Here is a 57,671-nt window from a genome sequence, read left to right as displayed (position 1 = left end):
GCCCGATGAGTACGAAGACGCTCCCGTCGCTGCTGAAGCTGGTGGCCTTCGCCGCGGTGACGCTGCTGCTGACCGCGCTGCTGGCGCAGACCCTCGGCGCCTTCCCACCCGGCGGCGTCACCTACCGCGCCCGCTTCACCGACGTCACCGGCCTGCTCCCCGGCGACGACGTCCGCGTCGCCGGGGTGAAGGTGGGCCGGGTCCGCGACATCCGGGTGGTCGACGACACCGTCGCCGAGGTGACCCTCACCGTCACCGACGACGTCCCGGTGGCCACCAGCGTCCGCGCCAAGATCCGGTACCGCAACCTGGTGGGCCAGCGGTACGTCGCGCTGAGCGAGGGACCGGGGGAGGGGCGGCCGCTGCGGCCCGACGGTCTCATCCCGCTCGCCCAGACCACGCCGGCACTGGACCTGACCGTCCTGTTCAACGGCTTCCGGCCCCTGTTCACCGCCCTGGACCCGGACGACGTCAACAAGCTCGCCTACGAGATCATCCAGGTGCTCCAGGGTGAGGGCGGCACCGTCGCCAACCTGCTGCGCCGCACCGCGTCGCTGACCAACACCCTCGCCGACCGGGACGCCGTCGTCGGACGGGTCATCACCAACCTCAACGGGGTGCTGGCCACCCTGGCCGAGCGGGACCGCAACCTCGACCAGAGCATCAGCCAGTTGCAGGAGTTCGTCTCCGGGCTCTCCGCCGACCGCAAGGCCATCGGCGAGTCGCTGGTCAGCATCGGCGAGCTCACCACCGCCACGGCCGGTCTGCTCGACGAGGTACGACCCCCGCTGGCCGCGGACGTCCGCGCCCTCGACGACCTCGCCGGCACCCTCGACCGCAACGCGGCCGTCATCGACGGCACCCTCGGGCGGCTGCCCGAACGGTACGAGGCGCTGACCCGGACCGCCTCCCACGGCTCGTGGTTCAACTTCTACCTCTGCGACTTCGACGGCAACGTGGCGGTGTCCGGCCGGGCGCCGCTCGACCTGCCCACCTTCAGCGCCCCGGCCGCCCGATGCGCCAGCGGAGGCAGCCGGTGAGACCGTTCCGGGAACGCAACCCCGTCGTCGTCGGCGCGGTCGGCCTGACCCTGGTCGTCGCCGCCCTGCTCGGCGCCTTCCAGCTCGACCGGCTGGCCGACCTCACCGGACGCGCCTACCAGGCCGCCTTCCACGACGCCAGCGGCCTCACCACCGGCAACGAGGTCCGGGTCGCCGGGGTGCGGGTGGGCAAGGTGACCGCGGTCGAACTCGCCCGCGAGGGCGCGCCCTACGTCCGGGTCCGGTTCCGGGTGGACGACGACAGCATCCGCCTCGGCGCCGACACCGGCGCCACCATCCGGATCAAGACCGTGCTCGGGCAGAAGTACCTGGCCCTGTCCCCGGCCGGACCGGGCCGGCTGCCCGAGGGCGGGCAGATCCCCCTGGCCCGCACCGCGGCGCCGTTCGACGTGGTGCAGGCCGTCACCGGCCTCGCCGACACCCTCGACAAGGTCGACACCGAGCAGCTCGCCGAGGCGTTCACCACCCTGTCGGAGACCTTCGCCGACACCCCGGACAGCGTCGGCGCCTCCCTGGTCGGGCTCTCCCGGCTCTCCCGGACCGTCGCCGGACGCGACGCCGAGCTGCGGGCGCTGCTCACCCGCGCCCGCACCGTCACCGGCGTGCTCGCCACCCGCGACGAGGAGTTCCGCAAGCTGGTCACCGACGGTGAGGCGCTGCTGGGTGAGGTGAGCCGGCGCCGCGACGCCATCCGCAAGCTGCTCGTCGGCACCGACAAGCTCGCCACCGAGCTGTCCGGGCTGGTCGACGACAACCGCGAACGGCTCGCGCCCGCGCTGCGCAAGCTGCGCGACGTGGTCGCCGTCCTGCAACGCAACAAGGACGACCTGGAGAAGACCATCCAGCGGATGGGGCCGTTCGTCACCGCGTTCGCCAACGTGGTCGGCAACGGCCGCTGGTTCGACTCGTACGTCTCCGGCCTGCTCCAGCCGTACCAGCCCACGACGGGAGGCCGCTGATGCCCGGTCCGATCCAGCGCTGGCGACGCCCGCTCGCCGCCGCCACCGTCCTCCTGGTCGCCGTCGCCGCCGGGGTGGTCGTCCTGCGCGACGGCACACCCCCGCGGCAGGTGGTCGCCCACTTCACCCGCGCCGTCGGGGTGTATCCCGGCTCGGACGTGCGGGTGCTGGGCGTCCGCGTCGGTGAGGTGGTCGCGGTGACCCCGCGGGGCCGCACCGTGGAGGTGCGGATGCGCTACGAGCACGACCTCGACGTGCCCGCCGACGCGCAGGCGCTCATCGTCCCGCCCAGCGTGGTCAGCGACCGGTACGTGCAGCTCACCCCCGCCTACGCCGGTGGCGCCACGCTCGCCGACGGAGCCGAGATACCGGTGGAGCGGACCGCCGGGCCGATGGAGATCGACGACGTCTACCGGGCGCTCGACGAGTTCAACCGCGCCCTCGGCCCGGAGGGCGCCAACCGGGACGGCGCCCTGTCCAACCTGGTCGCCACCGGGCGCGCCAACCTGGAGGGCAACGGGCAGAACCTGCACGACACCCTGGACGGGCTGTCCCGGGCGTTGAGCACCCTCTCCGAGGGCCGGCAGGACCTCTTCGGCACCGTCACCAACCTGCAACGCTTCACCACCACCCTGGCCCGCAGCGACCGGCAGGTCCGCGACTTCAACCGTCAGTTGGCCGACGTGGCCGAACAGCTGGCCGGGCAGCGCGACGAACTCGCCGCCGCCCTGCGCAACCTCGCCACCGCGCTGGACGAGGTCACCGGCTTCGTCCGGCAGAACCGGGCCGCGCTGACCGGCAACGTGGCCGCGCTGACCGAGATCACCGCCGTGCTGGTCCGCCAGCAACAGGCGGTCATCGAGATCCTCGACGTGGCCCCACTCGCCGTCAGCAACCTCCACCTCGCCTACAACCCCCGCTCCGGCACCCTGGACACCCGCAACAACGCGACGGGTCCGTACGACCCGGCCGCCTTCGCCTGCTCGCTGCTGGTGGACCAGCTCCCCGCGAAAGAGGTGCCGGCGAAGTGCCTGGCGCTCGCGCAGACGCTGCACGAGCGCGGGCTGCCCCTGACCGAACAGCTGAAGAAGCTGCTCAAGCTGCCGCCCGGCGCCCCGGGGATCGGGGGGTCCCCACCGGGTCCTCCGATCAGCTCCCCCGGTGCGCCGATCCCCGACCCGGCGCCGGGCGGCTCCCCCCTCACCAGCGACCCCACCCTCGGCGGCATCCTGCGGGGCACCCCGTGAGCCGGCGGGCCCTACGGGCGCTGGCCTGCGCGGTGCTGGTGGCGCTGCTGCCGAGCGGGTGCGGCCTGCCGGACCTCGCCGACGTGCCGCTGCCCGGCGGCGCCCCGAAGGGCGAGGGCTACCGGATCACCGCCGAGTTCGGCGACGTGCTCGACCTGGTGCCGCAGGCCGCCGTCAAGGTCGACGACGTCACCGTCGGCAGCGTGGAGAAGATCTCCCTCTCCGGCTGGACCGCCCAGGTCACCCTCCGCATCGGCGCCGACGTACGCCTGCCGGCCGACGCCACCGCCGCCGTGCGGCAGAGCAGCCTGCTGGGTGAGAAGTACGTGACCGTCGCCGCGCCACCGGGCGGCGGGTCGAGCGGGCGGCTCGCCGACGGCGACGTCATCCCGCTGTCGCGCACCGCCCGCGGCGCCGAGGTGGAGGAGGTCCTCGCCGCCCTCGGGCTGCTGCTCAACGGCGGCGGGCTGGCCCAGCTGCGCACCATCAACCAGGAACTCGGTACCGCGCTCGACGGGCGGGAACCCGCCGTGCGCGACGCGTTGCACCAGCTCGACGAGTTCATCGGCGGGCTGGACAAGCAGAAGGCCGACCTGGTCCGCGCCCTCGACGCCCTCGACCGGCTGACCGCGCGCCTGCACCGGCAGAAGCAGGTGCTCGGCGAGGCGGTGGACTCGCTCGCCCCCGGCCTGACCGTGCTGGCCCGCCAGCGGGCCCAACTGACCAGCGCGCTGACCGCCCTCGGCAAGCTCGGCGACGTCGGCACCCGGGTGGTCGACCGCAGCCGCGCCGACACCGTCGCCGACCTCAAGGCGTTGCAGCCGATCCTGGAACAGCTGGCACGCGCCGGCGACGACCTGCCGAAGTCCCTGGACTTCATGCTGACGTACCCGTTCCCGCCGAACGTCACCGGCGCGATCGTCGGTGACTTCGTCAACCTCTCCGTCACCGCCGACCTCGACGCGGCGTCGATCCTGGCGAACCTGGTCGTCGCCGCCCCCGCACCGGCCCGCTCGGCGGCACCGGCGAAGCCGACCGGCCCGACCCGGCCGCCCGCCGCCGGCGGTGCGACGCCCACCGCGCCGTCCGGCCCCGGTCCGCTCCCCGACCTGCCCCTGACGGAGTGCCTGCCCGACCCGGACGACTTCCCGGCGACCTGGACCCCACCGAAGGACTGCCTGCTGCCGGAGGGCTGTGTCCTGCTGCGGCCCGGCTCGAAGGTGCCCGTCGGCGGGCTGATCCTGCCCAAGGGCGTCGTGCCGCCGGGCACCGCCTTCCCCGCCGGGACCGAACTGCCCGCCAACACCGTCATGTCGGCGCAGTGCGTGCTGCCAGTCACCGGCGAGGTGCTCGGGCAGATCGGCGAGCTGCCCGAACTGCTCGGAGGAGGGCTGCGGCCATGATCGGACGTACCGCGAAGCTCCAGGTCCTGGCGTTCCTGCTGGTGAGCATCCTCGGCGTCTCGTACGTGGGGATCCGCTACGTGGGGCTCGGCGACCGGCTGCTCGGCGGCAGCTACGTCGTGCACATGGACCTGGCCCGCGCCGGCGGCATCTTCACCAACGCCCCGGTCACCTACCGCGGCGTGCCCGTCGGGCGGGTCACCGCGGTCAACCTGCGCGGCGACGGGGTCCGCGCCGACCTGCGGCTGCGCCGCGGCACCCAGGTGCCCGACGACCTGCGGGCCGTGGTGGCCCAACGCTCCGCCGTCGGCGAGCAGTACGTCGACCTGCGCCCGGAGCGCGACACCGGGCCCTACCTCGGCGACGGCGCGGTGATTCCGGCCGACCGCACCGGCGTCCCGCTGGCCCCGGAGACGCTGCTGACCAACCTCGACGCGCTGGTCCGCTCCCTCGACCCGGACGACCTGACCGTGCTGATCACGGAACTCGGCACCGCGTTCGAGGGCAACGAACAGGCGTTGGGCCGGATCCTCGACGCCGGGGACGCGCTGCTCACCGAGGCGGACGCCCATCTGCCGGAGACACTCGCGTTGATCGAGGACGGCCGCACCGTGCTCACCACCCAGGCGGAGTCGGCGGAGGCGCTGCGACGGTGGAGCGCCGGCCTGGCCCGGCTGGCGGAGACCCTCCGCGGCGCCGACCCCGACCTGCGTCGGCTGCTCGCCGCCGGGCCGCCCGCCGGGCAGGAGCTGGTCGCGCTGCTGCGCGGACTGGAACCGAACATCGGCGCCCTGCTCGGCAACCTGGTGACCGTCAACGGGATCGCCGCCCGCCGGCTGCCCGGCATCGAGCACCTGCTGGTGGTCTACCCGCTCGCCGTGGCCGGCGGGTTCACCGTCGCCCCGGGCGACGGCACCGCGCACTTCGGCCTCGTCCTCAACCCCGGGGACCCGCCGTCCTGTGTGTACCGGGGCGGCGGCACCCGCTGCGGCGCGCAGGAGCGGGCGGCCGGCGCCAGCGTGCGCGGTGCCGGCAACGCGCCCCGGCCGGGGGGTCGGCCACCCGCGCCGGCCGACCCGGCGCCGGCCGACCCGGCGCCGTACGACCCGGCCGAGGGCGGCGGATACGACCCGGCGACCGGGACGGTGCTGGGCTCGGACGGCCGGCCGCTGCAGTTCGGCGGCACCGGCGGCCAGTCCCGGATGGCCGGCGACCAGTCGTGGAAGCAGCTGCTGCTCGCCGGGGTGACGCCGTGACGAGCGGGAAGAAGGAGGCGGCCATGCAGGCCCGCAGGAACCACACGCTGAAAGTGATCAAGGGGGCGAAGCCCGCGGCGCCGGGCCGGGCGCCGCAGCGCCGGGTCCTCTCCCGCCGGTTCACCCCGTCCGCCCAGCCGGTCGAGGAGCTGCTGCGGCGCATCGACCAGGAGCCGGTCGAGGACCCGGCGGAGCCCGGCGAACCGGCCGAGTTCGACGACCCGACCGGCGGGGTCGACCCGGCCGACCCGGACACCGGCACCCCCAGCCGTGGCGAGCCCGCCGGCACCGGCCGGACCCGACGCCGCCGGGCGCTGGTCGCCCTGCTGACCCTCGTGCTCGCCGCCACGGTCGCGGCCGCCGGGGTGACCGGGCACCGCTGGTACGTCGACCAGGCCACGGACCGGGCCCGGCAGGCGAGCCTCGCCGCCGCCAAGCAGGCCGCGGTCAACTTCGTCTCGGTCAGCGCCGCCAGCGTCGACCGGGACATGCAGCGGATCCTCACCGGGGCCACCGGCGACTTCAAGGAGGAGTTCACCCGGGGGCAGTCGCAGGTCCGTACCGCGGTCGTGGAGAACAAGGTCGACTCGCGCGGGTCCGTGCTGCGGGCCGGGCTGGTCTCCGGGGACCGCCGCCGCGCCGTCGCGCTGGTCGCCGTCGACGCCACCGTCAAGAACGTCAAGTCACCGCAGGGGCGGCCCTCGCACTACCGCATCCAGCTGGACCTGGTCCACGACCGGGACGCCGACCGGTGGCTCGTCTCCCGCCTGCAGTTCGTCGGATGAGAGAGGCAGGACCCGTGCGTACCCTGATCGACCGCGTCCCCCGGCCACGCCTTTTCCGGCTCGGGCTTGTCCCCACCCTCGTCGCCGCGATCGTGCTCGCGGCCACCGTCGCCGGCCTCGGCTGGTGGAACGGGCACCGCGCCGACCAACGGGACGCGGCCGTACGGCAGGCCCTGGCCACCGCGCCCGCCGCCGCCAAGGCGATCTTCTCCTACGACTACCGCACCTTCGACGACAGCATCGCCAACGGCCGCACCTTCGCCACCGGCCAGTTCGGCGAGGAGTACGCGCAGACCACCAAGGCGTTGAAGCAGACCGCCACCACGCAGCAGGCCGTCGTCGCGGCGGAGGTCTCCGCCACGGGTGTGGTCACCGCGACCGCCGACCGCGTGGAGCTGCTGGTGTACCTCAACCAGTACCGGCGCAACGTCAACACCGCGGGGGAGAAGGTCGACCAGAACCGGGTGGTGCTGACCCTGGTCCCGGTCGACGGCGAGTGGAAGGTCTCCCGCGCCACGGCCATCTGACGTCCCGGTCGTTCATAAATGAACGCCCGGTCGCCCTATTAGGAGGAGAGGCTCATGTCGATCGCCCGGTTGTTCTCCGGCGCCGCGGTGGCCACCACCGTCCTGGTGGCCGTCGCCGCCGCGCCCGCGCAGGCCGCGACCAACGATCCGTTGTACGACAAGCAGTGGGGCCTGCGGCAGATCCACGCCGAGCGGGCCTGGACCACCAGCACGGGGAGCGGGGTGGTGATCGCGATCGTGGACACCGGCGTCGACCTCGGTCACCCGGACCTGAAGTCCAAGCTCGTGCCCGGCGCGACCTTCGTCGACTGCGGCCCGACCTCCTGCGGCAACGGCGACTGGCGGGGCCCCAACGGTCGGGCCGACGCCAGCGACGAGCACGGCACCCACGTGGCGGGCATCGCGGCCGCGTCGACCGGCAACGGCGTCGGCGTGGCGGGGGCCGCCCCGGACGCGCGGATCATGCCGATCAAGGTGCTGGAGGAGGGCAGCGGCAGCTTCGCCGACATCGCCGCCGGCATCCGCTACGCCGCCGACCACGGCGCCAAGGTGATCAACCTCAGCCTCGGCGCGCTGCCGGGCGCCCAGGCCCTCACCCTCACCGGGCTCGAGGCCGAGGCGACCGAGGCGATCGCGTACGCGCACGGCAAGGGCGTCGCCGTGATCGCCGCCGCCGGCAACGAGGCCGCGCCGCTCTGCGGCACCCCGTCCTGGGAAGCCGGCGCGCTCTGCGTCGCCGCCACCGACCGCAACGAGGCCAAGGCGTGGTACTCCAACCTGGGCGTCAAGGCCGACCTGAAGGCGGTAGCCGCCCCCGGTGGCGCCGGCCTGGTCAACTGCGACGACGACGTGTGGTCCACCGTCCCGGTGGGGACCGGCACCGCCGGTTGCGGGCAGGGCAACTACGACGCGTACGCCGGCACGTCGATGGCAACGCCGTACGTCGCGGGCGTCGCGGCGCTGCTCGTCGCCCAGGGCCGCAGCGTCGACAACGTGTACTCGGTGCTGATGTCGACCGCCCGCACCCCTGTCGCCGGCCTGCGCGGCGTCTACTCGCCGGTGTACGGCTGGGGCATCGTCGACGCCGCAGCCGCCGTGGCCGCTCCCCGCACCTGACGTCCCCGCGGTCGGTCCGGCCGCGACGACGGACGACGCCCCAGCTCGGTACCGATCCCGAGCTGGGGCGTCGGTGCGCCCGGACTTCCCCAAACCTCTCTTATCCCGAACAAAGGGAAGTATCGATCGGCGTGCGTTTCCTGACGGGAACGCGAGCGGTTGTACCGGGTGTGACGGTGACATCACCCGACCTCATCATGATCCCCGCAGCGGCGCGGCAGGGCTGGCGGGTCAGGTGGGCGGAGCGCGAGAACGAGCGGCGACGGCACGCGTACGACGCGCAGGTCGAGGCCTGGCGTCGGCGCAACGACCACCTGATCCGGCTGCGGATCGAGGCCCACACCTTCCTCGGGTACACCCAACCCCGCGCCGGCCTTCCGATGGACCTCGACGACGACGAACCGGTCTACCGGCTACTGCCGGCCGCGGAGCTGGTCGAGGCCAGGGCGCGGCACGTCCCCGGCCTGCCCGCACCGGGACTGACCCTCGCCACGGCCGACATCGACCCCGCCGACCGGGCGCTGCCGAACGGCTTCCGCGTCGTCGACGCGGGAATGGTCGTCATCACCGACCGCCGGGTGATCTTCGCCGGCCGCGCGGAACGGCGCGAGTGGACCTACGCGGACATGCTGGGGCCCGCGCACCACCCCGACGCGCCGCTCACCCTGCTGCACGCCACCGACGCGAGCCGGCTCGCCGGGCTCCGGGTGCCGGCCGCGGCCACGGTGAACTTCCGCTTCTACCTGACCCTCGCCTTCGCCGCCGCCAGCGGGCAGCGGGCCGCCGTGGCCGCGCAGCTCGACGCCCTGCTGGCCGCCGAGGAGGCCGCACGGCCGGTGCCACCCTCCCTGGCCGAGCCGGACCGGGCTCCGCTGGCCGCGGCGCGTCCCGACCGCCGGGCCGCCCTCGTCGCCGCCGCCGTCGCGCTGGCCTTCGCCACGCTGACCTCCGCGACCGCGCACCTGCCGGAGCGGGCCGAGGTGCCGTACCGGGCGAACGCCCCCACGACAGGCGTCGCCGACCCCGCAGAGCCGCCGCACGTCATCGCCGTCGCCCTGCCGACCACCCGGGATGAGCTGGTGGTACCGGTCCCGGCCACGGCCCCGGCCGGGACCGGTACGACGCGCACCCCCACCACGGCCCGGGCGGCGGGGGAGGTCGCGTCCACGCGGTCGCCGGCGGCGACGGGACCGGGCAGGCCGGCGCCACCGGCGGTCCCGCCTACGGATCCGAAGCCCGCTCCACCCCCGGCCACCGGCCGGCCCCGGCCCACCGATCCGGCTCCGCCCACTGCCGCGCCCCCCGTCACCGCGCCGGCTCCCACCACCGAGCCGCCCACCGAAGAGCCTGTCGTCGTGATCGACCTGTGCCTGGATGTGCTGCGGCTGCCACTGGCGGACCGTCTCCTCTGCCCTCAGGCCGACCCGACGTCCTGACGGCGGTGCCGCCCGCCGTCGTCGTTGCACGCGTGGATCGGTCGCGTCGGAGCCGACCCCGGTCCTTGACAGGGGAGACGTCTCGACCTTGACTGTCTGATAGATCGACATAGATCGGCGTCGTGGGATTGCCGTCCTGCTCGTCGGGTCGGCCGGATGAGGGGGTACGGCGATGGGTGTTGCGTGGAGACGGACGGCGCGGCGCGTCGCGGCGGCCGCAGCGGCGGCGACGCTGCTGACCGCAGGGTCCGTGCAGGTGGCGACGGGGCCGGCCTGGGCGGCCGGGGTGCGCGCGGAGGTGGTGAGCGCCGCCCAGGCCTACCTCGGTACGCCCTATCGACTGGCCTACGGGTGGACCTGCGGGCGGGCCGCCGTCGACTGCGAGTGCCTGAACCGGCACGCCATCTGGGACGGCACGTACGCGGCCACCGGCCGCGGGCTGCAGCTCAACTACTGGCTGCAGGGGCAGATCAATCAGGGCCGTCGTACCACCAGCCCTCGCCCCGGTGACCTGATCTTCTGGGACACCGACCCGCACGACGGCATCCGCTACGGCGGCGACCTGGACCACACCGGGGTGTACGTCGGCAACAACCGGGCCATCGACGCCAACGCCTACTACGGCTACGTCAAATACGACTCGATCACCCTCGGCGGCACCGAACCCGATCCGATCTTCGTGGACGTACTGACGCCCAACGGGTACTGACCTCGGCTCCGGCGTTTGCGCCGGAGTCACCGATGGGCCGGCCCATTCGGGCCGGCCCATCGGGGTGCGTCGCGCCGGACGTCCGCGCGTCGCGGTCCGGAACGTCCGCTACGGGGTCGGGTACTGCTTGAGGTAGACCGGGGCGCCGATGCGGGTGGTGTCGGCCGCCGCGCCCACGCCGTTGACCACGTGGTCGATGATGCCGGCGCTGAGGTTCACCGTCATGATGTGGTGCAGCTTGACGCCCGGGGTCTCCGGCACCTCGAAGCCGTTCTCGGTGTGGATCGACGGGTTGTTCTGGTTGAAGACGTACACCCCGCCCCCGTAGAGGGTGTGGTGCTTGACGTGGTCGCCGACCTTGTAACCCGCCCAGCCCTCGACGTCGCCGTTCATCCAGTCGGCCTGCGTCGGCGGGTCGTACGGCAGCTCATTCTGGTACAGGATCGTCGTGCCGTGCTCGCCGTTCCAGACCGTGTTGTACCGCTGGAAGTGCTCCACGAACAGGCCCGTCGCCGTCACGTGGTCGCCGTTGATGACGGCACCGTAGCGACCGGTGTTGGTCCTCCAGCGATCGGTGTCGCCGTTGACGCCCTCGGTGAAGCCCTCGACCCCGTGGTCGCCCCGCCACACCCAGGTGTGGTCGATGAGGACGTGGTCGCTGTTGACCTCGAGCGCGATGTTCGTCCGGCCGATGTGCGGGCCGCCGACCCGGAAGTACACGTCGGAGAGCGTCGTGGGGTTCTGCGGGGTGCTGGCGTGGCGCCCGTTCCTGCTGCCGACCCGCAACAGCACCGGCGACTCCTCCAGGCCGGCGTCGATCGTGACGCCGGCCACCACCACACCAGGAACGTCGGCGACCTGGAGCGGGATGGCGCCGTTCACCGCGGTGAGCGTGGCGTGCCCGATGCCGAGCACCACCGTGTCGGGGCGCCGCACCTGGATGCTGCGGGCGATGTCGTAGACGCCGGGGGTGAACAGGAGGTGCTTGCCGCGGGCGAGCTGGCTGTTGATGACGTGCACCGGGTCCGACGGCTTGGCGACGAAGAAGTCCCGGATCGGGATGGTCCGTCCCGGCGTCATCTGCGTACCCCAGGAGATGCCGCGGCTGTCGCGCTGCGCCGCGGGCACGCGGACCTGGTACTCGCCGTCGGCGTCGACGAAGAGGTACGGCTTCTCGCGGCTGAGCGGGGTGGTCTCGCGGGTGGTGTACGGCGGGTCGGGGAAGCCACTGTCATCGGGAGCGCCGACGGTGCCGGCGAAGACCTGGTTCCACACGGCGTTGGACCAGCCGGCGACCTCGCTGTTGCGGGTCAGCCACTGCTGCTGGGAGCCGTTGGTGACGGAGGGCAGCCGGGAGTCGGCGATGAAGCCGCCGCTGGCGTACTGCGGGCCCGCGGTGCAGTAGTCCATGAGGGACAGATTGCCGCCGCTGACATTGAGGCGGCGCATCGACACCGCCTGGGAGACGGCCCAGAAGTTCGCCGACGACCGGCAGCCGTCCTGGCCCGCGGCGTTGATGTTGATCGACAGGTTGGACAGGGTCCGCCAGAAGTTGACCAGCGCCAGGCAGTTGGCCGTGCCGCCATCCTGGAGGCAGCGGTTGTAGACCTCGACCTTGCCGTTGATGGTGACGTCGGTGGGGGAGGCGCCCAGCCCGGAGATCTCGGTGTAGTAGCCGACCTTGATCTGCAGCGGCTGCTCGGCGGTGCCGTAGGTGCCCGGCATGAACAGGTAGGCGTGCCGCGCGGTGCCCATCTCGTTGTCGACCTGCCGGGCGTGCGCGGCGTCCAGCGTCGCCTGGATCTCGCCGACCGGCATGCCCGGGTCGAAGATCGTCACGTTGGGCCCGAGGTCCGGCGTGCCGTGGCGCGGCGGGCCGGCGGTGGCCGAGGTGCTGGTCAGGGTGGCGGTGGTGGTCAGCACGAGGCCGAGCGCCAACGCCCGGCGCAGGCGCCGCCGCCTGTCGGGGGACTGGATGGTCATACGGTTCCTTTCCGGTGGCCGGAGGGGGGAGAGCGCTCTCCGGTTCGGGTCGGACTTGCATCACGTCGTGAAAAAAGGGATCGAGATGTTTCTACCCTGTAAATCGACGGCCCGCTACCGCCATGGGAGTCGAATTTGGGCGCCGACGCGCCGCCTCCCTGGTGGACACCGCCCAGGACCGGGCGCTACGGCGTCGGGGTGGTGGTCGGGGTGGCCGCGCCGATCACGCCGCCGAAGAAGACCATGACGGTGAGGGCGATCATCGGGGCGACGAAGAGATAGCCGAGGACCAGGCCGGTCACCGCCATCCCACGGCCGGACTTCGCCCCGTTGCGGGTGTCGTGCAGGCCGACGTGGCCCAGGATCACGGCGAGCACGCAGGGCAGGGCGAACACGCACCAACCGCCGAACACGCCGACGATGCCGAGCACCATCGCGGCGGTGGCGGTGCCGGACGAGGGCTGCGCCGCGATCAGCAGCGGCGGCGGATACGAGACGGCCGGGGGATACGGCCTGGCCCGCGGGTAGGGCGCGGCCTGAGGGTAGGGCGTGGCCGGCGGATAGGGCGTGGCCGGTGGGTGAGGCGCGGCCGGCGGGTACGGGCCGGCGGGAACGGCCGAGATCGGCGGGAGGGGCCGGGTCGGCTCAGGCTGGTTCAACGTGGGGTTCCTCTTCGAGTCGGATGAGCAGAGTGCTCACCTCGGTGTGCAGGCGACGAAGCTCCGCCGCGGTCGGGGCCAGTTCGTAGCAGTGGTGGTGCGCCGCCGCCGACAACGTCGCCCAGGCGTACGCGACCCGCCGGGCCACCTCCGCGCCCGGCCCGAGCCGGCCGCGCAGCATCAGGTGCCGGGCCCGGCCCTGCCGGCACGCCGCGACCGCGGGGCGGACCCGCCGCCAGTAGGCGTCGACGCCGCCTTCGAGGGCGAGCCGGATCAGGCAGGCGCAGGCCCGCGGCCACCACCCGGCGGTCACCGCCGTCGCACCGAGGGCGCCCGCGCCGCGCAGCAGCTGGTCGGCCGCCGCCAGGCAGCGGGCCGGCGTCGGCGCGGTCACGACAGGGCCTTCGCGAGGGCGCGGACGTCGGTGACCAGGCCGGGCAGGTCCGCCAGGTACGCCCCGTGCACGCCCTCCCGGCACGCCTTGTACGCGCCGACCGCTCCACTGCCTCGCCGGGCCAGCCAGCCGAGTACGTCCCCGCCCCGGTCCGCGTCGTCGAAGACTGCGAGGGCGACCATGGTGGTGAGCCGGCGGGAGGCGTCGGTGAGCGCCGCCTCGATGTCGGCGTGGGGCACCCCGCGCGCCACCCGGGTCCGCCACACCCGCAGGTGGCAGGCCGTCTCCAGCGCCGAGCGGCACAGCTCCGCCACCACCGGTCCGCGTACCTCGGCGGGCACCTCGTCAGTGCGGGCCAGGGCGTGGGCGTCGTCCAGGTAGCGGGTGACCGGGTCGGAGCCGGGCCGCACGGTCACCACCGAACGTTCGGCCCGGTGCACCTCCACGATCCGGGCGCGTCCCAGGTCGAGCCGGCGCACCGCGTCGGGCAGCCGGGTGTCGTGGGTGAAGACCACCACCTGCCGCTGCTCGGCCAGGTCGGCGAGGACCCGGGCCAGCCCGTCCACCTTCGACGGGTCCATGCTCTGCACCGGGTCGTCGACCACGATGAACCGGAACGGGCTCTCCGGCGCGCAGCTGCGCGGCAGGAACGTGGCCAGCCCGAGCGCCTGCATCTCGCCCTGGCTCATCACCCCCAGCGCGGTGCCGTTGTCGGCGCCGTCCACGCTGACCGGGAAGACCACCCGCCGCCGGGTGTTCGTCCCGGCCAGGGTCATCGCGCCCAGTTCGACGTTGCTCTCCTGGCGCAGCCGCTCCCAGATCCGCTGCGAGTGCGCGGCGAACGGCGCCACCCGCTCGTCGCGGATCTCCGCGCCGGTCTCCTTCAACCAGCCACGCGCGGCCTTCAACCGGGCCAGGATCGCCTCCCGCGCCGGCAGGCCGCCGGCGGCGGCGACCCACTCCCGCAGCTCGGCCGCCGCCGCCCGCCACCCGGTGTCGCGCTGCCGCAGGAACCCCTCGGCGTACGCGCGGGCCGCGTCCGCCGCCGCCACCACCGCCGGGTACCGCGCCGCCAGATGGTCGGCCAGGTCGGCCGGCTCCCCGGGTACGCCCCGAAGCGCCGCCACCGCCTCGCGCAGCGCCCCGAGCAGCGTCTCCACGCCGTGCCCGCCGGGCTGCGGCTCGTTGGGGATCTTCGGTGCGGGGCTGTCGGGCACGATCAGGTCGTCGATCAGGTGGTGCGTCTGGCGCAGCAGAGCGGTCAGCCGGGTGGCCGCGTTCTGGGCGGCGACGCTGCGCTGCCGCAGCTCGACCAGGGACGCCGCCGCCTCGGCCCGCCAGCCGGCGTCGAGGTTGCCGGTGGCGCAGACCGGGCATGCCCCGTCGCCGCGTTCCTCGTGGTGTTCGAGGGCGAGGCGGAGCAGTTCGGCGCCGCGCAGCGCCGCCCGGGACCGGCCGCCGTCGTACCGCAGGGACTCCGCCGCGGCGTCGCGGAGCTGCCCGGCGAGCCGGGTGACCTCGTCCACCGGCGGCGGGGTGAGGGCGGCGAGTTCACGGCAGAGCAGCACCGCCCGGTCGGTGGTCGCCTCGTCCGGCTCGTCGAGGATCGCCGTCACCGCCGCCAGGTCCACCGCGCCCCGGCCACGCAGCAGCGCCCCGGCCCGCCGGGCCCGGTCGTCGTCGACCTCGGCCAGCGTGGCCACCAGGGTGGCGCGCTCGGCGCGTACCTCCTTGACGGCCGCGTCGTGCGGCCGGGCGGCGCGCAGCAGACGCTGGTCGGCGTCGGTGAGCGCGTCCAGGCCGAGGATCGCGAAGAGCGCGTCGAAGAGCTGGCTCTGCGTACCGGCGGCGAGCCGGCCCAGCTCCGCGGCGGTGAGGAACGGCCGGTACAGCTCCAGCGGACGCGCCAGCCCCAGCTCGGCGAGGTCGCCGTGCCGGCCCCGCGCGCTGGTCACCGTCACCTCCGCGTCGGCCAGCTCCGCGTCGGCGGGCCAGGCGCGGGTCACCCGGGTCGGCGTGGCCACCCCGTCAACGCGCAGCTCCACGCCGATCCGGCACGGGTCCGGGGCGTGCAGGTTGCGCCACCCCGTACGCCAGACGCTGGTCTTCTCGGCCCAGCGGGCGCTGTCGCCGGTGAGGGCGAGCTCGACGGCCTCGGCGAAGCTGGACTTGCCCGAGCCGTTGCGGCCCACGACCAGGGTGATGCCCGGGCCGGGGCCGATCTCCAGGGTCTGCTCGGTGCCGACGCCCCGGAAGCCGGCGACGGTCACCGACGTCAGCCAGATCCGCTCCGCCGGCTCGCCCGTGCCGACCGGGCGCGCGTCCAGCCGGGTGGGGCGGCCGGCGAGGGCGGCGGCGAGGTCGTCGTCGTCGCTGAGCGCGGCGAGGACCAGCTCGGCGGTGTCGGCGGGCACGGTGTCGTCGGCCAGCCGCTCGAAGATCAGCTCGGTCAGGGGCTGCTGAGGCAGGGTCATGGTCGTCTCCAGGCGCGTGGTGTCCGCGGGCCGACGGTGGCCGGCCCGCCCGGGTGAGCGGTGGATGGGCATGCTCGCCAGCGGGGTGTGCTGACGCTTTCGAGCTGATGACGTAGACGGATCGGACGCGGCGGTGCCGGCCGCCAGGCGGCCGGAGTTCAGCCGGTCAGCGCGGCGTGCCAGTCCCGCAGGAACGCCTCGACCAGGGCGTGCGCGCGGGGACGCAGGTCGAACGACTCCACCTGGCGGCGGCGGGCCATGTGGGACAGGCCGTCGGCGGCCTCGTTGAGGGCGTGGCCGCTGTGCCCCTTGACGTGCGCGAAGTTCAGGTCGGGGCGGCGGGCCACCAGTTCGGCGAGCCGGACCAGGGTGGGCTGGTCGGAGCAGCGGCGCTGCCGCAGGCTGTAGCCGGCCGGCATCACCCCGGCGTGGCCGGCCTGCCAGCGGTGCAGGTACCGCAGGGCGCTGAGGCTGTCCAGCAGCACCGTCATGCCGACCGGCGCCTGGTCGTACCCGGTCAGCAGGTAGTCGACCGCGCGCAGCTCGTTGATCATCACCCGGGAGGCGCCGGTCGGGTCGAGCCGGTCCGTGCCCCGACCGAGCAGGCCGTAGTGGCCGTCGCTCACCACGTATCCGATGCCGCCGACGCGGCCCTTCCAGCTGGCGTCGGTCGCGGCCACCAGCGGCGCGGACGTCCCCGCCCAGCGGGCGACCAGGCCGCGGCCGGGCCGCTGGTCCGGGACCGGCCGGCAGCCGGCGTCATGCCCGGCGTGCTCGGTGTGCCTGGCGTGCTCGCTGTGCTCGGTGGCGAGCCGCTCGGCGGTGTCGAGCAGGTCGGCGGCCGAGGTCAGCTCGTCGTAGTGGGCGGCGGTGAGGGCGAGCCGGACGGCGTCGCCGACGCGCTGGCAGTCCTCGCAGCGGGTGGCGCGGGCGTAGCGGCGGAGGGTGAGGGCCCGGTCGTGCAGGGGTGGGGGGAGCTGGGCCAGGGCGTGGAGGAGTTCATCGGGACGCACGACGCCTCCAGTGACGTGTCGTGGGCGAGGAGGGAGTTGCTGGGCGCGCTGTGGAGCTGATGTCGCAAACGACTCAGCGGGTGGGCTGCTCGATCGCTGATGCCGAGGCTGCCGCTACAGCTCGGCCACGTCGGTCACCACGGCGGTCAGCTTGTCGCGGGAGCGCCTGGTGCTGCCGTCCTCCTCCTGCTGCACCGAGGCGGTGTCGCCGGTGACCTCGAAGGTGTTCACCATCGGGTCCTCGCCACCGCGCACCTCGTAGGTCACCTCGTAGGTGTTCGCGGGATCCAAGCCGGTACCGGTGTAGGTGACGTCGATCCGGTAGCTGATGTTGCAGCCGGCGCTGCCGAAGCACTTCTTCCGGAGGACCTTGACGGCCAGCTTGAAGTCCTTCTTCGTCGGTGCCTCATAGGCCGCCGTGGTGGGGGCGGCCGTCGTCGCGGCCGCCGTGGTGGGGGCCGCCGTCGTGGGAGCGGACGTGCTGGGAGGGGAGGACGGCGCGGCGCTCGCCTGGGCAGCCGGCTCGGCGTCGCTGCCGGCCAGAGCGGTGATCCCGACGCCGCCGCAGCACAGGGCGATGACGAGGGCCAGGCCACCGACCGCGTAGGCGCGGGTCCGAGAGCGCCGGCTCAGCGTGGTGGTGCTGGTAAGCATGTCGCTCTGGGCAGCCGGGTCGCCGGGGGTGGGCAGGGGGACGCCGGCCGGAGAAGGTCCAGGCTGCGGCGCCGAGTGCATCTGCCCGTCCGACGGCGGCGAGGTGGTGGGCTGCTCGGACGGCATCGGCGTGGTCGGGTCGGTCATGGCGAGCTTCCTTCTGTGAACAGGTGGGGGTGTGAACAGCCGGGGCGGGTCATGCGGACCCGCCCCGGGTGGCGGGGGAGGTGTCAGCCGAGGGTGACGTCGACGCCGCCGGAGAAGGGCGAGTCGTGCAGCTCGAGCTTGGCGAGCTTGACGTTCTTGGGGATGTCGAAGACGACGACGCCGGTGACCTGGTTGCCGGGGTTGATGTCGTTGAGGAACGTCTCGGCGTTTTTGTTGGCGTAGATGGCGGCGCCGGTGTCGGCGGAGTACTCGGTGCCGTCGGCCGCGTACGCCTTCTGGCTGCTGCCGTCGAACATCTGCGCTTCCTTGCCGATGTTCTTCACGTTGACGGTGACCAGGCAGAACTGGCCCTGCGCCTTCTCGCCGACCACGTCGCTGCCGACCTTGGTGACGCCGCACTTGGTGGACTTGACCGTGAACTCGAACTTGCCGTCGCGGGCGGCCTGGCCGACCTTGGCGGTCTTCGCCTTGGTGTCGTCGCCCTTGCCCGCTTCGCCCGAGCTCTTGCTGGTCTCGGTGGCGCCCGAGCCGCAGCCGAGGGCGACGAGGCCGGTGGCGAGCAGAGCGAGAGTGGTGGTCTTGCGCATCGTTGTCCTCCAGATGTGAACGTTGCGGGGTCAATAAGAGCATCGTAAGAGGGCGGTGTCAACAGACGTTTCCGTGCTTGACAGATGTGGGAGACTTTTGCCGTGCAGGAGAACCCGACCATCACGGCGGCGGAGATCGCCCGGCTTGCCGGGGTCGGTCGCGCCGCAGTCAGCAACTGGCGCAAACGACACTCCGACTTCCCCACCCCGGTGGGTGGCACCTCGGCCAGCCCCGAGTTCGACCTGATCGAGGTCGAGCAGTGGCTACGTGCCCAGGGCAAACTCCCCGAGCTGGCCACCGCCGAACGACTGTGGCGGCACCTCGCCGCAGCGAGCGAGTCCCCGGCCGCCGGCCTCGGCGCCGTCGGTGCCCTGTTGCTGGCCCGGAAGCGTGGCTCCCGGAGTGTTCACACCGATGCCCATTTGGCGTCGCTGCGCTCCGACGTCGACGCCCTCGCCGACGAGCTGGGTCCCCAGGGCGCGTTCGACGAGCTGTGGCAGCGCTTCTCCGCACCGGGGCCCGGCCGCCCCTTTGCCACACCCGACAACCTCGCCGACCTGATGGTCGGGCTCGCCGACGTCCGCGGCGGCTCCGTCCTCGACCCCGCCGCCGGCTCCGGCGCCACCCTGCGAGCCGCCGTCCGTGCCGGCTGCACCTCGGCGTACGGGCAGGAGATCGACGAGGACCTGGCCCGGCTCGCCGGGCTGTGGCTGGCCCTGCGGGACGTACCCGGGGAGGTCAGCGCCGGGGATTCCCTGCGTGCCGACGCCTTCGCCGGCCGTGCCGTCGACGCCGTCGTCTGCCACCCACCGTTCGGCGCCACCAACTGGGGCGACGAGGAACTGGGTCACGATCCACGCTGGATCGTCGGCACCACGCCACGCACCGAACCCGAACTGGCCTGGGCGCAGCACGCCCTCGCTCACCTGCGGATCGGCGGGCACGCCGTGCTGCTGATGCCGCCCACGGTGGCCAGCCGGCGGGCCGGCAAGCGCATCCGCAGCGAACTGCTGCGCCGCGGTCACCTGCGCGCCGTCATCGCGCTTCCGCCGGGGGTGGCCGCGCCGCACGGCGTACCCCTGCACCTGTGGGTGCTGCGGCGGGCAGCGGCCGACGCGCCGCCACCGGCGCGGGCGCTGCTCGTCGACGCCGCCGGCGGCGACCTGGCCGACACCGCCCCCCGCGTGCTCGCCGTTTGGCGGGCCTTCGCCGGTGCCCCGGACGCCGACGTCGAGGAGGCCGGCTTCGCCCGCGCCGTCCCGGTCATCGAACTGCTCGACGAAGAGGTCGACCTCACCCCCGCGCGCCGCCAACCCGCCGTCGTGGGCGAGGCGTCGGGAGAGCATCTGGTACGGACCCGGGAGCGGCTGGCCGCCGTCGTGGGGGAGCTGCCGGCGTTGATGCCGCAGGTCACGCCTGCGCCCGACGGGCCGGACGGGCTCTTCCTCACGGTGGGAGAGCTGGCGAAGACCGGGGCGCTGCATCTGATCGGACCGGTGCGCGCCGGTCTGTCGACGCCGTCACCCGAGGGGCCGCCGGTGCTCACCGTGCCGGACGTGCTCGCCGGTGTGGAGGCGTCCGGGCGGATCGACGACCGCTTCGGGCAGGAGATCCGGCTGGCCGTCGGAGACGTGGTGGTGCCGATGATCGCCCGGCAGATCACTCCCCGGGTGGTCACCGCCGAGGGGGCGCTGCTCGGGCGAAACCTCTACCTGCTGCGGCCCAACCCGGCCGCGTTGGACCCGTGGTTCCTGGCCGGGCAGTTGCGGACGTCGGCGAACGAGAAGCAGGCGTCGAGCCTGTCGGGGACGTTGCGGTTCGACATCCGGCGGGCGCAGGTTCGGCGGCTGTCGTTGGAGGAGCAGCGGGCGCACGGGGAGGCGTTCCGCCGGCTGGATGCCTTTGAGTCAACAATCCGACAGGCGGCAGAGCTTGGGGACGCGTTGGTGAAGCTCATGGTGGACGGACTCGCCCGTGGGCTCCTGCAGCCCTGATCATCTCTGCCGCGAGTGCAGCCTCTGGCCGAATCCGATGAGCCGCCGGTTTGACTCCGAACGACAAAATGGCTGCTCACGGTAGATCTGCGCGCCGACGTCCCGGTCGATGATCGACTGATAGCGGCATAGATCGAGTGAGATGCGGCCCAAGTGGACGGCTCGGGCGGGTCGTCAAGCACTCAACTATTGGTTGATCATTTCCGCCGACTGGAGGATTTTCTGCTGGCCACGGCCAGCGATACTCCACGGACGGCATCGTGAACTGACCTTCGCATTCACGTATCGGAGCCGGTCCTGAAGGTAGGACCGTGGTGGGCTGAGTGGGCAGCCGACGTCCCGGTAGAAGGTGCAGCGCGTTCGCCGTCGACAACGAGCCGGGGGGCGTCGAGGGTGACGGGGATGAACGACTGGGTGGCCGGCCGGTTCCGGCTGCTGAGTGCTATCGGCAAGGGCAACATGGGCGAGGTCCACCGGGCTGAGGACATGGCCGCAGCGGAGGGCTCCACCGACCGCATGGTCGCGTTGAAGCTGATCCTCCGTAGCCGCTCCGGGGCCCTTGTCGACACGTCTGCCGACAATAAGGCCAGGCAACGGTTCGAGCGCGAGGTGCGCATCATGCGCAAGCTCCGCCACCCTCACCTGCCGCGCATCATCGCCGGAGCGGCGGGTGCCGACGAACTGCCGTACATCGCGATGGAACTCATCGACGGCGAGACCCTGCGGGATCTGGTGTCTGAACATCCACAGCTGCCCATCTCGTGGGTTGCCGCCGTAGGTACTCAGATCGCCGACGGACTGTCCGCGGCGCACGGCGCCGGCATCGTCCACCGTGACCTCAAGCCCTCCAACGTGATGCTGCTGCGGACTGGCGCCATCAAGGTTCTCGACTTCGGCATGGGCCGAATCCTCGAAGACGGCGAGACCGGCAAGGTGACCAGCACGGGTGTCACCGTCGGTACCGCCCGCTACATGGCACCCGAGCAGTTCCTCGCTGCAGCCGTCACCCAGGCAGCCGACCTGTACGCCCTCGGCTGCGTACTCTTCGAGCTGCTGACCGGAGTGCCGCCCTTCCTGAGCGAGTCCGCTCACGAGCTGTACCAGAAGCACCTCGAGGAGCCGGTGCCCCCGATCCGGCTGATGCGCTCGGATGTGCCGGACGACATGGCGAGGCTGATCGGCCGCCTGCTGGCCAAGGACCCCGTCGACCGTCCGGCGGACGCGGTGAGCGTCCGCGAGGCGCTTCTGCCCTTCGCCAAGGGCGCCGACACGGTTCCGGGGTGGGAGATCTTCAACCCGGTGCGGTACCTGACGGCCGTGCGTGACGGCGCCGACGCCGCCGTGCCGGCGGCCACTGCCGAGGAGGATGTGCGCGCCGACACGACCGGTGCCGGCATGGACGTCTTCGGGGTGCATGACCGGCTCATCAAGGACTACCGTGCATTCACCGAGGGCGGCACGATCATCCGGGACGACCGGATCGCCGCCTTCGTCGAGGACGACCTGGACGCCAAATCACAGTGGCCCGATCCATGGGTGTCGCTCAACCCGTTCTTCGCCTCGGGCGGCTCCATCCTGGAACTCGTCAGCCAGGGTGTGCTGCACGAGGAGTGTGCCCGGATCTTCCAGGCCAGGAAGACCGAGGGCGGCACGACCTGTGACGGTCGTTCGCTGACCCTGCACCAGCACCAGCGCGAGGCGATCGCCAAGGCGCAGTCCGGCGCCTCCTACGTCCTGACCACCGGCACCGGCTCCGGCAAGTCGCTGTCGTACATCGTGCCGATTGTCGACAAGGTGCTCAAGGCGCGCCAGCAGGAGGGGCCAAAGCCTGCAAAGCGGGTACGCGCGGTCATCGTCTACCCGATGAACGCGCTGGCCAACAGCCAGCTCAAGGAACTCGACAAGTACCTTCAGGACGGTTACGGGCCCGGCCGGGAGCCGGTCACCTATGCGCGATACACCGGCCAGGAGAGTGACGAGCGGCGTAAGGAGATCCGCGACAACCCGCCGGACATCCTGCTCACCAACTACGTGATGCTGGAGCTGATGCTCACCCGCCCGGACGACCGGCGGTCGCTGATCAAGATGGCCAGCGGGTTGGAGTTTCTCGTCTTCGACGAGCTGCACACGTACCGGGGGCGGCAGGGCGCGGACGTGGCCCTGCTGATCCGCCGGGTGCGTGAGGCCTGCCGGGCGGAGAACCTCCAGTGCATCGGCACCTCCGCCACCATCTCCAGCGAGGGCACCGCCGACGACCAGCGTGCCGTCGTCGCGCGCGTCGCCACCACCCTCTTCGGCACCGAGGTCACGCCGGCGAACATCATCGGCGAGACCCTGGTCCGTGCCACCGCCGACGCTCCGGACACGGTGCCGGCCGAGCGGCTGCGGGCACCCGGTGCCCCCCGCGCCTACGGCGACCTGGTCAACGACCCGCTGGCCCGCTGGATCGAGACCCGCTTCGGTCTCGCCTTGGACGAGGCCGGGCGCCTCATCCGACAGAAGCCCGCCAAGATCGAGGAGGCCGCGGTCGAACTGGCGGAGGCCAGCGGCTTGACGGCCGCCGACTGCGCGAAGGCGATCCGTCGCACGCTCAAGGCCGGCTCGGAGGCGCGGCACCCGGTTACCGAGCGCCCCCTGTTCGCCTTCCGGCTGCACCAGTTCCTCTCCAAGGGCGACACCGTCTACGTGACCCTCGAGAACGAACTCACCCGTCACCTGACCCGGGACTACCAGCTCGTCCTACCCGGCTCGGACGGCAAGATCCTGCTGCCGCTGGCCTTCTGCCGCGAGTGCGGGCAGGAGTACCTGACGGTGTGGCGGACCACCGCCCGGGACGGCAGCGTCGTCTACGAGCCCCGCCGCGACACCTTCGCCACCGGTGGCCGAGCCACCGACGGCTACCTCTACATCGACTCGGACCGCCCCTGGCCGAAGACCAGGGAAGAGGCGATCGAGGCTCGTCGTATCCCGGAGTCCTGGCTGGAACCCGACGACAACGGGCAGGAAACGGTCCGCAACTCCTACCGGGACCGGCTGCCGACCGCCGTAACGGTGGACCCCTACGGGTACGAGGGCCGCGGCGAACTGCAGGCCGCCTTCATCCCATCGCCGTTCCTGTTCTGCGCCCACTGCGGGGTGAGCTACGAGCAGACCCGGGGCAAGGACTTCGCCAAACTCGCCACTCTCGATCAGGAGGGCCGGTCCTCGGCGACCTCGCTGGTCTCCGCCTCCATCGTCCGCTCCCTGATGAGCGCCCCGGCGGAGGCGTTGGACAAGAGGGCCCGCAAGCTGCTGACGTTCGTCGACAACCGGCAGGACGCCTCGCTGCAGGCCGGCCACTTCAACGACTTCGTGCAGATCACCCAGCTGCGCGGCGCTCTCTACAAGGCGGCGGTGGACGCCGGTGACGAGGGCATCAGCCACGAGGAGCTTGCTGCCCGGGTGACGGCCGCCTTGGGCCTCCGGGAGGTCGACTACGCGCGCGGCGAGGATCTGCCCCCTTCGCTGGCGAAGAACGCGGCCAAGACGCTGCGGGACGTTGTCGCCTTCCGCCTCTATCTCGATCTCGAACGGGGTTGGCGCATCACGATGCCCAACCTGGAGCAGACCGGCCTGCTGGACATCGACTACCAGGACCTCGACTGGCTCGCCAACAACCAGGAGCGCTGGTCGAAGACCCACGAGACGCTGCGCGACGCTGAGCCCGGCCAGCGTGTTGAGATCATGCGCGCGCTGCTCAACGAGATGCGCCGCTCTCTTGCCATCGATGTGCAGTACTTCCGGGACGACTTCGACTCGCTCCAGCGGGCGAGCGAGGAGCGGCTGATCGACCCATGGGTGCTGTCGCTCAGCGACAGTCCCAAGGTCGGCACCGCGTACCCACAGTCGTCGGGTCGGGGCATGGACCGCTCGGGGCTGTTCCTCTCCGGCAGGGGCAAGTTCGGCAAGTATTTGCGCCGGGTGCACTTCGGCAAGGATCTCACCTTCGATGACGCGCAGACGGCGATCGCCGACCTGCTGGAGGTGCTGGCGAACGCCGGTGTGGTCACGAGGATCGACGCTGCGCCGCAGCGCGCTGGACGGTTCCGTCGCCCGGCCGGCCCCAGCAGCACCGGCTACCGGGTTTCGGCCGCCTCGATCATCTGGCGGGCCGGGTCGGGGGAGACGGGTGCCCACGACCCGCTGACCCGCACCTACGCCAGCGGCGACGGCCCCCAGGTCAACACCTTCTTCCGCACCCTGTACCAGGAGGCCGCCGGCACCCTCGCGGGCCTGACCGCACGCGAGCACACCGCCCAGGTCGACCCGGCGGAGCGGGAGAGGCGTGAGGACGCCTTCCGTAAGGCGGAGCTCAAGCTGCTCTACTGCTCGCCGACCATGGAGCTGGGCGTCGACATCTCCGAGCTCAACGCCGTCATGATGCGCAACGTGCCGCCCACCCCGGCAAACTACGCCCAGCGCAGTGGCCGGGCCGGGCGGTCCGGGCAGCCGGCACTGGTGACCACGTACTGCGCGACCGGCAACAGCCATGACCAGTACTACTTCCGTCGGTCGGCCCGGATGGTCGCCGGGGCGGTGGCGCCACCGCGGTTGGACCTCGCCAACGAGGACCTGGTCCGGTCACACGTTCAGGCGATCTGGCTGGCAGAGACGGGGTTGAAGCTCGGCCGCGCCATCCCGGAAACCGTCGACATCTCGTACGCCGAGGACTCTCGACGGCCGGACCCGGCGCTGCGTCTGCACGACCACACCATCGCGGCGTTGAACGACGTGCGATCCCAGGAACGGGCCGCCCTGGCGGCGCGCCAGGTCTTCGCCGGGTTGCTCCGCGACTTCACCAGCTCCAGTTGGTGGGACGACCAGTGGATCGAGGACACCGTCCGTACCGCGCCTGAGCGGTTCAACCAGGCGTTCGACCGATGGCGTGACCTGTTCAAGGCCGCCCTGGTCGACCAGGCCGAGCAGAATCGTCGGGTCCTCGACCACACCCTGTCGGAGCGGGATCGGCGGATCGCCGTCGGCCGCCGCAAGGAGGCCGAAACCCAGCTCAACCTACTCAAGAACGAGAGCGTCGACAGCAAGTCGGTGCTGTCGGACTTCAACCCGTACCGGTACCTGGCCAGCGAGGGCTTCCTGCCCGGCTACTCGTTCCCCCGGCTGCCCCTCGCTGCCTACGTCCCCACCACCGGGCGCCGGTTTGGTGACGGCGACTACCTGCAGCGGCCCCGCTTCCTCGCCATCCGTGAGTTCGGCCCCGGCGCCCTGATCTATCACGAGGGCGCGCGCTATCAGGTCACCCGCATCCAGCTCCCGCCGGAAGCGGCCGGCGACGTGGTGACCGGTGCGGCGCGTCGGTGTGCGCAGTGCGGATACCACCACGACGTCAGAGAGCGGGCCGACCGCTGCCAGATGTGCGACGAGCCGTTGGGCGAGGAGACCACCGGCCTGCTGCACCTGCACACCGTCTACACCAAGCGGCGGGAGCGGATCTCCTCCGACGAGGAGGAGCGCCGCCGCGCGGGCTTCCGTCTGGTCACCTCGTACCGGTTCCACGACCACGGCGCCCGGCCGGGCCGGCGGGACGCCATCGTCTCCGACGCCGCCGGGCGGCTGGCGACCCTCGCCTACGGCGACTCGGCCACCGTCCGCATCACCAACGTGGGGCGGGTGCGAGCCAAGCAGGACGAGCCGGACGGTTTCTGGCTCGACCCGGCCGACGGACGCTGGATGAACGAGCGCGACGCGGGGGACGCCTCCGGCGATTCCAGCGAGATGCCGCTCGTCGACGCCGACGGCAACGAGAAGCGCCGCAAGAAGCGGGTCATCCCGTACGTCGAGGACCGCCGCAACATCCTCGTGCTCAAACTCGACGAGGCGCTTGAGGAGGACGTCGCGCTTTCGCTGATGTACGCGCTGGAGCGTGGCATCGAGGCCGCGTTCGAGCTGGAAGACTCGGAGCTGACGACGGAGCTGCTGCCGCCGAACGACGGCCCGCGCGAGCGGATGCTCTTCACCGAGGCGGCCGAGGGCGGCGCCGGCGTGCTGCGCCTCATGCAGGCGGACCCGGGCGCCCTGGCCCGGGCCGCCGCCGAGGCCCTGGCGATCTGCCACTTCGCCCCCGACGGCACCGACCTCAAGGGACCGCATCCCGACCGCCCCTGCGCGATGGGCTGCTACGAGTGCCTGCTCACCTACGGCAACCAGCTCAACCACCGGTCCATCGACCGGCACAGCGTGCGGGACCTGCTGCTGCGCTTCGCCGCCGCGAAGGCCGCGCCGACCGGTCAGGGCGAGTCGCGGACCGAGCAGCTAGAGCGGTTGACCGCCCAGTCGGACACCGCGCTGGAGGCCAAGCTCATCACCTGGCTCAAGCAGCGCGGCCTGCGGCTGCCCGACGAGGCGCAGACCCTCGTAACCGAGGCGCTCGCCCAGCCCGACTACGTCTATCGGCTGCCCGGCGCCACCGTCGCGGTCTTCGTGGACGGCCCCGTCCACGAGTACGACGAGGTCGCCCAGCGCGACCGGGACGCCGAGGAACGGCTCCGCGACGCCGGCTGGGACGTGATCCGGTTCCCGCACGACGGCGACTGGGCCGCCATCGCGGCGGAGAACCGGTACTGCTTCGGCACCAGCGCCACCGGCTGACCCCTCAGCCCACCCCACAACCACACATCACGACGCGCGAGGAACCCCTCATGACCACCTCCTTCAGCGCCGGCACGCTGGTCTCCGCCCGAGGCCGCGACTGGGTCGTCCTGCCGGAAAGCGCATCCGACATGCTCGTGCTGCGCCCCCTCGGCGGCGCGGACGACGACATCGCGGCGGTCTTTCCCGCCTTCGAGAGCGTCAAGAGCGCCCGATTCGCGGACCCGTCGCCCACCGACCTCGGCGACGCTCAGGCGGCCGGCCTGCTCCGCTCCGCGCTGCGGATCGGCTTCCGTTCCGGCGCCGGCCCGTTCCGCTCGCTCGCCGGCATCGCCGTCGAACCGCGCGCCTACCAGCTCGTGCCGCTGATGATGGCGCTGCGCCAGCAGACCGTCCGCATGCTGATCTCCGACGACGTCGGCATCGGCAAGACTGTCGAGGCCGGCCTGATCGCCAGCGAGCTGCTCGCGCAGGGGAGCGCCCGCGGGCTGGCCGTGCTCTGCGCGCCCGCGCTGGCCGAGCAGTGGCAGGCGGAGCTGCGTACGAAGTTCGGCATCGACGCCGAGCTCGTCCTCGCCTCCACCGTCTCCCGGCTGGAACGCGGCTTGGACCTCGGTCAGTCGTTGTTCGACCGGCACCCGCACGTGATCGTCTCCACCGACTTCATCAAGTCGACCCGGCACCGCGACGACTTCGTCCGGCACTGCCCCGATCTGGTCATCGTCGACGAGGCGCACACCTGCGTCGCCGCCGATGACACCACCTCGACGCAGAACCAGCTCCGCTTCGAGTTGCTCCAGCGGGTCGCCGCCGACGCCCAGCGGCACCTGCTGCTAGTGACCGCGACCCCGCACAGCGGCAAGGAGGGGGCCTTCCGCAACCTGCTGGGCCTGCTCAAGCCGGAACTGGCCACCGTCGACCTCGGCTCGGACGCGGGCCGCCGGGCGCTCGCGCCGTACTTCGTGCACCGCAAGCGCGCCGACGTACGCCAGTACCTGACCCGCGAGGACGGGCTGGCCGACGACAGCCTCGCCGAGGAGACGTCGTTTCCGTCCGACCGGCTGTTCAAGGACGAGACGTACAAGCTCTCCCCGGCGTACCGGGCGCTGCTCGACGACGCCATCGCGTACGCCAGCGAGCGGGTGAGCGCCGCGGACAGCAAGGGCCGTCGGGAGGCCCGGATCGCCTGGTGGTCGGCGATCGCGCTGCTGCGCTCCCTGGTGTCGTCGCCGCGCGCCGCCGCGCAGACCCTACGCACCCGGTCGGCGACCGCGGCGGCCAAAAGCCCCGAGGAGGCGGACCGGCTCGGCGCGCCACTGACCAGCGACTCGTCCGACAACGACGCCCTGGAGGGGCTGGACGTGGCCCCGGGCGCGGAGGCCGCCGAGGTCGAGCACGCCGGGGGACGGCTCGCCGAGCTTGCCGAGCAGGCCGCCAAGCTGGAGGGCCCGACCGAGGACCGCAAGCTCGCCGCCCTGATCACCCACCTGAAGGCGCTGCTGAAGGACGGCTACCACCCGATCGTCTTCTGCCGCTACATCCCCACCGCCGAGTACGTCGCCGAGCACCTCGACGGCAAACTCGGCAAGAAGACCGTGGTGCAGGCGGTCACCGGCACGCTCTCCCCGCAGCAGCGCATCGAACGCATCGAGAAGCTCGCCGAAGCGGCCGGCGACGATCCGGGCGCCCGCCGGGTACTCGTCGCCACCGACTGCCTCTCCGAGGGCGTCAACCTGCAACACCACTTCGACGCCGTCGTCCACTACGACCTGGCCTGGAACCCCACACGGCACGACCAGCGCGAGGGCCGGGTCGACCGGTACGGCCAGAAGCGCGGCGTCGTCAAGGTCATCACCCTCTACGGCGCCGACAACGGCATCGACGGCAAGGTCCTCGACGTCCTCATCCGCAAGCACCGGCAAATCCGCAAGGACCTCGGCATCTCCGTCTCGGTGCCCGACGAGGCGTCCTCGGGGGTGACGAACGCGATCGTGGAGTGGGTGCTGCTGCGCGGCCAGCAGGTCCAAAACGGCGAGCAGGGCAGCCTCTTCGACGCCGACGAGTACCGCGCCATCGACAAGAAGGCCACCGCGTTGGCCGCTGACTGGCAGTCCGCCGCCGAACGGGAGAAGACCTCCCGATCCAGATTCGCCCAGCACAGCATCCGGCCGGAGGAGGTGGCCCGCGAGGTCGCCGCCGTCCGCGACACCCTCGGCCGCGCCGGGGAGGTCCGCGGCTTCGTACGCCGGTCCTTGCATGCTCTCGACGGCGTCCTGCGTGACGCGCCGGGCGGATCGGGCGACTTCACCACAGAGGTGAGCGGCACGCCCGCCGGCCTGCGCGACGCCCTCGCCCCGGTGCTCGGCGGCGACGTCGTCGAGCTGGGCCGTCCGGTGCCGTTCCGGAACACGGCGGCCGTCGCGCGCGGCGAGGCCGCCCTGGTCCGCACCGACCCGACGGTGGTGGCGCTCGCCGGCTACGTCCTCAACGCCGCCCTCGACGAGCAGGCCGCCGGCCCCCGACCGGCCCGCCGCTGCGGCGTCATTCGCACCCGGGCCGTCGCCGGCCGCACCACTCTCGTGGTGGTCCGCTACCGCTTTCACCTCACCCTGCCATCGCGGACCGGCACCCGGCAGCTCGTCGCCGAGGACGCCCGGCTGCTCGCCTTCGCTGGCGCGCCCGCCAACGCGACGTGGCTCTCCACCGACGACGCCCTGGCGTTGCTCGACGCCACCGCCGACGCGAACACCGACCCCGGGTTCGGCGAACGCACCATGCGGCGGGTCCTCGACGAGCTGCCCGCCGTCACCGACCACCTCACCGGGTACGGCGAGGAGTTGGCCGCCGAACTGCTCGCCTCGCACCGCCGGGTGCGCAGCGCCTCCGGCGAGATCGTCCGGGGCCTCAGCGTCACCGTTCAGGACCGCCCCGACGTGCTCGGCACCTACGTCTACCTGCCCGCCCCCACCGCCGCCGGAGGCACCGCCTGATGTCCGCCACCGCCCGCAACCAGGTCTTCACCGCCGTACACACCATTGGCGGCCTGCTCCCCGCCGACATGCTGGTCCGCATCGCCGAGGGCAGGGACGTCCCCGGCGCCAAGCCCGCCGACTACCGGGTGATCGGCGCGCGTTCGGTACGCGACGACGCCGAACGCCACTGGGACTGGCTCAAGTCGGTGTGGAAGGAGCTGCGCAGCGCGCTGCCCGCCGCCCCGGAGGCCGACACCCCCGCCGACCCCACCGGCCGCGCCGTCACGCAGTGGCTCGAACCGCTGTTCAACGCCTTCGGCTTCGGTGTCCTCACCCCCATCGGGGCCACCGGCATCGCCGCCGACGACGGCGGCAAGACCTTCCCGATCAGCCACCGCTGGCAGCACGTTCCGGTGCATTTGGCCCCGTGGAACGCCACCCTCGACAAGCGCCCGCCCGCCGGCGGCGTCCCGCCGCAGTCGCTCATGCAGGAGTGCCTGAACCGCTCCGACGCCCACCTTTGGGGGGTGCTCACCAACGGCCGGCAGCTGCGGCTGCTGCGCGACTCCAACGCCCTCGCCACCGCCGCCTACGTCGAATTCGACCTGGAGGCGATCTTCGACGGCGAGCTGTTCAGCGAGTTCGTCCTGCTCTACCGGCTGCTGCACGTCTCCCGCTTTGCGGTGGGGGAGGAGGTCGCCCCGTCGACCTGCTGGCTGGAGAAGTGGCGCACCGAGGCGATCTCCTCGGGCGTACGCGCGTTGGAGCAGCTCCGCCGGGGCGTCCAGGAGGCGATCACCACCCTCGGCACCGGCTTCCTGCGCCACCCCGACAACCAGCGGCTCCGCGAGGACTTCGACGTCCAGGCGTTCCACAACGCTTTGCTGCGCCTGGTCTACCGGCTGCTGTTCCTCTTCGTTGCGGAGGACCGCGATGCGCTGCACCCGCCGGGCACCAGCGAGGAAACCCGCGACCGGTACGCGCGGTACTTCTCCTCGGAACGGCTGCGTGTCCACGCCCGCCGCCGCCGAGGCACCGCCCACGCCGACCTGTACCGGTCGCTGTGCATCGTGCTGGACGCCCTCGCCGACGTGAACGGCCGGCCCGAGCTGGGTCTGCCCGGCCTCGGCGGCATCTTCGACGGCAAGCTCGGCACCATCCCCGCCGCCACCAACGAGGACAGGCAGGATCCGCTGTACGGCCTGTCGCTGGGCAACGAACACCTGCTGACCGCCGTCCGGCACCTGTCGCAGGTACGCGACACCGGCACCCGACGCTGGCGAACCGTCGACTACCGGCACCTGGACGCCGAGGAGCTAGGCTCGATCTACGAGTCCCTGCTGGAGCTGGTGCCGAAGCACAGCGCCATCGACCGCACCTTCGAGCTGGTCGAGCTCGCCGGCAACACCCGCAAGACCACCGGCTCCTACTACACGCCGTCCTCGCTGATCGAATGCCTGCTGGACTCAGCGCTCGACCCGGTGATCGACGACGCGGTCAAGCGCGGCGAGCAGGCCGCCACCGGCGCCGGCCAGCCCGACCCGTCCGACACGATCGTCAACGAGTTGCTGTCGCTGACCGTCTGCGACCCGGCCTGCGGCTCCGGCCACTTCCTGGTCGCGGCGGCCCGCCGGATCGCCAAGCGGGTCGCGGCGGTGCGCGAGCGCAACCCCGAGCCGACTCTCGACGCGGTGCGCCACGCTCTGCACGAAGTCATCGCCCGCTGCATCTACGGCGTTGACCTCAACCCGATGGCGGTGGAACTCGCGAAGGTGTCGCTGTGGCTGGAGGCGCTGGAACCGGGCAAGCCGCTGAGCTTCCTCGACGCGCACATCAAGCACGGCAACGCGCTGATCGGAGCGACGCCTGCGCTGCTTCAGCACGGCATCCCCGACGAGGCGTTTAAGCCCATCGAGGGCGACGACAAGCAGTTCGCCAAGGGCCTGGAGAAGCAGAACACTGAGCAGCGCGGCAATCAGCTCAGCTTCTACGGATCGGACGCGGCCGTGAAGACGGCCAACATCGTCTTTGCCCAGAGCATGCGCCGCATTACCGGCGCCCCATCGAACGATCTCAACAGTGTGCGCGGCCAAGCGGCTGCGTACCGCGCCTGGATGGAAGCAACCGACTACCAGCGCGCCCACCTCAGTGCCGACGCCTGGTGCGCGGCGTTCACGTGGCACAAGACGCCCGACGCGCCGCCCGCGATCACTGACGTCGTCTTCCGTGGGTTGCAGGACCCGGAAGGAAGCGCGGCAGACACAAAGACACTTGCCGAGATCGTGCGGCTGCGGAAGCAGTACCACTTCTTTCACTGGCATCTCGAGTTCCCTGAGGTGTTCGAGGTCCCGGAAGACGGACGAGGTGTCAACCCGGCGACGGGATGGGCCGGCGGATTCAGCTGCGTCCTCGGCAACCCACCGTGGGAGCGCGTGAAGCTCCAGGAGCAGGAGTTCTTTGCCACCCGCAGCGAAAGGATCGCTAAGGCTGCCAACAAGGCCGCTCGTGAGAAGCTCATCAACGCTCTAGGGAACAGCCAGGAGGAGGCGCACCGGGCGCTGCACGCCGAGTTCACGGCTGCCCGCCGGATGGCCGAAGGCATCAGCCATTTGCTGCGCGACTCCGGCCGCTACCCGCTCGCGGGCAGGGGCGACGTCAACACATACGCCGTCTTCGCCGAGACCGCCTCCCTCGCCATCGCGCCGCGCGGCCGCTTCGGCGTGGTGCTGCCCACGGGCATCGCGACCGACGCCACGACGGCGCCCTTCTTCTCCGACCTCGTACGGAAGGGGCGTCTCGCCTCGTTCTTGGAGTTCGAGAATGAGGCGTTCATCCTGAGCCGAGATGTGCACCACTCTGTCCGCTTCGCTCTCCTGACCGTCACTGGCACGGGTGACCAGGTGGACAGGGCCTCCTTCGCCTTCGGTACCCGCTACATCGCTGACCTTGACAGCCGTCGCTTCGCCATGCCGCCCGAGGAGATCCTCCTCGCCAACCCCAACACCGGCACCCTCCCTGTTTTCCGCTCCCGCCGCGATGCCGAGATCACCCTTGGCATCTACCGTCGGATGCCAGTGCTCATCAGAGACGGCGACCCGAAGGGCAACCCATGGGGCCTCTCGTTCATGACAATGTTTCACATGTCAAACGATTCCCATCTGTTCCGCACCCGGGATGAATTGGAGGCCGATGGTTGGACCCTTGCGGGCAACATCTTCCAGCGTGATCAACAGCGGATGCTGCCGTTGTATGAGGCAAAGATGCTCCACCACTTCGATCACCGCTTGGGTACATACGAGGGGCAGACCGAGGCCCAGGCCAACGTGGGTACGCTGCCGCGTCTGACTCCTGAGCAGCATGACGAGCCGGAATGCGTGCCAATGCCGAGGTACTGGGTCCCGGAGTTCGACGTCCCTACCGATAAGCGGACCAAGAAGGGCAACGTCATCCATGACCTGGGCGTCAGGTCTCGGCTTGCTGATCGCGGGTGGGGGAGTCGATGGCTGATGGGGTGGCGCGACATTACTCATTCGGGAAACATGCGGACGATGGTCAGTGCGGTGCTGCCGGATTACGGGGTGGGCCACACCAACCCCTTGATGCTTCCCGAGGACGCCGACACTGCAGCCCTTCTTCAGGCTTGCCTGAGTTCCTTCGTCTTTGATTACGTTCTTAGGCAAAAGATCGCGGGTACCCATCTGACGTACGGTTACCTCTACCAACTCCCTGTGCCGCCGTTGGCTGCCTTCCACGCGTTCCCCGGTGGAACTCGCTGGTTCGTCGACCGGGTAGCGGAGCTGACGTACACCAGCACGGACATCGCCGGTTACGCCGAGGATCTCGGGTATGCCGGACCGCCGTTCCGTTGGGATGAGGCTCGACGCCAAGTCATACGCGCTGAGCTCGACGCCGCATTCTTTCATTTGTATGGGCTCGCCCACGACGAGGTTGAGTACGTCATGGATGCGTTTCCCGTCCTCATGCGGTCAGACGAGGCCAACCATGGCTGTTACCTGACTAAGGTCCTCATCCTCGACGCCTACGACCGCATGGTCGAGAATCAGGCGTCCGGTGGCGAGTACAAGAGCATCCTCGAACCGCCGCCTGGGCACGGCCTCCGCCACCCGGCTGCCCCAGCTATTCCTCGGCAAAGGCAGGCGGAGTCGACGTTCGCCGAGCAAGCCAAGTCCGACCTGGTTAGACGGCACTGACATGCGGTGCCCCAGAAAGCTTTCTCGGGCCCTCCGTGTCCAACTTGCTTTCTAAATCCTTCCTGCCGCAGTCGCGGACGGGTAGGTCGGCAGAGCTTGGGGCCTCGTAGCTAGCAGAACGTTCAGGTGGTGATCAAGCAAGTTCACGTCCGATGTTGACAGTGCCAGCAGTGGCCTCCGCAAATAGATGCTCCAAGCCTCCGGCTTGGGAAAGGCGGACAGCTGCTCGACGATTGGCTGCAACTCCAGGCCACCCGGATACGGCACCAGGCGTTCGATTCGCAGGTCGCAGCCGGAGACGAATGTGCGGCCGGCGATCTCGACCGGCTTGTCCAGCATCTGGGCGGAGGATAGGGCTGTGGCCGTACCGATGATCCGGCCGCGATCCCGGGTGGGGTTACGCCACGCGCCACGCGTCGCGTAGAGGAACAGGCGGTCGTCGGCGGCAAGTGCGGCGACCTCGGCACGTGGAGTCGCGGGGAAGGCCATCCGTTGCTCGCGCAGGACCCACGCGATGGCTTCGCGGTCACCGAGGACTACCAAGAAAGAACGCGACACGGCCATACCTTACGCCGGTGAGTGCCGAATCGAGCGACTGCAGGCCCTCGCCGGTGCCTACTCTTCAGATGCGAGACGCAGCGGGAGCGGGATGCGGCATGGGTAGGCGGTGGAAGTGGTTCTTGCGGCCGGGGCCGGTCGAGTGGACCTGGTCGGGCAGGTGGCGCCGGACGGGGACGTGCCGGGGCGCTGCCGGCGGGAGTCGGCCGAGGTCGTCGTACCCGATCAGGTGGTGACCTCGCGGTGCGACGGCGCGCTCGTTACGAGCCGCCCTCAGCGGCGGGTGGCGGCGTGGTTTAGGGGAGGGGCGCGGATGGCTGACGGGGTGGGGTCGACGGCCGCGTCGGCAGCTTGGGCGGGCGTTGCGGGAGCTGCGGACCGAGGCGCGGATGACTCTCGACGGCGCGGCGAAGGCCCTTGAGTGCAGCTGGCAGAAGGTGTGGCGGATCGAGAGCGGCATCGGCGTGATGCGCGGGCTCGACGTGCGGGTGATGTGCGAGCTGTACGGCGTGACGCCCGAGCTGACCGGGGCGCTGACAGGTCTGGGCGGCGAGACGCGGGCGAAGGGCTGGTGGCACTCCTACGGCGACACCGTCCGCGACTGGTTCGAGCTGTACGTCGGGCTGGCGGCCGCCGCTGGCCGGCTCCGCGAGTACGACGACGCGCTGGTCCCCGGGCTGCTGCAAATCCGGGGGTACGCGTCCGCGTTGTGCCAGCACCGCGCGGGCCTCACCGTCGACGAGCGGGAACGCCTGGTCGAGGTACGGCTGCAACGGCAGGCCCTGCTGCTGGGGCGACTGCCCCCATCGCCTCGGCTCGACCTGATGCTCTCCGAGGCGGTGCTGTTGCTCGTCGTCGGCGGCCCGGCCACGATGGCGGAACAGCTTCGGCATCTGCTGGAGGTGGGCCGGCTGCGGCACGTCACGATCCGGGTGGTGCCGCTCGCTGCCGGCCTGCACGTCGGTGCCGTCGCCCGGGGCGTTGGTGCTGCTCGACTTCCCGCTCGGCAGCCGGGTCGAGCCCGAACCGCCGGTCGTGTACAGCGAGTCGTTGACCGGGGCGCTCTACCTCGACCGTCCGGTGGAACTGGCCGCGTACGAGGAGGCCTGGGCCAGCCTCGAATCGTTGGCCTTGGAGCAGGACGAGTCCCGACGACTCATCGTCAAGATCCTTGAGGAGGTTCACCATGGCTGAGCTGACCGGCGCTCGGTGGTGCACCAGCACCCGCAGCGGCGACAACGGCGACAATTGCGTTGAGGTCGCCGACAACCTGCCCGGCGTCTTCGCCGTACGCGACAGCAAGGACCGCGGCCGGCTGGTGCTCGCCTTCCCGCCCGACTCCTGGGCGGTCTTCGTCCGGACTGTCGCCCACTGAGGGGCGGGACCGGCGCCTCAGCGGCGCCGGTCGGTGACGCGGATGGTGAGGACCGTGCCGTCCCGGCCGAGCGACACCACCCCGTCGCGCGGCCGAGACCGCGACCACTGGCGGCGGATCAACGGTGCCGCCCGGAGGTACGCGGCGACCTGGCCGTCCGCGAGGTGGCGGTAGAGGCTGCTCTCCACGCCGCGGAACACCTCCAGGGTCTTGCCGTGCGGCAGCGGCGCGCGGTAGAGAGTGCCCTCCGCACGCAGGTCGTCCGCCACGGGCTGCGACGTGGCGGTGCTCGCCGCCCACGATGGGTCCAACTCGAACAGCATCAGTTGGCCGGTGTGGGCTTCCTCGTCACCGCGTTGCCGCGGTGTCGCGTAATGGCGGGCGGTGGCGCTGTCGCCGGCGAACAGCAGTGCGGTGGCCGCCACCGCACGAGTCAGGATCTGGGTGAACCAACCGCGCTGTTCCTCGGGCACGTCGAACACCTCGGGCGCTCCCAGCGGCAGCTCGTCCGCCGGGGTCGGGCCGGTGGTGCCGGGCGGCCCGGCGTCCTCAACCGACGCCGGCCAGGTCCGTGCCTCGTCAGCCGTGGCGGGCCGGGTCCGCCAGTGGTGGTCCTCCGGGCGGCCGTGCAGCAACTCGTCGAAGCCGTCGGGGTCGCCCTCCCACAACTCGTCATCCCCCGGCGGATCGAGGACGTACGAGGTGATCTGACGCCCGGCCAGGCACGACGCCACCATCAGTGCCGGGGGGCGGCGCCCACCGACATTCAGCGTCCTCACCTGCACGGCGGCCCGGGCCAGTTGACCGTAGGCAAAGCTCGGCGGCTGGTGGGTGCCCTTGCATTCCAGCACCACGATCTTCATCCGGCTGCGACGACCCGAACTGTGGTGCCCCACCAGGAAATAGTCCGGACGCTTCTGGCTCTTCGTGGTGCGTTCCACCGCGCCCGCCCCGTCGATGAACCCTGCCTTCAGCGCCACCTCCGCGTCGACCGCGAAGAAGGTCCATTGGCGGTATTGCCGTTGCAGCACCTTCTTCGCCACCACCAGGGCCAGGCCGATGCCCAACTGCTCGGACTGGGTCACCTTGTGGTGGTACACGAGGCTCTGGGCTGACGGAGTGAGGCCGAGCATGCCGCGTTGCCGGGTCAGCGTCGCGCAATAGCGGACATGCGCCCAGTGCCGGGCCACCTGCGCCAACGGCGACGCGGTCAACAGCGTGGTCGCCACCCCCAGCTCGTGCAGCACCTGCGCCGGACTGGTCCCCACCGTCGGGCCGATCGTCACCGGGACGGAAGCCTTGCCGTACCGGTACGCATCGTTCTTCGCGGCGGCGTCCTTGGCGTACTTCTCGACGGCGTCGACAAGGTGAGGGGAGGAGTCGACGACCAGTCTGGACGGTTGGCTGAGGGAACGTACGAGCGACTCGATGTCCACGCCCACCCCCGGTGCTGACGTACCGCATGGGTCAGAACACCCAGGGTGATCGGGGAAGGTCGCAGTGTCAATGGGCCGACAAACGTGCTCAAGTCCTGCTTGTCGACCGCGGCGCTTCAGGAGCAGCGGCACAAGCCCAACTGCCCCACGACCACTCCGCATGCCGGGCAGGCGTCCGGGCGAGTCCGTGGGGTGGGCAGCGGCCGGGCGGGTATCGAGGGAGTGAGGCTTGCGGGGCGGAGCGGTGCAGCAAGTGCGGCGCGCACTTCGTCCTCGGTCACGGCAGGCCAGCCCGACTTCCGGAGCTTCTGTGTCACCTTACGAATGCCCAGCCTTGGGTGCTTGCCCTGAGCCGCCTTTGCGGCGTCCGCAAGGCGCTGTGACCTCAGCGGGTTCTTCATGGCCGGGGCGGGACGCCGCTGTGGCTGCCGACGGTCCAAGCCTTGCAGCACCCGCCCGACCTGCTCTGCGGTGACATCCGGCCAACCCGAGCTCCGCAGATGGCGGGCCAAGGTGCTGTCCTTCGCACCCGGCATCGTGCTCAGCAGCTCGCGTGCGGCTGTGGCGAGGGATGGCCCGAAATTGCCCGCCGCCTTGCGAAGTCGGGCCTTGCAGGGCATGCACTGACAGGACGTTCCCGGACGGTGTGGGGCTCCATCCGTCCCGGACCGCCGCGCTTCACCTCCGCCACCGCCTGGCGAGTACGGAGGCGACGCGATCCTCAGGTCGTCGAGCCAGGAGTCGGGTGTGCGATCCGAGGTGTCGTCGTTCTCCCAATCGCGGCCGTGATCCGCAGTGCCTCGCATTTCCGCGTCGGCGTACCAGTCGCCGATCGAACCCCTGCTGGTGATGTCGCCCTCCGATGCGTCGCCTGCCGAACTGAAGCGCTGACGCCTGCCTCGCGCGGCCGGCGGACCTGTGAGCCGCAACCGCGTCCGTGCTGCTTGATTCTTTCGCGGTGCCGGGTGCGCTTCCGAGCGGCCGGCCGTCCACATGGAACCGCTGACCGGTGGGCTGGTCCAGCCTGTTCGGAGGAGGGCCTCTTGCGAGGTGCTCACCAAGCTGGTATGCGTCCAACATGTGTCGCAAAGCCGACAGAACGATCCTGGGGGAACCCCTTCGAACTCCGCCTATCGTGGGCTGCTCCGCCCCGCAGTGGATTGCCTGCACTGACTGGTCGGAAACCGTGAAGAGACGAGGAGTCAGTGCATGGTTGCGGCACACGAGACGACGCTGCGGGAGCTGCTCGAGGGCGCGAAGCAGTATCGGGTGCCGCTGTACCAGCGGACGTACTCGTGGACGGACTCCCAGCTCAGACGTTTGTGGGAAGACATCCGCAAGCTGGCCGAGGAGCGGATCGAGAACCGGAACCTTACGCACTTCATCGGCTCCCTGGTGCTCGCACCCAGCCCCACAAACGGGCCCTCGGTCTCTGAGTTCCTGGTGGTGGACGGCCAGCAGCGCCTGACTACCCTGTCGATCCTGCTCTGCGCCATTCGCGACCACCGGGCCAAGCGTGAGGACCCGGACCACCGGGACCGCATCGATCAGGAATATCTGATCAACAAGTACAAACCGGCTCATCGGTTGAAGCTCGTCCCCACCCAGGCCGATCGCGCCGCCTACGAGGCATGCCTGGAGGCCACGCCACAGGCCGGCGGCAGCGACCAGGTGGGCGCGGCGTACCGGTTCTTCGCGGCCCAGCTCGTCGCCGTCGACGACCCGGACGACCCGATGGACATCGAGCGCATCGAGGACGCGGTCATCTCGGGGATGGCGCTGGTCTCGGTCGTGGCGAATGCCGGCGACAACGTCTACCGGATCTTCGAGTCGCTCAACAACACCGGCCTGAAGCTCACCCAGGCCGACCTGCTGCGTAACTACCTGTTCATGCGGCTGCCCAACCGCGGCGAGGCGGTCTACGACTCGCTGTGGTTCCCGCTGCAGAAGCAGTTGGACTCCAGTGAGCTCGAGCAGTTGTTCTGGCTGGACCTGGTGCACCGAAACCCCGAGGTGAAGCAGACCGACACCTACGTCGGCCAGCAGGCGCGGCTCAACGGCCTGCACACCGAGGCGGAGATTGAGGCCGAGGTGCGCCGATTCTGCCGCCTCGGTGCTCTCCTGCGGATCATCCTGCACCCTGACGAGGAGCAGGACCCGGAGGTACGGCGGCGTCTGGCCCGGCTCAACGCGTGGGACACGACCACCGTGTTGCCGCTGCTGCTGCACCTGCTGGACCGCCGCAAGGAGGGGACCGCGACCTCTGCGCAGATCGCTTCGGCGATGCTGTACGTCGAGAGCTACTTCATCCGGCGCCTGCTGATCGGTCGCGCCACTGCGAGCATCAACCGGGTCCTGCTGCGCATCGTGACCGACATGCGTAAGGACCTGCCGATCGACGAGGCGGTGCGGGCATACCTGTCGGTCGGCCGGAAGTACTACGCCACCGACGCCAGCCTCCGGGAAGCGGTGCGGTCCATCCCGTTCTATCTCAATGGGCGCGCGACCCAGCGCAAGCTGGTACTTCAGTGGTTGGAGGAGTCGTACAGCAGCAAGGAACCGGTGTCGCCGGCATCGCTGACCATTGAACACGTCATGCCGCAGAGCCCGACTGCAGAGTGGCGGCAGATGCTGAGCGAGGACCTGCAGGGGGAGGAAAGCTTCGCCGAGGCGCACGAGGCCCTGGTCCACACGTTGGGCAACCTGACCCTGACCGGCTACAACGCGGAACTGAGCAACAGCTCCTTCCTGGTCAAGCGGGCCCAACTTGGCAAGAGCGGGATTGCGCTCAACCGGGAGATCGCCGACCAGAAGCGCTGGGGACGTCCCGAGATCCACGCCCGTGCCGATGCGCTCGCGGAACGGATCATCGCCACCTGGCCCGGCCCCACCGAGGAGGCGGGCAACAAGTCCGAGGTGCCCTGGGACGTCATGAACACGGCGCTCGCCGCGCTGCCCGCCGGCTCCTGGACCGCGTACGGCGATCTGGCCGCGCTGATCGGCACCAACCCTGTATCCGTGGGTGCCCGGCTAGCCAACCATCCCGCGCCGAACGCGCACCGGGTCCTCCAAGCCGAGGGCGTGATCGCGCCGAACTTCCGCTGGCTCGACCCGTCCCGCACCGATTCTCCACAGGACCTGCTGCGGGATGAGGGTGTCGAGTTCGACAAGTTCGGCTGGGCCACCCAGGCGCAGCGCATCGGTGTCGAGGAACTGGCGCAACTTGCCGGCATGCCGCAGCAGGACGGGCCCGACCAGCTTCTCCGACCACGGTCCCGGCGCAACAGTTCGCTGGACGATCGGTTCCTCGAGCAGTTGACGGACCTTCAGGATGCGCAGGTCGCGCACGGCACGGTTGCGGTGCTCGAAGCCTGGGCTGGTATGGGCGGCATGTTGCTCTACGGTTCCGGCGGCGAGACCTCGTGCTTCCTGATGGCGCGCGGTAAGGACCACGAACTCGGCAACATCTGGCCCGCGACGATCTATCCGAGCGGAAAGTTCGAAATCGTGTTCCAGCACCTGACTGCCCGACCGCCGTTCGACGACATCGCCCTCCGGGAGCAGTTCCGCCAGCGGTTGAACGAGCTGCCGGGCGTGAAGATCGCTTCGGCGAAGCTCGCACTCCGCCCCGGCTTCCCTCTGGACGTCCTCGTCAACGTCAAGTCCCGCGAGGCGCTGATCGAGCATCTTGGCTGGTTCCACCGGCAGGCCGCGCATCCGGAGGTCTGACTAGTGCCCTATCCTTCGGCCTCGCCTCATTCCGCCGCGCGCCACCCGTTGGAGACCCTTCGTGCCCCAGCTCGCCTTCGCTAACAGCTTCTGGCAGAGCTTCGACGTCCTGGAAAAGCCGGTCAAGGCCGGCGTACGTAAGGCGATGGACAAGTTCCAGCAGCTCAGCATCGCCGAGCTGCACGCCGACAAGGGCCTGCACCTGGAGTCGGTGAACAACGCCCGTGACCCGCGAATGCGCACCATCCGCATCAACGACTTTTGGCGGGGCGTGGTGCTGGCGCCCGACGACGGCAGCGACACCTTCCTGCTGCTCAACGTCGTGCGGCACGACGACGCGTACACCTGGGCCGCGAAGCGGCTCTACACGGTGAACACGGCGACGCGGGCGCTGGAGGTCCGCAACGTCGTCGCCATCGAGCAGCTCACACCAACGCTGGAGAAGGCCGCGGCGGAGGCGCCGACGCTGCTCTTCGCCCGCTATTCCGACACAGTGCTGCTTGACCTCGGCATCGACGACCAGGTGCTGCGCGCCGTACGCACCATCATCGACAAGCCCCAGCTGGACGCCTTCGGCACGCTGCTGCCCGAAGACCAGTTCGAGGTGCTGCAGTACCTCGCCGAGGGCTTCACGCCCGACGAGGTCTACCGCGACGTCGTCGCCGAGCGCCGGCCGGCGGACGCGACGCCGGAGCTGAGCGAGAGCCTGGCCGTCGCAATCGCCAACACCGCCAACCGCATCACCCTGGTGACCCGGCCGGACGAACTCGCCGAGGTCCTCGACAAACCCTTCGCCGCCTGGCGCGTCTTCCTCCACCCGTCGCAGCGCCGCGTCGCCTACCGGGTCTCCTACAACGGGCCAGCCCAGGTGACAGGGGGGCCCGGCACCGGGAAGACGGTGGTCGCTCTGCACCGGGTCAGGCACCTGCTCTCCCGTACACCTGACAGCCGCATCCTGCTCACCACGTACACCAATGCCCTGGCCGCGACCCTGCGGGAGAACCTGGCGCTGCTCCTCGACGACGAGGAGCAGTTGGCGCGGGTGGAGGTGACGACGGTGAACGCCGTCGCGCACCGCACCGTGCGGGCCCTCGTCGGACGGGTGCCGACCCCGATCGGCGACGTGGACGAGCGGCAGGTCTGGCGGCGGGTGTGCGGGAGGCTGAGGCTGCCCTGGACCGAGCAGTTCCTTGCCCAGGAGTTCCGGCACGTGGTCCTCGCGCACAATGTGCAGAGCCGGGAGGAGTACCGCGCGGCCAGTCGCCGCGGCCGAGGGTCGGCGCTCGGCCCGAGGCAGCGCGACCAGGTGTGGGACGCCGTGGACATGTTCCAGAAGGAACTTTCAGCGGCTGGCACCGCCACCCACCTGCAGATCTGCGCGCGTGCGGCGCAGCTGCTCGGCGCCGCCGACCTCACCGTCCACGGGTACGACCACGTCGTCGTGGACGAGGCGCAGGACCTGCATCCCGCGCAGTGGCGGGTGCTGCGGGCCGCGGTGGTGCCCGGCCCGGACGACCTCTTCATCACCGGCGACCCGCACCAGCGAATCTACGACTCTCGGGTTTCGCTGAACGCCCTCGGCATTTCCGTCACCGGGCGGAGCAGTCGCCTTCGAGTCAACTACCGCAGCACTGAGGAGATCCTCACCTGGTCGGCCGGCGTGCTCGTCGGGTCGCGGGTTGAGGACCTCGGTGGCGAGGGTGATGACAGCCTCGCCGGATACCGCTCGCTGCTGCACGGCAAGCGCCCGCATGCCCAGGGGCATCCGACGTCGCAGGCCGAGGTCGCGGCCCTCATCAAGCGGGTGGGGGAGTGGCAGGAACAGGGCGTCGGGCCCGGCGAGATCGCCGTCTGCGCTCGGTTCACCACGACGCTGCGCAGCGTGTACGACGAGTTGACCGCCGCCGGCGTGCCGGCCGTCTGGGTCCGGGACCAGCCCGGCCCGGACGTCGAAGGGGTGCGGCTCGCCACCATGCACGCGATGAAGGGTCTGGAGTTCCGCTGCGTCGCGGTGGTGGGGGCCACGGCCAAGGCGGTGCCCTTTGCCAAGGAGATCACGCCCAGCGAGGTCGATCACGTGCAGCACGACAGCGACCTGCTCCGGGAGCGCTGTCTGCTCTTCGTCGCCAGCACCCGCGCCCGGGAAGCGCTGTACGTGTCGTGGAGCGGCGCGCCCAGTCCGTTCCTGTCCTTCTCGGCCGCCCACCGCTGACCTGGACGACCTGACTTGACGTTGGTCCTTGGGCCACCCGGCCCGCCTCCCGGACGACTGGAGCATGACGTGACCACGGACGACTCTGCCCTTCCCCTCCCGGATCGCCTACGGGACCTGTTCGTGAGCTGGGACGCCGCAGGACGGCAACCTCAGCGCGCTATGAGGTGGAACCGGTCCACGTGGCAGGCAACGCTGCCGGACCATCATGACCTTCTCGCCGAACTACCGGACCAGATCGATCGCGACGTCGTGGCGGAGCGAGGGCGCCGCGCCGGCGAGAGCGAGGCCGAGGCGGTCCAAGCGTTCGTCAGCGCGATGGTGTGGGGCTACGGGCCGATCGGATATGGCGCGTTCCGGACGGCCCGGGTCCTGCGCGAGAACCCTGATGCACCAGGCGTTCTCCTCGAGGCGGCGCTGCGAGTCCGCCGGGACGGCGGTGCTGAGGCATTGGCCTGGCTGAAGGCCAACCGGCTGCGCTACCTCGGCGTCGCCTTCGCGACCAAGTACCTCTTCTTCTGCAGCGGTAACGAGGCGCCGGCGCTGGTGCTCGACCGTCTGGTACAGCGCTGGCTGTGGCGGCATGCCGCCTGCTCGGTGAGCTTGAACTGGCAGGTTGGGCACTACCGCCGATACCTGGTGCTGCTGACCGGATGGGCCGACGAGTTGGGTATCACGCCCGGGCAGGCCGAGTGGCTCATATTCGCCGACTCCGCGTCCCAGGAGCTGGGGAGCCCGTGGGCCTCCCCACTGGCGACGGCAGACAGCAGTGACGACACTGCCTGCGCCGAAACTGCCGTGCTGGAGGCACTCGACGAGGCATTGGCTGCCTATGTCGCACTGGGCCCAGACGTCGAGCCGAGCGATGTCGAGGACTTCGAACTCGGCGTACGCCAGTTGCGTCGCATTGTGCTGGCCCGCGGCTTCACACACCGCGGTCCGTCGAACTGACCAAACCCCGAGGTGCGCCTGTGGCTGGACGACGGCTTGGCGACCACGGGAGTGATGAACTGTTGACGAGAGGGCAACGGGTGCAGCGGGAGCGAACGTGGTTGGCGCTGTGGCAGCTACTGGCGGAGCGGCCCGGCCAACACAAGCGGCAGCTGGTGACGGGGCTGCAGCGCATGGGCCTGCTCGACGTGAGTACGACGGACGTCAACCGGCTGTTGTACGCCAGCCAGGAGACCTTCGCTCATGACGGCGGCACTCCTCGGATCTGGCGCCTCACCGATCAAGCGCCGCATTACCGCCTGACGCTTTCGACTACTGCAGCGGCGCCAAGCCCGCGGTGCTACGTCGGCAAGGCTCCTCGTGCCTGGCAGGCCGAGGCGTTCGCCGAGTGGCAGGCCGGCGGCCGACGTGGCGTCGTGGAGGCCGTCACTGGGACGGGCAAAACCACCGTTGGGGTCCTTGCAGCAGCAGCGGCGGTGGACGCCGGTGAGAAGGTGCTGGTGCTCGTGCCTGGGCGGGAACTGCTCGACCAGTGGTACGAGGTGTTGCGCCGTGACCTTCGGGTCACTCGTGTCGGACGATTCGGTGACGGCCACAAGGACTCGTTCGACGACCACCCCGTGCTAGTAGCCATCGTGCACTCCGCACGCAGGCACCAGATGCTGCGGCCGGGATCGGCTGGACTGCTCATAGCCGATGAGGTGCACCGGTACGGGGCCAAGACGTTTGCCATGGCCCTCGAGCCAGAGTTCGGTGCCCGACTGGGGCTGACGGCGACGTATGCGCGTGAAGACGACGGTCTGCAGGAGTTCCTTGAGCCCTACTTCGGCGACGTGGTCATGGGCTGCAGCTACCAGCGTGGTCTGGCCGACGAGATCCTTGCGCCTTTTCGCGTGGGCTTCCTCGGCACCGAACTCACCCCGGATGAACGCGAGCAGTACGATTTTTACGACGAGCGGGCCAGGGCCCTACGTGGTCGGCTGATCCTCGATTACGGCTGCCCCGGCGAGCCGTTCGGTGAGTTCATGGCCCACGTCAATGAGCTGAGTCAAGGGGGCCACGGAAACGCCAGTGCTACGGCGGACGCCCGGCGGTACCTGCATGCGTTCAGTAAGCGGCGTCAGTTGTTGGCAGACTGTGGCCGCAAGCAGGAAGCTCTCGCGTCCCTGGCACCGGTCCTGGCGGTTGCCAACCAAGGGCTGGTGTTCGGCGAGACCACGGCCAGCGCCGAAGAAGCGGCGGCAGTGCTCTGCCGCAACGGCGTCCCCGCCCTGGATTTCACCAGTGCCCTGCGCCACAAGGATCGCAAGCATCGGCTTGCGGCCTTCAAACACGGGCAGGTGAAGGTGTTGACTGCCCCGCGGGTCCTGGACGAGGGGGTTGATGTCCCGCAGGCAGAGGTCGGTGTGATCATGGCGGGGAGCCGGAGTAAACGCCAGATGATCCAGCGTATGGGCCGGGTGATCCGGCCTAAGGTCGACCGCCGTCCGGCAACCTTCTTCGTCCTCTACGCCAAGGGCACCTCAGAGGATCCGGCGATGGGCGCACACGAAGACTTTCGCGAGCAGCTAATCGGCGTCGCCCAGGACGTGAGGGATTTCCCCGTCCGCACGAAACTGGTGGATCTCCTAAGGTGGTATCGCGAGGGCAGGTTCATGAGCTGATGCTCATCCAGGGAGAGGCTTCAACCGACTGGTCCGACCTCCTCTATTGGGTCGTGCTGCAACTGTGGATGACCGACCAGGAGGAGAGCCTGGACGACGAGCAGGCGGCCCTCGCCACCATCGGGCTCGTGGCGCTGCGCAGCGGTCTCGACCGCCGGACCGAGCCGGACGGCGAACTCGTCGAGCAGTTCGAAGAGCTACGGCAGGCGTACGTGGAGTGGAGCGACTGGCTCGCGGGGGTGCCGGTGGAGACGGTCCAGCGGTACGCGGCAGGCCTGGGCGGATACACCTTCGGTGTACTGTTCGGGCAGACCGACTTTGTGGCCGAGCTGGGCTGGATCCTGGGGCGCTCGGCGTTGCACGACGCGGTGGGCCGGCTCACCGGTGCCGGCTCGACAGTGGTTCCGTCGTCCGCGTCAGCGGTGGCCGGACACCCGTCAGGCGGTCATCGCCGCCCTCGACGCCCTGCGCGGGCGTGGTGCTGCGGACCCGGCACCCGGCCTTCGCCGACGCGGTACGCCGGGCCCAGCGGCGGCGTCCCCGCATCGCTCCCGGCAGCGGGCAACTCGGCGACGACTGCGGCCGCTGCTCGCGCACCCTCGTCCGGTTCGAGGTGGGACGGCGTGGTCAGCCCACCGTCGGCTACGGCTGCCTAATCTGCGACAACCCGAGGAACCGGCAGAGCCGGGGCCGTGCCGGTCAGGAGCGGCAGCTCGCCTGGGGACATCTCTGAGGCCGCGCCGTGCCGAGGCCGGGCGCGGCCGACGCCATCAGGCGAGAGGGCTGAAGCCGCGACCGTCCAGGAGGTTGATCAGGTGATCGTCCCGGGTCACCTCGAGCTGACGCGCGCGCAGCTCGGCCACCAGCTCCGCCTCCCGGGCCACCGGGATCTCGGCGTACGGGCCGTTGAAGACGGTGTTCGCCGCACCGGCGTAGCGGGCCAGCAGGTCACTGGGCAGCAGCTCGAGCGCCCGGGCGGTCACCATCGGCGGCCAGTCGCCCTCCCGCACCGACGGGACGTCGTTGAGGTCGAAGGCGGCGTCGTCGGACGGCGAGCGGGCCTCGTCGTCCTCGTCGCCGTCGCGTACCGGGTTGCCGATGTGGCGGGTGTCCAGCCGTCGCGCCTCACCCCAGGTGCGCGCCGCAGCGATCGCCTCGATCTCCGCCGCCTCCTCGGCGGCGGTGTCGGCGTCAGCGAAGGCGAGGCAGTCGTGCAACTGAGCGTGCCCGTAGACGAGCCGGCGGGTTGGTGTGGGAACGGCATCGGGGTCAGGGGAGATCATGAGCGGCATTCTGCCACCCAGATGATCTTCCTCGTTGCAGGGAGGACGGTCGGAGAGCGCACATCTGGGTGGAGCAATGGGACCCGTTGCGTCGCCACTCAGCGAGCCGGCAAGAACATAGACCGCCGAGCGCCGAGTGGTGGAGGTCGCCGACCTTCTGGTACGTGGACGCGTAGACGTTGCCGTTCCGGTCCATCACGAAGATCGCTCGGCGGTCGCCACTGAGGATGGTGCCCGCGCCGGACGTGTCGTAGGGCCGCCCGTCCTTCGCACTGCGCAGGCTCCCGTTGTCGAGGAAGACCTGGCCCGGTGAGCTCGCCGCATACGCAGATCGGTAGCCGGTTGATTGCGGCTCAGGCCGCTTCATCCGTCCGGTCACGTCGTTCAGTCTCGCGGTCATCACGGCAAGTCATCAGCCGGCACAACCCCCGGTGGGTCAGGCCGGAAACACCGTGAGATCCACACTTCCGAAGCGCCGACTGCCCACTCACCCTCGACCTTGGGATCAGGCGGCCCAGACCGGGTGTGCGGCGGTCAGCGCGGCGGCCTGGTACGGCGTAAGCGGTGAACTGTCGGCGACGACCTCAAGTTGCCACTTCTCCCGTAGGGAGGTCCACAGCTTGGAGGTCAGGCCGGAGTGCATCTTGAGTTCGTCCGTGCCGTCGGCCACCCGCAGCACGTACAACCACGTCGCTCCGTCCGGGGCGCCGTCGAAGGGGTCCCGCCAGGCGCGATGCAGGCTGTGACCCCGGCGCCGCGGGGCTTCGGTGGACAGGAACGTGTCCGCCCGGGTCGGGTCGGGGGCGTTCGCGGGGCCGGTCGGGCTGAACCGGTACGGCGGTGGGGGCACCTCGGCGATGACCGGCACGTTGAGCAGGGCGGGGTCGTCGGGGTCGCCGAGGAAGGAACGGATCAGGTCCCGTTCCTCGGGGCTGATGGCGACGACCTCGTACGCCAGGTTGAGCAGGAGTGTCGCGTCGGCCAGGTCCCACTCACCCGCGGCGTACTGATCGCGTAGGGCACCCAGGGTGTCGTCGGACAGCCGGCCCGCGAGCCGTGCGCACATGTCGGTGACCGCCGCGTAGGTCTTCTCGTCCATGGCGCTCATTTCTTCCTGTAGTCGCCGAGCACTGTTGTGGTGACGTTCCCCTGAGCGTCCTGGACCACTCTAATGATCTTGTTGCCCTTCGGACCTTCCCACGTCCAACTGCCGTCACCACCCACATCGGGGTGACTGTAACGGGGCGGGTTGCCTATCGGCACGCCCTTCGGAGCGGGGTTCGGCGCGGTCGGGTTGGTGATGACGCCCGGGTCGTCGGGGTCGGTCGGGAAGGCGGTGCGCACCTCGCCGCCGGCGAGCACGATCGTCTTGACCTCGACACCGTCGACCACGCCTCTGTAGTCGTATGCCCACGCCGGATTGCCGTCGGCGTCCTGGGTCAGGTACGGGCCCTTCGCCGGCGGGCCTTGCTGTGTCACCTGGTGCGTCGCATCGAGGATCCTCGCCTCGTCCCAGTCCTTGGGGAACTCGGTCTTCTTCGAGAAGCCGGTGCCCGCGAGGTGGCCACCCTGCCGGCCGCCGTCGCCCTCGATGATGTGCTTTCTCGACGTCGCACTGTGGTGGATGTCGCCCGCCGCGGGCGGCGCGGTCGGTGGGGTGGTCCTGCCGGGCACCGTCGGCGTGGTGGGGCTGTTGGATCCCTGGCCGGTACCCCCGGGGCGGCCCGACTGCGCGGCCTGGGCAATGGCCTGGTGCGCGCTCGAGATGCCGTTGCTCGCGTCGATGCCGCCATGGCTCCTCGATGGCCCCCCGGTGGTGCCGTCACCACCGTCCGCGCCGCCGGGCGTCTTTGGTTTCGCCATGAACGCCTTATCCGTTGATGAGCCGGGAGAGGTTGGTCAGGCTGGTGACCAGTGCGGTGACGTAGGTGAGGATGCGCGCGGCCCATTTGACGACGGCCGCCGCGATCTGCGCGGCGATCACCGGGATCGTGACGACGAAGATGGCCTCGACCGCCCAGACGACCACCCGTGCCACCAGGTCGGCGATGAGGTCGCACACGATGTCGCGGGTGAAGGCCACCAGGCGCCCGGCAGCCTGGGTGGCCACCGCCATCGCGGTGGAAACCGCCCCGAGCCCGCTCATGGCCTCGACGTTGTGGCCCATCAACCCCTGGTACGCCTCGGCGGCCTGCCCCTGCCAGTCGGGCAGGTCCCCGTCGAGACGCGACCGCAGGTCGGCGGCCATGCGCTGCAGTTCGCCGGCCATGTTGTCCCAGGTGGCGGCGTGCGAGGCCACCACGTCGGGCATTCCGGTGAGGTCGTCGAGGATCTGCCGCAGCGGCTCGAAGTACTCCATCGCCCAGCCCAGCCCGTTGGCCAGCAGCGCGCTGAACGGGTCGATCACGGTGGCCACGACGTCGAGCCCGAACGCGGCGCCGGCGAGCAGATCGTCGACCCAGCCCTCACTCCTGATCGCGTCGACCAGACCCTCGAAGCCGTCGGCGAGGGAGGAGCCCGTCCAGACCTCCCGGGTCGACGTCACGTCGGCGACGAGTGACGCGTCGGTCATCGCGCCGTCCTCACCCGTCCAACCGGCTTCCCGCTCTGCTGATCAGGGTGGCGGCATCGTCGTCGACCGAGTTGTAGCTCTCGGCCGTCCGGCGAAGTCCCTCGACAGCCAGCTGCAGGTTCTCCTCGACGTAGGCGATCAGCTCGTCCTGCCGGACGTGCTTGCTCTCGAGGACCCCGGAGATCCAGCCGCACAGCAGCCCGTACTCCGCGTCGTCCTGCCTGACCTGCGCGCTGGCGGCCTTGACCACCCCAAAGCGCGCCTTCAGCGCCTCGATGTGGTGAGCGTGCGTGCGGATCTGCTCCGCGTCGACCGCGAATCCGTCGCCCATCAGCCTGATCACCAGCTTCGGTCGGTGTCGGTGCTGTCCGCGACCGGATCCGGGCCGCGGAACTGATGCCCGACTCGTTCGGCGATCGCGCGCGCTGCCGTCGACTCGGTCCCCATGGTCTCCGCGATGATCTCCTGCGACCGGGCGGCCAGGTTCACCTTCGCCTCACGAATCGTGTCCATGATCGTCCTCGCGACGACATCAGGTGCAACCCGCTGGATCTGCCGGCCCAGCCGCAGGTCTACCAGCGCACCAGCGGAATCGATGGTGACCTCGACCAGCCCGTTGCTGTCGACCGCGGTCACCCGCAGTTGCTGAAGGCGGTCGCTCATGGCCTTGGTGTCGGCCGCCGCCTTGTCGATCCGCCCCTTCCAGGCCGCCAGTCGGTCCATGGCACCGTCCGGGTCCAGCAAACCGCCACCGCCCGCAACGCCGGCGTCCATGATCCCTCCCCGCGAGGATCGTGGATGGCGGAGCTTAGCAAGGGCGAGCCGCCGAGGCGTTCCCGTAGCCTATGAGGACTGTCGCCCATAATCCGCTATGGACAAGTCCCACGGGTGCGGGTATCTCCGACGGTTGACCGGATGGGATCTCACAGGTCCGGGCGGTGGAGGAGTGCAGCGCGCCTGCCATGGCGCTCGATGAGAAGAGCTGTCAGGGGTGGGGTTTGCGGTACGAGATCCACTTCGAGAGGGAACTGCCCGCGGAGGCTCTGCGTCGCTTCCTTCATCAGGAGTACGGCATCGCTCCGGATTCCCTCTACGTCGGGCGGATCCGGGACCGAGCGGTGGATGATGCCCGACCGGCCGCCATGCTGACGCCGCCCGACGAGGATGAGGGCTTCGGCTCGATCCTCAGCGGTGACACCGAGCTCGCAGACGCCACGGGTCTGACCGAGCGCGATCTCGCCGTCGCCCTGGCCCGCACCTTCGCGGTGCGGGCCCTGGTCGACGACGGCAGCCTCTTTCCCGGCCATTGGCTGCTGGTCAGCGCGGACGGAAGCAGCGGGCGGGTCACCATCGACGAGGACGCGGCGACCGACGGGGACCTCCGCATCGTCCACGCGTGGGAGCCCATCAGTGGTGAGCCGCAGTTGGCCGTGGTGCCACCACCGGACTGGGCGCGGGACTGGTAGCTCGCAGGCGAGCGGCGGTGCGATAGCCCGGTGGGAATCGTGGCGGAGCGCGTGGCATGCTGCTGCCCATGCGTCAGCCCGGGAGCGTGGTCTCCGTCATCAACTACAAGGGCGGCGTAGGCAAGACGACGTTGACGGCGAACATCGGGGCGGAGCTGGCGACGCGCGGCCTCACCGTACTCCTGATCGACCTGGACCCGCAGGCGAGCCTGACGTTCTCCTTCTACCAGCCGCATCAATGGGAGCAGGAACTCGCCGACGAGCGCACCATCCTCCAGTGGTTCGGCGACGTGCTCGGCAACGGCGGCTCCCAGCCGCTTGATCCGTACGTGGTGACCCCGCCCGCCGTGAACGACGTGATCGCCCGCAGCGGCTCGGGCCGGCTCGACCTGGTCCCGTCGCACCTCATGCTGGTCGACGCCGACCTGGATTTCGCCTACCAGTTGGGCGGCTCCCGGTTTCAGCACGGAAGTCCGCGCTATCTGCCGCTGCACCGAGCGCTGGCCGACGCGCTCGACGGAAAGGCCTTCCAGGCGTACGACGCCATCCTGATCGACTGCCCGCCCAACTTCACGATGGTCACCCGGACCGGGATCGTCGCCAGCGATCACGTCCTGATCCCGGCCAAGGCGGATTACCTTTCCACGCTCGGCATCGACTATCTCCGCAAGAAGCTCTCCGAACTGGTGCGGGACTACAACCGGGTCGCGGGCGGCGTCGTTCCGCAGATCAATCCCACCATTCTCGGTGTGGTTCTCACGATGATCCAGTACGCCGGCACCGGGCCGATCATCGCCCAGCGCAACTTTATCGACCAGCCCAGCAGCGTCGAGCTGCCGGTGTTCCGGCAGATGATCCGGGACAACAAGACCCTCTTCGCCCCCGCCGGCGAGCACGGAATACCCGCCGTCCTCCTGCCGAACGCGAACCCCACCGTCCAGTACGAGCTGCAGCAGCTCGCCAGCGAGTTTCTCGCCCGGATCCGGAACTAGGAGCACCCGTGACCAGCCCAGCCGACCTCAGCCACGCCGTACTTGTGCGGGTGGCGGAGTTCCTCCGTACCCTTCCGGCGGACCAACTGGCCGCGCTGGCCGACGGGTCCGCCCGGCTTCAGCTCGCGGCGACCGGCGCGACGTCCGATCGGCCGGCGCGGCCGTCGGTGGCGCCCGAGAGCAGGGGTACGGCGAAGGCCGCGGCGGCGCCGGCGGTGGAGCCGGAGAGGGTCCGCGCTGATCTGGCCGCGATCGACGACCGGGCGGCCGCCGGGCGCTACCTTGACGACCTGCGGATGACCGTGCCGCAGCTCAAGGGGCTCGCCAAGAACCTCGGCATCGCCGTGCCGAGCCGGGCGACCAAGGCCGACGTGCGGCGCGACATCGTGCAGTGGACGGTCGGGCGCCGGCTCGACTCCTCGGCGATCAGCAGGCCGGCGCCGACGCGCGGCTGATCGCAGAGCCGGGTCAGTCCGTCGCGTCCAGCACTCGGCGTACCTCGTCAAGGACCGCACCCCACGACGCGCGCGGCGCCGCGCCGCGCACCTGGCCGGCGAGATGGTCGGCGAGCCGGCGGAGCGCTCGGTCGGTGAACAGTGCTGGCCCCTCGTCCGCAGCCGGTGGCCTCCGCTGCGGCGGCACGGTCAACGGCAGCGGATCGGCGACACAGACGATGTCCAGATATGCCGTGGTACGGGTCAAGGCCACGTAGAGCAGCCGGTGCCCGCGATCGTCCTCGGCCACGATCTGTTCCGGCTCGACCACGACTACTGCGTCGAACTCCAGCCCTTTCGCCTCCTGCGGACTCACCAGGTTGACCGAGCCGCCCAGCTCACCGCGTTGCGCGCTGCTCCAGCCGACGCCGTTGTCAGCCAGCGCCGCCTCCACCTCGCGGCGACAGCGTGCCGGGCAGACGATCCCGACGAAGGCACCCTTGTCGACGTGAGCGGCGGCCAAAGCGACCACCCGCCCGGCCCGCTCGGTCAGCGAAACCCGGTGGATCTCGGGCTCGGCCGGACCCGTCCGCACCACCTCCGGAGGCGTCACGCCGGCAGCGGCCACCGGCAGCACCCGGGCGGCGAGCCGGTACGCCTGTGCGGGCACCCGGTAGCCGTACCGCAGCGGGGCGATCACCACGGGATGGACCGCAGGCAGGTGATCGGTCACCTCGGCCCAGTCATCACGGGCCCACGAGCCGGTGGACTGAGCGAGATCACCCACCAGGGTGAGTGAGCCGCCCGCGCAGCGGCGGCCGATGACCCGCAGCTGCATCGGGGACAGGTCCTGTGCCTCGTCGATCACCACGTGCGCGTACTGGCGTTTCGGACCGTCGATGAGCTGTTCCAGCTCGTCGAGGAGCGGCAGGTCCGCTGCGGACCACACCTCCTCGGAGAGCCGGTCCGCGCCCTGGCGGTGCAACTGGCCGACCTCCTCAACGGTGAACTCCGTGCCGGCCGCGGCGCTCAGCCGCGCCCGCGAGCCGAACAGGTCGCGCAGGAACGCCGCCGCCGACTGCTGCGGCCACAGCCGCTCGACGAGATTCGCCACCGCCGGCGTCCCGGCCGTTTCGACGCCGGCGCGCTGACCTACCAGGTGACTCACCCGGTCTGAGAAGAGGCGCCGCTGCTGGGAGTACGGCAGCTTGGCCGCGCTCGCCACCGCCATCGCCTCGGCCAGTTCCGTCCCGGGCACGGTGACGAACCGCCCGCCCAGCAGGAGCCGTTCGGCCGGCTCGGACACACCCACCCGGCTGCGCAGTGCGCGGGAGAGCAGGCCGGCCATCCGTGCCTCGCCCTTGAGCCGGCTCACCTTGGCCGGCTCGGTCCGGCCCCGGCGCACGTCGGGTGCCAGTCGGGCGATGTCACGCATCAACACCTCGGCGTCGCCCAGATCGGGCAGCACCCGGCCGATGTAGCGCATGAAGGTCGGGTTCGGTCCGACCACCAGCACGTCCTCCGGTACGAGGTCGGGGTTGTTGAAGAGCAGCCAGGAGACGCGGTGCAGGGCGACCGCTGTCTTGCCGGTGCCCGGCCCGCCCTCGATCACCAGCACCTGCTCCATCGGCGCCCGGATCAGCTCGAACTGGGCCGCCTGGATCGTCGCCACGATGTCGCGCATCTCGCCGGTACGCGCCCGGGCCAGTTCGTCGAGCAGGCGCTGGTCAGGCCCGTCGATCGCGGCCGCCAGCTGGGCGAAGAGCACGTCGGTGAAGTCCTGGATCGTGTTGCCGTCGCACTGGTAGCTGCGCTTGCGTACCAGGCCCCGACGGTCGACATGGGTCGCCTCGAAGTAGGGTGCGGCCGCCGGCGCCTGCCAGTTCGCGATCAGCACCTCGCTGCGATCGTTGAGCACCACGTGCCGGCCGATGTAGAGCACATCGTCCGACTCGTCGTCGGTCCGGCCGAACGCCACCGCCTCGTCGTTGTCGCCGAGGATTTCGCCGGCCTTCTCGGCGTACCGCTTCAGGTGCAGGGCGGCGCCGGGATGCGCCGCCGCCGCGATCACCTCGGCCAGCCCGTCCCGTCGGCGGACCCGATGCCGGGCCGCCGCGTCGAAGAAGGTCTGCTCGCTGGCGATCTCCGGCGAATTGCTGCCCACGTATGCTCCTGACTCCGGCGGAACCGCCACACCCTAACCGGACCGGCAGCTTGACGAACGTGGCGATCGCCACGACAGCCACGACTGGTCGGTGAGTGAGCAACCTGTGCGGCGGCGGTGAAGGCGGACCATGCCCGCGGTGCGAAGGTCAGCGCCGGGTCGTCCGGGTCCTTGGAGTCGGGTACGCGACGATGAGGGGAAGGTCGCAGGCGACCTCGGCTCGTCGTAGCAAGATGCCGCCGCGAGCTGCGACTGCGTCGGAGCCGACACCGGCCCCTGCGGCGCCGAACGCCAGCGGCCTCAGATGGATCCCGTTGCTACGGCCGATGGAGGTGTCTTCATGCCCAGGACGGAGGTCATCTGGGCGGCGACGCCTCGGGTGCGTCCCGCGTGCGGATGAAGATGTGCTCCAGGTGGACATCAGCCAGTAGGGCAGATTTGTCCTGAGTGAGGACAGCCGTGGGAACACGTGGACGATGGCGCCGACCGCTCCAGCAGCCAGGCATTCCTCCGGAATAGCTGCCTTGAGCTCACGCACGTCGTACCGTTCCAACGGTCATCCCTGCTTCGGCGGGAACGAGATCGTGAACATGAGCGGCACGGACGCGTCGTCCTCGAGCAACCAGCCGAATCTTCTGCGACCTGCTGATGCCCGGGGCCGGCGCTGCCTGCTCCGCGCCGACCACGACGGCCCCTGCACCCGCCGTTGTTCGCCAGCTAGGCAACCCGGGAAGTCCCGACACGCTCGTGTTGTCAGCGGCGCAGAACATCCTCGCGGGGAACTCACCGCTGGACCGCCAGGAACTTACGATCTTTGCGGTGATGGCGCTGGCGGCCGAGTTGAAATCGCCGTCCTCGACACTTGCCTCAAGAGTGCTGGGATCGATCATGAGGATCCGATTGAACCTATCTTCGAACCCGAACTCGTATCGGACCTCGCTCGTGCCGGCTTCGATCCGCCGTGCAGCCACCATCATTCCCATGGCACCAACCTCCGAAGTTCGAGTAGTCCGCGTACGTCGGACCTGCGCGGACCCGAGGCATGAGCGAGCGGTACGTCATCCACCTGACGATCGTCGCCGCCGCGCAGCGCCTGGCCCGGGTGGTCGGCCGGCGGTTGCTGGTGCTGCCGCAGACCGGACCCGGCGGAGACCACCGTCTCTGCCGAAGACGACCAGAACGTACGCCATCGGGTCTCAACCTGCTGATGCCGGCGGCCGGCGCTGCCTGCTCCGCGTTGCAGTTGACGATTCGCCCGATCGGGATGAGGCAGGGTCACCCCCCGTCCCGGAAGGCTGTCGAGGTACCACTTCGCTGCGCGACAACCAGGCGAGGATCACGAACCGAACTGCAGCACATTGGGGTCAGAGGCTCGTAACTGGCGGTTCGACGGCGATCAGGCCGGAGAGGGGAATCAGGTGGAATACGAGGACTTCATCAATGCAGTGGCCACGCGGGCTAAGGTGTCGACCGATCAGGCGGCGACACTCACCCGCGCGACGTTGGAGACATTGGGAGACCGGATCAGCGCCGGCAAGGCTGACGACCTTGCCTATCAGCTTCCCGAGGGGCTTGACGACCTCCTGCGCAAACCGCCACCGCTTCAGGGCAGAACGGAACACGCGAAGTCGTTCGGGTTCGAGGAGTTCGTGCGGCGGGTGGCGGACCGCCACACCGTCGACCGCTCCCTCGCCGGTGTCGGGGTCGGCGCGGTGCTCACCACGCTACGTGAGGCTGTTTCCCGTGACGACTTCGAGAACGCGATGGCCCAGCTTCCGAAGGAGTTCCGCCAGGTGGTCGAACCGGTGGGTGCCGCTGGCGGGCGGCGCCCCGGCTCGTAGCGCGCACAGCTGAGGCAGAAGCCGCGGGTACGACGCTGCCAACTGAACTGGGACGCGACGCACGGTCCGGAAGGAGAACGCGTGAACCACGCCGAGTTTCTGGAAGCGGTGGGCAAGCGGGCGGGAATCCCGGCGGCGGAGGCGGCGAACGCCATCCGAGCCACGCTCACGACGCTGGGGGAAGGAATCAGTGGCGGCGAGGCCCGCCACCTGGCCACCCAACTCCCTGAGGAGTTTCGGGGCTACCTGTACAAGGAGGTGGACTTCGCCGAGCAGCTCGATCTCGCGGAGTTCCTCAACGAGGTACAGGCGCGCGCGGGAGTGGATGACCAGCGGGCCGCCGAGAGCGCCCGCGCGGTAATGACGACCCTGCGCGAGGCGGTGAACGCCGAAGAACTTCAGACCCTGGAAGCCGAGCTGTCGAAGGACATCCGGCGGCTGCTTCATCCGGTGGGTCGCGGAGTCGGCGCCTGACCCGGGACGTTCGCACTCGGCAGCCGGCATCACGGAAGTGTCGTCGGCCTCGACTTCAATCCGGAGATCGGCTCGCCCCGCGCCGACGCGCAGGCGTCGCTGCGCCGGGCCGACGAGGTGCTCGACGCCCTCGCCCCGGCCCGCTGACACCTCCGGTCGGCGCTCACCCGGCCGGGTCGGCTGCCGCGTCCGCCGCCGACCATGCCGACCAGCCGGTCACCCGGATCGCGACCACCGGCCCGGCCGGTGGCCGCTGCACGTACTGT

General features: G+C 70.6%; 44 protein-coding genes and 3 pseudogenes (1 of these 47 running past the window's edge). 29 read left to right on the top strand and 18 right to left on the bottom strand.

Annotated elements, in window-relative coordinates; genetic code table 11:
- The 11 genes from V6U79_RS25865 to V6U79_RS25815 form a co-directional block, all read left to right on the top strand.
- Nucleotides 1-9: the 3' portion of an MCE family protein gene (locus V6U79_RS25865; protein ID WP_334616139.1), read on the top strand. 1,272 nt of this gene lie to the left of the window's left edge; only the last 9 of its 1,281 coding nucleotides appear in the window; its start codon lies beyond the left edge, outside the window; its stop codon occupies nt 7-9.
- Nucleotides 6-1,040: an MCE family protein gene (locus V6U79_RS25860; RefSeq protein ID WP_334616138.1), complete on the top strand. Its 1,035-nt coding sequence runs from the start codon at nt 6-8 to the stop codon at nt 1,038-1,040. The genes V6U79_RS25865 and V6U79_RS25860 overlap by 4 nt, the downstream gene beginning before the upstream one ends.
- A complete protein-coding gene (locus tag V6U79_RS25855; protein ID WP_334533739.1) occupies nt 1,037-2,020 on the top strand; it encodes an MCE family protein in 984 nt (327 codons plus the stop codon). Before V6U79_RS25860 ends, V6U79_RS25855 begins: the two co-directional genes overlap by 4 nt.
- Entirely contained in the window at nt 2,020-3,267 is a 1,248-nt protein-coding gene (locus V6U79_RS25850) for an MCE family protein (RefSeq protein ID WP_334616137.1), read from the top strand. Before V6U79_RS25855 ends, V6U79_RS25850 begins: the two co-directional genes overlap by 1 nt.
- On the top strand, nt 3,264-4,670 hold the full coding sequence (locus tag V6U79_RS25845) for an MCE family protein (protein WP_334616136.1): 1,407 nt from the start codon (nt 3,264-3,266) through the stop codon (nt 4,668-4,670). The genes V6U79_RS25850 and V6U79_RS25845 overlap by 4 nt, the downstream gene beginning before the upstream one ends.
- Nucleotides 4,667-5,926, top strand: coding sequence for an MCE family protein (locus tag V6U79_RS25840; protein ID WP_334616135.1), 1,260 nt, complete (start codon nt 4,667-4,669; stop codon nt 5,924-5,926). The genes V6U79_RS25845 and V6U79_RS25840 overlap by 4 nt, the downstream gene beginning before the upstream one ends.
- Nucleotides 5,923-6,711, top strand: a complete 789-nt coding sequence (locus V6U79_RS25835; protein ID WP_334616134.1) for an Rv1363c family protein — start codon at nt 5,923-5,925, stop codon at nt 6,709-6,711. The genes V6U79_RS25840 and V6U79_RS25835 overlap by 4 nt, the downstream gene beginning before the upstream one ends.
- Nucleotides 6,712-6,725: 14 nt before the next feature.
- Nucleotides 6,726-7,238 (top strand): hypothetical protein, encoded by a 513-nt coding sequence (locus V6U79_RS25830; protein ID WP_334520899.1) that lies wholly within the window; start codon nt 6,726-6,728, stop codon nt 7,236-7,238.
- 54 nt (nt 7,239-7,292) lie between these two features.
- Nucleotides 7,293-8,354: a S8 family peptidase gene (locus V6U79_RS25825; RefSeq protein WP_334616133.1), complete on the top strand. Its 1,062-nt coding sequence runs from the start codon at nt 7,293-7,295 to the stop codon at nt 8,352-8,354.
- A 176-nt stretch (nt 8,355-8,530) separates the two neighbouring features.
- Nucleotides 8,531-9,790 carry a hypothetical protein gene (locus V6U79_RS25820; protein ID WP_334616132.1) on the top strand — a complete coding sequence of 420 codons (1,260 nt, stop codon included), beginning with the start codon at nt 8,531-8,533 and terminating at the stop codon, nt 9,788-9,790.
- A 256-nt stretch (nt 9,791-10,046) separates the two neighbouring features.
- A complete protein-coding gene (locus V6U79_RS25815; protein ID WP_334616131.1) occupies nt 10,047-10,499 on the top strand; it encodes a C40 family peptidase in 453 nt (150 codons plus the stop codon).
- 108 nt (nt 10,500-10,607) lie between these two features.
- Here V6U79_RS25815 and V6U79_RS25810 read toward each other — a convergent pair whose 3' ends face one another.
- The 7 genes from V6U79_RS25810 to V6U79_RS25780 form a co-directional block, all read right to left on the bottom strand.
- The gene (locus V6U79_RS25810) at nt 10,608-12,482 is read right to left on the bottom strand and encodes a pectate lyase-like domain-containing protein (RefSeq protein ID WP_334616130.1); all 1,875 of its coding nucleotides are present in this window, start codon (nt 12,480-12,482) and stop codon (nt 10,608-10,610) included.
- 185 nt (nt 12,483-12,667) lie between these two features.
- Nucleotides 12,668-13,141 carry a DUF4190 domain-containing protein gene (locus tag V6U79_RS25805; RefSeq protein ID WP_334616129.1) on the bottom strand — a complete coding sequence of 158 codons (474 nt, stop codon included), beginning with the start codon at nt 13,139-13,141 and terminating at the stop codon, nt 12,668-12,670.
- A complete protein-coding gene (locus tag V6U79_RS25800) occupies nt 13,128-13,535 on the bottom strand; it encodes a hypothetical protein (protein WP_334616127.1) in 408 nt (135 codons plus the stop codon). The genes V6U79_RS25805 and V6U79_RS25800 overlap by 14 nt, the downstream gene beginning before the upstream one ends.
- Nucleotides 13,532-16,009, bottom strand: coding sequence for an AAA family ATPase (locus tag V6U79_RS25795; protein WP_334616126.1), 2,478 nt, complete (start codon nt 16,007-16,009; stop codon nt 13,532-13,534). The genes V6U79_RS25800 and V6U79_RS25795 overlap by 4 nt, the downstream gene beginning before the upstream one ends.
- A gap of 158 nt (nt 16,010-16,167) precedes the next feature.
- Complete coding sequence (locus V6U79_RS25790; protein ID WP_334616125.1) at nt 16,168-17,022, bottom strand: ribonuclease HI; 855 nt, start codon at nt 17,020-17,022, stop codon at nt 16,168-16,170.
- Between the two features lie 114 nt (nt 17,023-17,136).
- Complete coding sequence (locus V6U79_RS25785; protein ID WP_334616124.1) at nt 17,137-17,823, bottom strand: hypothetical protein; 687 nt, start codon at nt 17,821-17,823, stop codon at nt 17,137-17,139.
- A gap of 83 nt (nt 17,824-17,906) precedes the next feature.
- Nucleotides 17,907-18,431 carry a DUF4352 domain-containing protein gene (locus V6U79_RS25780; RefSeq protein WP_334616123.1) on the bottom strand — a complete coding sequence of 175 codons (525 nt, stop codon included), beginning with the start codon at nt 18,429-18,431 and terminating at the stop codon, nt 17,907-17,909.
- Nucleotides 18,432-18,533: 102 nt separating this feature from the next.
- Between V6U79_RS25780 and V6U79_RS25775 the strand changes: the two genes are divergently transcribed.
- The 4 genes and pseudogenes from V6U79_RS25775 to V6U79_RS29880 all read left to right on the top strand — a co-directional run.
- Nucleotides 18,534-20,426 (top strand): N-6 DNA methylase, encoded by a 1,893-nt coding sequence (locus V6U79_RS25775; RefSeq protein WP_334616122.1) that lies wholly within the window; start codon nt 18,534-18,536, stop codon nt 20,424-20,426.
- A gap of 402 nt (nt 20,427-20,828) precedes the next feature.
- Nucleotides 20,829-27,071 carry a protein kinase domain-containing protein gene (locus tag V6U79_RS25770; RefSeq protein WP_334616121.1) on the top strand — a complete coding sequence of 2,081 codons (6,243 nt, stop codon included), beginning with the start codon at nt 20,829-20,831 and terminating at the stop codon, nt 27,069-27,071.
- A 50-nt stretch (nt 27,072-27,121) separates the two neighbouring features.
- Nucleotides 27,122-30,061: a DUF8741 domain-containing protein gene (locus V6U79_RS25765; protein ID WP_334616120.1), complete on the top strand. Its 2,940-nt coding sequence runs from the start codon at nt 27,122-27,124 to the stop codon at nt 30,059-30,061.
- Nucleotides 30,061-32,499: pseudogene (locus V6U79_RS29880) on the top strand (Eco57I restriction-modification methylase domain-containing protein); the annotation flags it as partial. The gene V6U79_RS25765 and the pseudogene V6U79_RS29880, both read left to right, overlap by 1 nt.
- A 1,806-nt stretch (nt 32,500-34,305) precedes the next feature.
- Here V6U79_RS29880 and V6U79_RS25755 read toward each other — a convergent pair.
- Entirely contained in the window at nt 34,306-34,812 is a 507-nt protein-coding gene (locus tag V6U79_RS25755; RefSeq protein WP_334616118.1) for a hypothetical protein, read from the bottom strand.
- Nucleotides 34,813-35,201: 389 nt separating this feature from the next.
- On the opposite strand from V6U79_RS25755, the pseudogene V6U79_RS25750 reads away from it, so the two are divergent.
- The 3 genes and pseudogenes from V6U79_RS25750 to V6U79_RS25740 all read left to right on the top strand — a co-directional run.
- Nucleotides 35,202-35,720 (top strand): annotated as a pseudogene (locus tag V6U79_RS25750) (DUF5753 domain-containing protein); the annotation flags it as partial.
- A gap of 55 nt (nt 35,721-35,775) precedes the next feature.
- Nucleotides 35,776-36,006, top strand: a complete 231-nt coding sequence (locus V6U79_RS25745; RefSeq protein WP_334616116.1) for a Scr1 family TA system antitoxin-like transcriptional regulator — start codon at nt 35,776-35,778, stop codon at nt 36,004-36,006.
- Nucleotides 35,999-36,187 carry a DUF397 domain-containing protein gene (locus tag V6U79_RS25740; RefSeq protein ID WP_334616115.1) on the top strand — a complete coding sequence of 63 codons (189 nt, stop codon included), beginning with the start codon at nt 35,999-36,001 and terminating at the stop codon, nt 36,185-36,187. The genes V6U79_RS25745 and V6U79_RS25740 overlap by 8 nt, the downstream gene beginning before the upstream one ends.
- Nucleotides 36,188-36,204: 17 nt before the next feature.
- On the opposite strand, the gene V6U79_RS25735 is transcribed toward V6U79_RS25740, so the two are convergent.
- Nucleotides 36,205-37,755, bottom strand: a complete 1,551-nt coding sequence (locus V6U79_RS25735) for a hypothetical protein (protein WP_334616114.1) — start codon at nt 37,753-37,755, stop codon at nt 36,205-36,207.
- 1,077 nt (nt 37,756-38,832) lie between these two features.
- On the opposite strand from V6U79_RS25735, the gene V6U79_RS25730 reads away from it, so the two are divergent.
- From V6U79_RS25730 to V6U79_RS25710, 5 genes are all read left to right on the top strand, one after another.
- The gene (locus V6U79_RS25730; RefSeq protein WP_334616112.1) at nt 38,833-41,352 is read left to right on the top strand and encodes a GmrSD restriction endonuclease domain-containing protein; all 2,520 of its coding nucleotides are present in this window, start codon (nt 38,833-38,835) and stop codon (nt 41,350-41,352) included.
- Nucleotides 41,353-41,413: 61 nt separating this feature from the next.
- On the top strand, nt 41,414-43,564 hold the full coding sequence (locus V6U79_RS25725) for a UvrD-helicase domain-containing protein (protein WP_334616110.1): 2,151 nt from the start codon (nt 41,414-41,416) through the stop codon (nt 43,562-43,564).
- 69 nt (nt 43,565-43,633) lie between these two features.
- Nucleotides 43,634-44,515 (top strand): 8-oxoguanine DNA glycosylase OGG fold protein, encoded by an 882-nt coding sequence (locus V6U79_RS25720; protein ID WP_334616109.1) that lies wholly within the window; start codon nt 43,634-43,636, stop codon nt 44,513-44,515.
- Nucleotides 44,516-44,616: 101 nt separating this feature from the next.
- The gene (locus V6U79_RS25715) at nt 44,617-46,179 is read left to right on the top strand and encodes a DEAD/DEAH box helicase (protein WP_334616108.1); all 1,563 of its coding nucleotides are present in this window, start codon (nt 44,617-44,619) and stop codon (nt 46,177-46,179) included.
- The gene (locus V6U79_RS25710) at nt 46,179-46,835 is read left to right on the top strand and encodes a hypothetical protein (protein ID WP_334616106.1); all 657 of its coding nucleotides are present in this window, start codon (nt 46,179-46,181) and stop codon (nt 46,833-46,835) included. Before V6U79_RS25715 ends, V6U79_RS25710 begins: the two co-directional genes overlap by 1 nt.
- A 114-nt stretch (nt 46,836-46,949) precedes the next feature.
- On the opposite strand, the gene V6U79_RS25705 is transcribed toward V6U79_RS25710, so the two are convergent.
- The 6 genes from V6U79_RS25705 to V6U79_RS25680 form a co-directional block, all read right to left on the bottom strand.
- Nucleotides 46,950-47,462 (bottom strand): hypothetical protein, encoded by a 513-nt coding sequence (locus V6U79_RS25705; protein WP_334616104.1) that lies wholly within the window; start codon nt 47,460-47,462, stop codon nt 46,950-46,952.
- A 505-nt stretch (nt 47,463-47,967) separates the two neighbouring features.
- The gene (locus tag V6U79_RS25700) at nt 47,968-48,561 is read right to left on the bottom strand and encodes a hypothetical protein (protein WP_334616102.1); all 594 of its coding nucleotides are present in this window, start codon (nt 48,559-48,561) and stop codon (nt 47,968-47,970) included.
- Between the two features lie 5 nt (nt 48,562-48,566).
- Nucleotides 48,567-49,325 carry an EndoU domain-containing protein gene (locus V6U79_RS25695; RefSeq protein WP_334616100.1) on the bottom strand — a complete coding sequence of 253 codons (759 nt, stop codon included), beginning with the start codon at nt 49,323-49,325 and terminating at the stop codon, nt 48,567-48,569.
- A 7-nt stretch (nt 49,326-49,332) separates the two neighbouring features.
- The gene (locus V6U79_RS25690) at nt 49,333-50,034 is read right to left on the bottom strand and encodes a WXG100 family type VII secretion target (RefSeq protein ID WP_334616099.1); all 702 of its coding nucleotides are present in this window, start codon (nt 50,032-50,034) and stop codon (nt 49,333-49,335) included.
- Nucleotides 50,035-50,044: 10 nt separating this feature from the next.
- On the bottom strand, nt 50,045-50,365 hold the full coding sequence (locus tag V6U79_RS25685) for a hypothetical protein (protein WP_334616098.1): 321 nt from the start codon (nt 50,363-50,365) through the stop codon (nt 50,045-50,047).
- An 8-nt stretch (nt 50,366-50,373) separates the two neighbouring features.
- The gene (locus V6U79_RS25680; RefSeq protein ID WP_334616096.1) at nt 50,374-50,808 is read right to left on the bottom strand and encodes a YbaB/EbfC family nucleoid-associated protein; all 435 of its coding nucleotides are present in this window, start codon (nt 50,806-50,808) and stop codon (nt 50,374-50,376) included.
- Between the two features lie 188 nt (nt 50,809-50,996).
- Between V6U79_RS25680 and V6U79_RS25675 the strand changes: the two genes are divergently transcribed.
- The 3 genes from V6U79_RS25675 (at nt 50,997) to V6U79_RS25665 (ending at nt 52,947) form a co-directional block, all read left to right on the top strand.
- Nucleotides 50,997-51,500, top strand: a complete 504-nt coding sequence (locus V6U79_RS25675; RefSeq protein ID WP_334616095.1) for a hypothetical protein — start codon at nt 50,997-50,999, stop codon at nt 51,498-51,500.
- A 68-nt stretch (nt 51,501-51,568) separates the two neighbouring features.
- On the top strand, nt 51,569-52,492 hold the full coding sequence (locus V6U79_RS25670) for a ParA family protein (protein ID WP_334616094.1): 924 nt from the start codon (nt 51,569-51,571) through the stop codon (nt 52,490-52,492).
- An 8-nt stretch (nt 52,493-52,500) separates the two neighbouring features.
- Nucleotides 52,501-52,947, top strand: a complete 447-nt coding sequence (locus V6U79_RS25665) for a hypothetical protein (RefSeq protein ID WP_334616093.1) — start codon at nt 52,501-52,503, stop codon at nt 52,945-52,947.
- Nucleotides 52,948-52,960: 13 nt separating this feature from the next.
- Here the strand turns inward: V6U79_RS25665 and V6U79_RS25660 are convergent, their stop codons facing one another.
- The 3 genes from V6U79_RS25660 to V6U79_RS25650 form a co-directional block, all read right to left on the bottom strand.
- The gene (locus V6U79_RS25660) at nt 52,961-55,090 is read right to left on the bottom strand and encodes a HelD family protein (protein ID WP_334616092.1); all 2,130 of its coding nucleotides are present in this window, start codon (nt 55,088-55,090) and stop codon (nt 52,961-52,963) included.
- A complete protein-coding gene (locus V6U79_RS25655; protein WP_442933822.1) occupies nt 54,994-55,299 on the bottom strand; it encodes a DUF397 domain-containing protein in 306 nt (101 codons plus the stop codon). Before V6U79_RS25655 ends, V6U79_RS25660 begins: the two co-directional genes overlap by 97 nt.
- A gap of 321 nt (nt 55,300-55,620) precedes the next feature.
- Entirely contained in the window at nt 55,621-56,073 is a 453-nt protein-coding gene (locus tag V6U79_RS25650; RefSeq protein ID WP_334616091.1) for a hypothetical protein, read from the bottom strand.
- 59 nt (nt 56,074-56,132) lie between these two features.
- On the opposite strand from V6U79_RS25650, the pseudogene V6U79_RS25645 reads away from it, so the two are divergent.
- The 3 genes and pseudogenes from V6U79_RS25645 to V6U79_RS25635 form a co-directional block, all read left to right on the top strand.
- A pseudogene (locus V6U79_RS25645) lies at nt 56,133-56,365 on the top strand (hypothetical protein); the annotation flags it as partial.
- 143 nt (nt 56,366-56,508) lie between these two features.
- The gene (locus V6U79_RS25640; protein WP_334616090.1) at nt 56,509-56,931 is read left to right on the top strand and encodes a DUF2267 domain-containing protein; all 423 of its coding nucleotides are present in this window, start codon (nt 56,509-56,511) and stop codon (nt 56,929-56,931) included.
- Between the two features lie 81 nt (nt 56,932-57,012).
- Entirely contained in the window at nt 57,013-57,405 is a 393-nt protein-coding gene (locus V6U79_RS25635; protein WP_334616088.1) for a DUF2267 domain-containing protein, read from the top strand.
- Nucleotides 57,406-57,671 lie beyond the last annotated feature (266 nt).

The organism is Micromonospora psammae (genome assembly GCF_036902725.1).
Classification (GTDB): Bacteria; Actinomycetota; Actinomycetes; order Mycobacteriales; family Micromonosporaceae; genus Micromonospora.
This window is presented reverse-complemented; position numbering and strand designations above follow the sequence as displayed.

Bases quoted from the DNA above. Each gene is read 5' to 3' on its own strand.
- V6U79_RS25685 (WP_334616098.1), bottom strand. From the start codon at position 50,365: ATGGGCGACGGATTCGCGGTCGACGCGGAGCAGATCCGCACGCACGCT.
- V6U79_RS25860 (WP_334616138.1), top strand. From the start codon at position 6: ATGAGTACGAAGACGCTCCCGTCGCTGCTGAAGCTGGTGGCCTTCGCC.
- V6U79_RS25705 (WP_334616104.1), bottom strand. From the start codon at position 47,462: ATGATCTCCCCTGACCCCGATGCCGTTCCCACACCAACCCGCCGGCTC.
- V6U79_RS25670 (WP_334616094.1), top strand. From the start codon at position 51,569: ATGCGTCAGCCCGGGAGCGTGGTCTCCGTCATCAACTACAAGGGCGGC.
- V6U79_RS25675 (WP_334616095.1), top strand. From the start codon at position 50,997: ATGGCGCTCGATGAGAAGAGCTGTCAGGGGTGGGGTTTGCGGTACGAG.
- V6U79_RS25650 (WP_334616091.1), bottom strand. From the start codon at position 56,073: ATGGGAATGATGGTGGCTGCACGGCGGATCGAAGCCGGCACGAGCGAG.
- V6U79_RS25795 (WP_334616126.1), bottom strand. From the start codon at position 16,009: ATGACCCTGCCTCAGCAGCCCCTGACCGAGCTGATCTTCGAGCGGCTG.
- V6U79_RS25850 (WP_334616137.1), top strand. From the start codon at position 2,020: ATGCCCGGTCCGATCCAGCGCTGGCGACGCCCGCTCGCCGCCGCCACC.
- V6U79_RS25785 (WP_334616124.1), bottom strand. From the start codon at position 17,823: ATGACCGACCCGACCACGCCGATGCCGTCCGAGCAGCCCACCACCTCG.
- V6U79_RS25730 (WP_334616112.1), top strand. From the start codon at position 38,833: ATGGTTGCGGCACACGAGACGACGCTGCGGGAGCTGCTCGAGGGCGCG.
- V6U79_RS25840 (WP_334616135.1), top strand. From the start codon at position 4,667: ATGATCGGACGTACCGCGAAGCTCCAGGTCCTGGCGTTCCTGCTGGTG.
- V6U79_RS25680 (WP_334616096.1), bottom strand. From the start codon at position 50,808: ATGGACGCCGGCGTTGCGGGCGGTGGCGGTTTGCTGGACCCGGACGGT.
- V6U79_RS25690 (WP_334616099.1), bottom strand. From the start codon at position 50,034: ATGACCGACGCGTCACTCGTCGCCGACGTGACGTCGACCCGGGAGGTC.
- V6U79_RS25770 (WP_334616121.1), top strand. From the start codon at position 20,829: ATGAACGACTGGGTGGCCGGCCGGTTCCGGCTGCTGAGTGCTATCGGC.
- V6U79_RS25810 (WP_334616130.1), bottom strand. From the start codon at position 12,482: ATGACCATCCAGTCCCCCGACAGGCGGCGGCGCCTGCGCCGGGCGTTG.
- V6U79_RS25740 (WP_334616115.1), top strand. From the start codon at position 35,999: ATGGCTGAGCTGACCGGCGCTCGGTGGTGCACCAGCACCCGCAGCGGC.
- V6U79_RS25825 (WP_334616133.1), top strand. From the start codon at position 7,293: ATGTCGATCGCCCGGTTGTTCTCCGGCGCCGCGGTGGCCACCACCGTC.
- V6U79_RS25780 (WP_334616123.1), bottom strand. From the start codon at position 18,431: ATGCGCAAGACCACCACTCTCGCTCTGCTCGCCACCGGCCTCGTCGCC.
- V6U79_RS25700 (WP_334616102.1), bottom strand. From the start codon at position 48,561: ATGGACGAGAAGACCTACGCGGCGGTCACCGACATGTGCGCACGGCTC.
- V6U79_RS25710 (WP_334616106.1), top strand. From the start codon at position 46,179: ATGCTCATCCAGGGAGAGGCTTCAACCGACTGGTCCGACCTCCTCTAT.
- V6U79_RS25695 (WP_334616100.1), bottom strand. From the start codon at position 49,325: ATGGCGAAACCAAAGACGCCCGGCGGCGCGGACGGTGGTGACGGCACC.
- V6U79_RS25765 (WP_334616120.1), top strand. From the start codon at position 27,122: ATGACCACCTCCTTCAGCGCCGGCACGCTGGTCTCCGCCCGAGGCCGC.